Here is a 57671-nt window from a genome sequence, read left to right on the forward strand (position 1 = left end):
AGCGATGTACTTATAGACCCCGCTTATCTTTCACAAAGTATTCCCAAATCATCTGCTTTACCCACCGCAGGTATTCTCTCACGCATTGACGGCTGGGTACTTATTTGTTTCTTCATGGTGTTCTTGTACTATGCGTTTGCAACAGCACGACAAGGAATTGAAGAAGGAGTAAATACTGACACTGACGAAGTAGCAACCTTAACTGCTAAAAAATCAGCACTGTATATTTTATTTGGCTTAACAGGACTTATCGTCGGGGGTCGTTGGATTGTTAACGGGTCTATACAGTTGTCTGCCCTGATGGGGCTGAGTGAAAAATTTGTGGGGCTAACTATCGTTTCATTGGGTACAAGTTTACCCGAATTGGCTACAACAGTAGTAGCCGCCCGAAAACAACAATCTGATATTGCTATTGGCAACGTGGTGGGGAGTAATATCTTCAATACCTTTTTAATACTTGGGGCAGGCGCTATCACAAATCCGATAGCCGTTAATAGCTTTGGCCAGGTGGATACATTGGTTAATATCGGTTCAAGTATATTATTGTTTTCGTTACTTTTTGTAGGTCGCAAGCACGCCATTGGCCGATACGAGGGCGTTGTTTTCTTACTAAGCTATGTTGTGTACATGGCTTATCTCTTGTACCGAGAATAGCAGTTAAAATTTTTTAGCCGTTAAAAAATTGGATGTGATTTGGTGTAGTTTTGCACCACCAAGAGAATCATCCATTTATGGTATACCTGTTATTCGTAGTAGGCTTCGCTATGGTTATTTACGGAGCCAATTTTTTGGTTGACGGAGCATCATCAGTTGCAAAAAAGTTTAATGTAAGTAATTTGGTCATCGGACTCACGGTGGTAGCTTTCGGTACCTCAATGCCGGAGTTGATTGTAACTACTTTGGCCAGCATCAGCGGTGCTAATGAAATTGCATTGGGCAACGTGGTAGGCAGTAACATTTTTAATGTGCTATTTATTTTGGGTATCTCAGCCCTTATCTATCCGCTAACGGTGCACCGGAATACTGTTTGGAAAGAAATCCCCCTTACCCTGCTAAGTGCTGTTTTGATATTGGTGGCCGGCAGTGATATATTTTTGGATAACGACCAACCCGACGTTTTTGCAACCTATAACGCTGCATCACAATCACCACTGGCAGGCGCACTTACCCGCATTGACGGTTTGGTGATGCTGATGTTTTTTGTAGTGTTTATTTTTTATGTTTTTGCAACAGCTAAAGATGCCGGGGGTGATGGCGGAGAAGAAATTAAACAGATGCCTCCTGCAAAATCAATACTATATGTAGTGTTGGGGTTAGCCGGTCTTGTGTTTGGCGGTAAATGGGTGGTTGACGGTGCTGTTGATATTGCAATGTCAATGGGACTTAGTGAAAAGTTTGTAGGGCTAACCATTGTAGCTGTTGGAACCAGCTTGCCTGAACTGGCAACAAGCACAGTAGCCGCATTTAAAAAACAAACCGATATTGCCATTGGTAACGTGGTAGGCAGTAATATTTTTAATGCCTTCTTTATTTTGGGAGCGGGTGCATTTATCAACCCCATCCCTATTAATACCTACGGACAAATTGATGCATGGGTAAATATTGTAACCAGCTTGCTGCTGTTTGGGTTGCTGTTTGTAGGTAAACGCCACACCATAGGCCGTTTTGAAGGGATTGTATTCTTACTGGCCTATACTGCCTATACGGTGTATTTGATACAGCGCGGCTAAGAGTAAGCCAAAAAAATCATAAATAATTTTCAATGTGTATCTTTGGCCAATGGGCCGATGGGTACTTAAACTGCTGCTTTTTATTGCTGCACTGGCAGCTGTAAATTACCCTGCGTTGGTAAACGGCTATCCGTTACTATACTCCGATTCGGGTACATACATTGTGGCGGGCTTTATTAACTACGTCCCCGTAGACCGTCCCTATTTTTACAGTTGGTTTGTGCGCCATAGCAGCCTTTGGTACAGCCTTTGGCTGGTATTGCTGGCACAATCGTTCATTCTGTTTTATGTGATTCGGCTTGCGATACGTTACCTGCTAAACCTTAAAGAAACTTTTATCCCGGCTTCGCTTTTGCTCATCGGACTTGGCCTCACTACGGGACTTGCCTATAATAACAGCCAACTGATGGCCGATGTATTTTCGCCCATTGCCTTGTTATGTGCAGGCATACTATTGGCCGGAAAGAATATAAAAAGCAACCACCGTTTTTGGTTAGTAGTTATAATGCTGTTCAGCATCTCAGTTCACAGTTCACACTTACTTATCATCAGCCTGCTGGCCGCTTTGCTTTGGCTGGTAAGGCTTGCCTATAAAAGAAAGCCGTTTTTTAGTGAACGGAAGAAAAACCACTCCTCCCTTATGTTTTGGGGCATTGGTGCGTGGTTGGTTATCAGTTTGTTTAATTATTGGTTGGATGTTGGCTTTAAACCCTCGCGCACGGGCAATATATTTTTAGTGGCCCGCTGCATAGAAACAGGTGCGGCAAAAGTGTACTTAGACGAAAAGTGTCCCGATGCACCTGCCGATTTGTGTGCCGTGAAGGATAACCTACCGCCCCACGCGGTAGCATTTTTGTGGGAGTTTGGTACCAGCCCTTTGTACGAAAGCGTTTGCGTACAAAACGGGTGGGGTAATTGTTGGGTTGAAAAAGACAAAGAATACGGCCAGTTAGTGAAAAACATGGTTGGCTACGGGCCTTCGCGTAAAGTATTGATTGATAAATGCATTAGCGACAGTTGGAAACAATTAGGTATGTTTGATTTGGGCTACCTTACCCCAATGGCTGAAGGCTCTCCGGTGTACGGCGGGATAAAAGATTTTTTTGGTGGTGAGATGACGCAATACCAAAATGCAGCCCAATACCACCAAACGTTGCATTTTGAAACCGCGTCGAAAATACAGCGGTGGACGGTGTACATAGCCTTATTGGTTATTGTGGTGTTTATGGCCGTTGCCATCAAGCAAAAACACTACAACGTTGCGATGGCATTTGCACTCACCATCATTATAGGCTGCCTGATAAACGGTGTGGTTTGCGCCTCACTTTCAGGAGTAGTGGATAGGTACATGGCCCGCATGATTTGGCTGTTGCCGTTGGCGGCCGTGTTTTTTATCTGGCAATGGGTTCTACTAAAACAAAACGCTAAACAAAGCAGTGATTGATATTTTTAAGCGACGTGATTTTTTTGGGATAGCTGTTTTTGCAGCTGCTTTGGGCATATTGATATGGTACTTTGCTGCCAAGTTGGGCATATTTACCAAACTGGGCTACCAATCAGATTTGTATACGCACATACAAATTTGCAGGGGATGGCTGCAAGGTCGCCCGTTGATGCACGAAAACTGCTACGGCTATCACGGCAAACTGCACAATTACTTTTTTGATTTGGCCATGGGGCCTTTCGTACTCAAGTGGGGGGCAACGGGCATTTTCATCGTGCAGTTTTTGCTGTATGTGTGGGCGTTGTGGTACACCTTCCCTGTGCTATACAAAAAATCGGATGAATTCAATCACAAACTGCTGGTGGCCGTATTTTACATTGCTGTGTTTTGCGGGCCGGTTTCGTTTTGGTTGTACGACGACCCCGATTACGGTTTCCACACCGAAATGCTGTACGTGCCGCTGGGCTTTATTTTCACGCTCTCTTTATACAAAAAACAACATTGGGTTTCGGCTGTTGCTGCGCTGCTGATGGTTTCTGTAAAAGAAGACGGAGCCGTTTTAGTGGCCTGCCTGCACTTGTTTTACTTAGCCCTTCAATTCACTGCTAAAAACATTACTACAAAACGGTGGCTGCTGCAATCGTTGTTGTGGGGCGGGGTGTACGTGGTGGTTTTTGTTGCCGGAATTATCTACCTGAAATACCAAAACGATTTTGGCTACGACCGTCTCAGCGAATCGTTTGAGCGCATAGGATTACAAACTGCACAAGCCAAACGCAATTACTTCCTCCCGATATTCAAAAGTTTCGGGCTGCTGTTGCTGCCTTTTGCTGCCGTGCTACTGTTTATGCGGGTTACCAACTACAAGGTATGGCTGTGGTGGTTGGCGTTTATGCTGCCCGTAGTGGCCGTAAATCTTGTATCAGGGTTTGTGTATTTCCCTGCCAAATATTTCTCGTTGGTGTGGGTGCCCCGTTTTTCGCTCACCTTTGCACAGTTTTTAAGCATGGGCAGCTTGTGCCTGCTACTGTTTTCGCGGGCTTGGTTCCGTCCGGCATTTGTGTGTTTTGTGGCGGCCTTTTCAGTAGCCTTTGTTCTCTTCAACCGTCAAGAAAAATTACTTCAATCAGAGCGGGGTTATTCTTTTAACTATGCTGCTATCAAAGTGTTTAAAGAAAAACACCCGCACACCTATTATCTGCACTGGGACAGTGTGCGCAAGGTGGCTGCCGTGTTGCCTTATGATTATCCTGTATCGCCGCCGTATAAGCTGTTCGGGTATTTCCATAAGCACGATGTGATATGGACTAACAAAATATTTGTGGCGTGGCAAAAGCCCCGCATGATTATTTGCGACGAAGGCAATATTGAGAACGTAATCCCCGACCAATTGCTGCAACACCCCGACTCTGTGGTTACCCCGAACATGAGGTACTATTTTGAGGCCGAAGACCGCCACTATTTAATTGAGGCAGGCGTAACAGATAAGTAATTGATATTCGTCTAAAAACATTAGTACTGTGCGTGTTTTGGAACAGCTTTTGAACAGTTTGCTCTAAAATAAACAGAAATGAAAAAACTATTACTTACCCTTACCGTTGTGCTGGTTGGCGCTGTTGCTGCTATGGCTCAAAACGGCCCTAAAATTACTTTTAAAGAAAGCATGTTTGATTACGGCAACATTCCCCACAATGTGCCTGCATCGCATGAATTTGTTTTTACTAACACCGGCGATGCTCCGTTGATTATTACCAATGCAAAGGCGGGTTGCGGCTGCACTACCCCTGATTATCCTAAGGAACCAATACAGCCCGGTAAAACAGGAATAATAAAAGTAACTTATAATGCGGCAACCATGGGAGGTTTTACCAAAACTGTAACGGTTGATTCTAACGGCGGCCAAATAACCCTTACCATAAAAGGTACTGTGGTTGAAAAAGCCGGACAAGCTACCCCACCTGTTGTTAATCCTAATAAATAATACCAATAATAAAACCGCCCTTGTTTGATAAACTAAGGCAAGGGTGGGTTATTTTTGTGCTGCTATGATGAATTTACTCCTTTTCGTTCAGCTGCTTGCTGTAGCTGTTATGCCCGCAAAAACAGCTGATGGCAAGGCTAAAATTACGTTTACCGAACATACAATTAAGTTGGGCGACGTATATCCCGGCGAGCGTTACGAAAGGGTGTTCACCTTTAAAAATACAGGCAGCGCGCCATTGGTAATTAATGATATTGAAACTTCTTGCGGTTGCACGGTGGTTAAATACTCAAAAGAACCTATCCTGCCCGGTAAAGAAGGAGAAGTAAGAGTAGATTTTATCCCGAAGGAGAACTACGGCTTTACCTCTAAATCGTTCATCGTTTCATCCAATGCTGAAAACGATACCGAGTATTTGTACTTACAGGCTACCATCAAACTAAAACCGCGTAAGAACTAATTATGAAATACTTTTTTACCCTTTTGATTTCATTGGTCGTTATTGCCGCCAGCGCGCAGGCAAAGCTCACTATCGACAGTACACTGCACGATTTTGGCACAATGAAGGAGGGTGAAAAGGTTACCCATAAGTTTGTGGTAAAAAATACAGGCACAACGCCTCTATACATTATTAATGTTACCCAGCCTTGCGGTTGCACCATTCCTTCGTTTTCGCAAGAACCTATTGAACCGGGCAAAACAGCGGAAATTACCGTACAATACGACTCTGAGGGACACCCGGGTATTTTTGCCAAGCAATTACAAATACAATCTAACGACCCTGAAAAGTACCACACGATTACTATTACGGGTACTGTAATTGCCAAGCCTACCACCGAAACCCCGAAAAAGCTGCCCGTACCTGCCGGTAGAGCGGATGATTAAAGCTGCCGTTTATGAAAGCCTTGGTTTCACTCATTGCACTTGTTATCACAGGAGCTTTGTACGGGCAAACGGATACCACGCCAACAGCCATTGCGGCTTTTGATAAACTGACTTGGAATTTTGGTGATGTTCCGCAAAACAAGCAATCCAGCCACGCGTTTTATTTGTTTAATAAAGGTACTGCCCCATTGATAATTACCAGTGCGATAGGCACAGGTGGCGGACAATTACCATCGTATAACAGAGAACCCATTCTGCCGGGCGATAGCAGTCCTGTGAGAGTTATTTACGGTGCTTTTAATATAGGTATGTTTACCAAAGTGGTAATTGTATCAACCAATGCCGGCGATTTTACCCTTACTATAAAAGGCAATGTTTTTAAGGTAGATTCTACTTGTTTTAGGTTTGAGAAAACCCTGCATGATTTTGGTACGTTTGCAAAAACCGATAGGCTGACTTGTGAATTTACCGTTCAAAACACAGGCCGTTATCCATTGTTTATAGATAAGGTAAACAGTAGCAGCGGAAACATGATGTTCATGTTGCCTAAATCTCCTATTCTGGTAGGAGACAGCGGTTTTATAATAGCTCTTATAATACCCAACTTGGGTACTTTTTATAAAACGGGAACTGTTTTTATTGACGGTTACGCTAAACCCATTATTTTAACCATTAAGGGTGAAGCAACCCCTAACGAGCCGATAATTCTATCGCCTTCTCAGAAGTAAGTCCCCATAAGCCGCCCGTGTGAATGACTAATATTTTTGAATTTTTGGAGAAGTAATCCTGCTGTATTAATTGCTGCAAACCCATCATCATTTTGGCGGTGTACACAGGGTCGAGCAATACGCCTGTTGCACCTGCAAATTCTTTTATAAAGTGCATGATTTCGGCATCAAACTTCCCATATCCCCCGAAATAAAAATTATGATGCAGGGTAAAGTCTTTGGGCGTAGTAAGTAGGTTGTCAATTTCGGTTTTCAGGTATTCCGCACCTTTCAAAACCACTACCCCATGCACTTGTGTGCCTTCGGAAGCTCCGTTGATTAAGCCTGCCACGGTAGTCCCCGTACCCACCGCACAAAAAATATGCGAATAGGTTTGAGTAAGTTCTGCGTGAATATCGGCGCAACCTTGCGCGCCCAATGCCGAGTAGCCGCCTTCGTCTATGCGGTACACATCATCATTGTTGCCGAAGTGTTTGGCAAAAGCAGCGTCTTTATTGCGGTACTCCTCCCTACTCACTTGCTGAAACTCCATGCCGTATAGCCTGCAAATGGATTGCATGGGGTTATTAAATGCTTCCTCTCCACGCAGGATGGCGGTGGTTTTTAGTCCCAAAGCAGCCCCAGCACTGGCAGTGGCTACCAAGTGGTTGCTATATGCTCCGCCAAAAGTAACTAAGTGTTGTTTGCCTTGTTGTAGAGCGTCTTGCGCCAAATATTTCAGCTTACGGTATTTGTTGCCGCTCACAAAAGGGTGCAGCAAATCATCGCGCTTCATCCATACCTCTACCTGCTTTTGGGCAAAGAGAGGCAGTTCAATCTTTTGTTCGAAAGATGCGGATGTGTTGAAAAAGTTCATTTATAAAGTTGACAGTCCACAGTCCATAGCTAACCGCCAACCGTCGACTGTGGACTATTGACCGTGGACTTCTATCAATTAATTTGAAGCACTTTCTTTCACACCAAGCATATCATCAATGGTATTGATGGATACGGCGTGGTATCCGGGGCGGGCTTTTGCATACACGGCTTTTGCCCATTCTTTACCCTCAGGAGTTTGAGACAATTTGCCGTACAAAGGTTTTAAGAACTTGCGACGACCCACTGCTATTAAAAATTCCTCCATTTTGGGGTAAGCGGTTTTATAATCGGCAGCTATTGCCAATTGGAACCAATCGCAAGCTATCTCGCTGTTGCCCGTATTGGTAAACTTAAAGGCAGCGTCTAAATCACCCATTTGTTCAAGGGTAAGCGGTTGGGGCAGGTTACGCAAAAAGTATTGCCAGTGTTGGGTCATCCAATCTTTGGTGTCCAATTCGGCGGCCTTCTTACCTCCTTTAAAAGCATCTACTTGGGTCAGCACCTTAGCAAACTCCCCTGATTTGGGTTGAGGGCAGTTTTCAGGCAATCCGGGGTAATACACCCACTTTTCAATCTGTATTTGTTGTTGCAACGCTTTATCCCCGTGTATCAACTCATTATCAAGGTAAATTAAAAAGTCTTCGGTGTTCATGGTTGAAAAAGCAAACGTGTTGAAGTACTTCTTCACAAAAGCGTCCCACTTTTCACGACCCACCGCGTTTTCAATCGTACGTAGGAAGAAATAGCCTTTTTCGTAGGCAATATCGCTCACACCATCATCGGGGTTGCGGCCATCAAGGTTTAGTTTCAGTTTGGTATCGTCACTGGTGTCTCCAAATTCTTTGATGGTGTTTTTCAACTCACCCAAGGCAAGGGCTGCCATCATTTCGCTAAGCTCTGCACCATAAATTTTTTCCATGATGCGGCGTTCAAAATACACGGTAAAGCCTTCGTTCAGCCAAAAATCAGCCCAAGTTTCATTGGTTACAAGGTTGCCGCTCCAGCTGTGCGCCAATTCGTGTGCTATCAGCGATACCAGTGAGCGGTCGCCGGCTATAATGGTTGGGGTAGCAAACGTTAAACGAGGGTTTTCCATACCACCGAAGGGGAAGCTCGGAGGCAGCACTATTACATCGTATTTGCCCCAAGCATAAGGGCCGTATAGTTCGCCCGCGCTATTAATCATCTTTTCAAGGTCTACAAACTCCCACGCGCTTTTTTCAATCATTTCAGGCTCGGCATAAACGCCGCAATCTTTGCCCAAACTTCTGTATTCAAAATTGCCGATGGTTATCGCCATCAAATAGCTGGGAATGGCTTGCGGCATCTTAAAGTTATACACACCGTCGGTATGCAAAGTGGTGTCGTTTTCGGCGCTCATCAATACCATCAGTTTGGGGTCGGTTTTGATGGTAGCACTGTAGGTAAATTTCACTCCGGGGCCGTCTTGCAAGGGTATCCAAGTACGTGCCAAGATGGCCTGCGATTGGCTAAACAAAAACGGATGTTTTTTGCCGCTGGTTTGTGAAGGTGCAAGCCACTGCAATGCTTCAGCGTTGGGGCTGGTGGTGTAATATACTTTTACCTTTTGGGTAGTGGGTGTAATGGCTACTTTTAGGCTCTGACCTAAATGTATATCGGGTTGGCCTAATTCGTATTTGGTTTCGGCACCGTCTTGCTCAACCTTTTTAATGGTAAGGTCTTTGGTGTCTAACCAAAGTTCACTGCTACCGGTTTTATTCTCCAAAGTAAGTTCTGCAAAACCGTCTAATGTTTTTGTGGAAAAGTCAGCCGTAAGGTTCAGATGTAAGTGTTTCACGGCTACATCATTAGGTTTTGCGTATGAATGAGGATCTTTTAAAATCATGGTCTGGTTTTTGTTTTTATTGTTTTGCGAAGGTTTACAATAAGCTAACGTAAGCGACGTTATGATAAGAATTATTGTTTGTTTTCTCATTGTTCTAAAGCCCAAATATGGTGAAAAAAACACATAAGGAACTGACAGTGGAATATTATTTTGACAAACCCCTATTTCAAAAGGATGAATTATTTGCCGAAAAAACTAAATTTGCCAACTTTTAATAAAAACAGTAATAGCTTAAGGATCTTAATGTTTACTACTTTACTCCGCAATATGCCAAACGTTAAGGCAATTGCATGGCTGGTGGCTTTTGTAACTATTCCCGTTGCTTCAGCATTGGCTCAGCCCGATGACACTGAACAACAGGATACCCAGAGTTACGATTACTACGACGAAAACATAGACGGTGCAGGTGATATGCCGGGCATGAACAGTACTGACGGCTCAGAAGACGAGCCCAAGAAACCTGAAAAAAAGCCTTATGTACGCATTGTGATGCCGGTTGACTCGATTACTGAGCTGATTACTTATGACAGTATTATTGAGCAAACTGATTCTTACTACGACTCGTTGTATTTGCGCGCCAAACGCTGGATAACCGCTAAATGGCATGCTGATAAAAAACAAAAAGAGTTGGCAAAAGTATTTACTGACGATGTGTTGTATGAGAAGTTTAAGGTGAAAGTGAAACTTCCGATGCGTGTACGCTACAACAAGTTTTCATCAAACGAGTACGGGCAAGTTGAGTTTACGCTTACCATGCGATTTAAGGATGGGAAGTATAAGTACCATGTAAGCAACATGACACACTTGCTGCCTGAAACATCAGACAAGAAGGACATCAATTATGTGTACCTTGAGTTCTACATGAAATCAGAAAAGAACGTGGTAAACTACGACCGTTATTTGAGGGCTGCCGATGCGGCGGTGCGCAAAATGGTGGTAGATATGACCAAGGCAATGCGTGAACCTGTTGAGGTTGACGAGGACGATTGGTAGGATTTACCCAAACGATATAACAAAAAAAGCGGCCTTGGCCGCTTTTTTTGTTTATTGTCTCAATCCCGACGAAACTTATTCGGTTTCTTCTCCCGTAGCGGGGCTAACAGGTGTAATAGCAGGTGGAGTAATGAAGCTCTTGTCTTTAGGCAATACGATGGTGTATGCCTTTTTCGCCTTGTTCTTAAGGTAGGGTTTGCGCAACCAAGGGTTAAGCAGTTTAAGTACTTTGTAGTTTATACCCTGACTAATGGCATATTGGGCAAGATTATCCACTGCACTGTCAAGGGTAACGGTGTATGTTTCAATAGTAGGATAATACTCTGCACTATCAATCACAAAACCGTATTTAGCGGGGTTGCTGTAAATTTCTTTAATCGCTAATATTCTAAACAAGTAGCGTGATGTTTCTTTGTTAAGCAACAAATCATAATAGCTGCCCACGCCCTGCTTTTTAATAGCGTTATCTACGCCGTTCTCGCCCATGTTATAAGCGGCAGCGGCTAGCGTCCAGTTGCCCAGTTTTTCTTTATTGTCTTTCAGGTACTTGCAGGCCGCTTCAGTAGCCTTTTCAAGGTGGTAGCGTTCATCTACCTCTTCATTTATCTCTAATCCGTAGCGCTTTCCGGTGCTTTCTAAAAATTGCCAGAAACCTTCCGCCTTTGCGGGCGAAACCACATTATCCAAGCCGCTTTCAGCAACCGCAAGGTATTTAAAATCGTCAGGCAAGCCATTTTTCTTCATTACCGCTTCCATTACAGGGAAAAACCGCTTCGTCTTTTTCAAAGCAAACAAGGTTTGCGAGTGATAAAATGTATTTATCATCAACTCACGGTCAAAACGTTCGCGCACATCAAAATCCTTCATGGGCACATTTTCTCCTGCAAACAAAAGTTTCTCAGGCAATGCGGGTGCTTTAATGCTCTCAGGCTTGTTAACCGTCTTCTCAGGTTGGTCAAAAGCAAGCAAGGCTACCACGGTAATGGCAATCACAGCCCCTGTAATTATAAATACTGACTTTTTCATACTATACATATAACGCTTTACAAAGGTACTTAGCGTTTTGTTGTATAGCATTACCATACATTTTTTATTGTAGCGATATTTTTATGGCTTTATAAGTGTAATATTGCCATTAACCACAATTCGTAGTGATAGAGACTAAGTTTTTTTCACAATACATGCTGCCCGCCACCCTCGCTTTCATCATGGTGGGCATGGGGCTATCACTTACCCGTCGCGATTTCTTAAACATTATTAAAAACCCTAAAGGGCTTGGTATTGGCTTGTTAGCTCAAATGCTTTTGCTGCCTGCATTGGCATTTTTAATCACGTTAATTATTCCCGGTCTTAGCCCTGAGTTAAAAGTAGGTATTGTGTTGCTGGCGGCCTGCCCCGGCGGTGCTACCTCAAACCTTGTAAACTATCTTATTAATAGTAACCTTGCCTTGTCGGTTTCTATTACCACGGTTAATAGTTTCCTCACTCAGTTTACCATTCCTATTTTGGTGAGTTTGGCGTTGGGTGCCTATATGAATCAAGACGCATCTATCCACCTGCCTTTTTGGGAAACACTGATACAGATTTTATTGATTACGGTGATACCCGCAGCGATTGGGATTTACATTCGCAGACGTTGGGCTCGTTTTGCCGATAAAGTACGTAAGCCCTTAAAATACATTATGACTGCACTATTGGCAGTGGCAATGGTGGGTGCTATTTTCCTTGAAAACAACGAAAACATTAATATTCCTATCCGTGATTATTGGAGAGTGGTGCCTCTTACGTTGCTGCTAAATGTGGGCGGTATGATAGGTTCCTTCTACACTGCTAAATACTTTAAACTGGACTTGAAAAGCCAAGCTACTATATCGGTAGAAGTGGGTTTACAAAACACCGCGTTGGCTATTGCCGTTGCTACAGGGCCTTATATGTTAAACAACCCTGCTATTGCAATCCCTGCTGCTGTGTATGCGTTGTTTTCGTTCTTTACCACCGCTGCCTTTGGTTTGCTCGTGAGCCGCAGCGAATCTAAGGAGATTAAGTCCGTACAATAAAAAACGCCGCAAGGCAAGCTTGCGACGTTCTTACATTATATTTTCTAACTTTCTTATTGTCCTTGTGCCAAGCTAAAACCGCGTACATCACCAATGTTTATTAGCATTTCGGTAGATGTAACGAAGTAAATGCTTGCTACTTTGGCAGCAATATCAAACACTTCTTGTTGAGTAACTACTGACCCATCCGCCTTAGCAATACGGGCACAATAGTGGTCTACACACTCGGTTAGTACTGAGCCTGTAGGCCATACTTGCGTTCCCCTGTTCGAGATGGTTTGCAACTCAAAACCAGCAGGCACAATAGGCTGTAGTTTAGCCGCAATAGCATCCGCTTGTTCGTTGCTCTCAAAAAAGTAATCAGCACCTACTAAGGTAGTTTCTGCTTTTTTAGGGCTTTCCATCATTGGGCGTGCTGCGGGGTAAGCAGGTTTTTGCCAAGTATAGTCGATAGCAGGTGATTTACGTGGGGTTGTGTTTGCAGGCACTTTGCCCAAGTTTTCAATAATGGCGCCTGCAAATCCTGTTGTGTTTACCGATGGGATTGATTTATCACCAAAATCTCCGGTATGTACGCCGGTTTCAAGGGTGTAAAGCAATGAGTTTTCAATACTGTCAGCTTCAGCGTAGAAACCTAAGTGACGCAACATCATAATACCGCTTAGTAGCAATGATGTTGGGTTGGCTATGTTTTTACCTGCAATATCAGGAGCAGTGCCGTGCACCGCTTCAAATATCGAGATACGCTCGCCGATGTTGGCCGAAGGGGCAAAGCCCAAACCACCCACCAAGCCGGCACACAAATCAGATACTATATCACCTTGCAGGTTGGTAAGCACCACCACTTCGTAATCGTTGGGGCGTACTACCAGTTTCATGCACAGGTCATCAATAATCACATCTTTTGCTTCAATATCCGGATAGTCTTTAGCTACCTCGTAAAAGGTTTCCAAAAACATACCGTCGGTTACTTTCATAATGTTTGCCTTGTGGCCGCAAACTACGCTCTTGTTTCCATTGCGACGAGCCAATTCAAAGGCAAAACGGTGCACTTGCGCGCTACCGGGGCGGGTAATAAAACGGCGGCAAAGAGCCACATCGTGTGTATTCAAATGCTCAATACCACCATAAGTACCTTCAATGTTCTCACGGATAATGGTAATATCAATCGGAATACCTGCTTTTGAGTAAACAGTCTCAACCCCGTTAAGTGTTTGAAAACGGCGGTTGTTGGCAAACGTACTCCACTTTTTACGTGCAGTAACGTTAATACTCTTCATTCCTTTGCCCTTAGGAGTTTCCATGGGGCCTTTAAACAAAATACCGTTGCTTTCAATGCTGCGTTCGGCTTCAGGGGTCATACCGGCATTAAAGCCTTTCAAAAAAACGTCTTTGCCCATCTCTACATACTCATAATCAATATCCACTTTCGCGGCGTTGAATATGGAAAGTACGGCATCCATTATTTCGGGCCCTATGCCATCGCCCTTTGCTACTGAAATTTTATATTTTGCCATTATCTACCTTATCTATAATTTTTATACGGGCGCGAAGGTAACAAGGCTGCGTTAATTATGCCACCCCGAAAGCGTATTTAACCGCAAACTTGTAAACGCTTTTTCTTATACTTGAAGTGAGATGAAAGAATTGAGGCAATTGATACAAAAGGGTGAAAACGAAACCCTTGATTTTAAACAGGAAATTAGCAGCGCCTCAAAAATTGCCAAAACCATTGTTTCGTTTGCTAACCGCAAAGGAGGCCGGCTGCTGATAGGAATACGCGACAACAAAAGCATAGCCGGGGTGCGTACGGAAGATGAGAAGTACATGCTTACCCTTGCCAGCGATTTTTATTGTAAACCACCTATTGAGTTGGTGATAAACGAATGGGAGCTTGACGGCAAGGTGGTGTTGGAGGCCATTGTACCCGAAGGACCTGATAAACCTTATTATGCCAAAGACGATGACGGAAAGTGGTGGGTTTACGTGCGTGTTAAGGACCAAAGCCTATTGGCCAGCAAAATTGTGGTTGATGTTTTGAAACGTGAAGCCGCACAAAAAGATACCCTGATTCAAATTACCAGTAAGGAGCAGGCATTGCTGGATTATCTCGCCAAAAACCACAAAATAACGCTGAAGCAGTACTGCAAATTGATAAACATATCGCGGTGGAGGGCCAGTAAAATTTTGGTGACTCTTATTTCTGCGGGCATCATCCGCTCACACAATACTGAAAAGATAGAATTCTATACACTTAGTTAAAATTTAATTGCTGACTATCAATAAGTTTCACGCTTATTTCTTTTTTTTGGAATGATTGTTCCGTTTATCCGCATACATTTGCGGAACGATTATTCCAAAATAACAAAATGACTGATTTAACTAACAAAATAGCAGTTGTTACCGGTGGTAACAGCGGCATTGGGTATGCTACCGCCCAACAACTTATTAAAGACGGAGCCAAAGTGATAATAACAGGCCGTAACCCAAAAGCCGTTGAAGAAGCTGCAAATGAATTAGGACACGGGACACTGGGTATTGTTTCTGACCAAGCCAGCTTAACAGATACAGATGCATTGGTGAAAAAAGTTACCGATACCTACGGCAAAGTAGATGTGTTATTTATAAATGCCGGTGTTGCTACGTTTGCCCCGCTTGAGCATTTAAGCGAAGCCACTTATGACACCATTATGAACATAAACCTTAAAGGTGCTGTATTTACTTTGCAACGCTTTTTACCCTTGTTGCAAGAAGGTTCTTCAGTAATTTTCTTATCATCTGTAAATGCATACACTGGTATGGCAAATACAATGGCCTATGCAGCCAGCAAAGCTGGTCTAAACTCTGTAATGCGCACAGCTGCGGTTGAATTAGCACCAAAAGGAATTCGTGTAAATGCGGTATGCCCCGGTCCGGTTAAAACTCCGATTTTTGATAAAACCGGCATGCCACAAGAAGCTATGTACTCATTCGAAGAAGCTGTGACCCAAAAAATAGCTTTAAAAAGGTTTGGCGAATCAGGAGAGGTGGCAAAACTTGTTTCTTTCCTTAGTGGTCCTGCCTCAAGTTTTATTACCGGCTCAGAGTACACCATTGATGGTGGTTTAATGCTTAAAGGCTAAAAAAATTTACCTCAATTTGGAACGATAGTTCCGTTTTTTGTAGCTTTGCAGTTGATATAAACGGCAAGGCTACAATTATTTATGGCACGTAACAAAGAGTTTAACCAAGAAGAGACATTGCAAAAAGCAATGACTATTTTTTGGGTGAAGGGCTACAGTGCCACCTCAATGCAAGATTTGGTAGACGGGTTGGGCATTAGCCGCTCAAGTATGTACGATACCTACGGTGATAAAGATACCTTGTTTTATGCCGCGCTGGAAAATTACGCAAAGCGTGAGATTGATGTTTTATCAAACATTTTCGACACGGCAAAATCTCCGTTACAAGCCATACAAAATCTTTTCAGCGGTATTGTAACTGAAAGCATATCGGATACCATGCACAAAGGTTGCTTTATTGTGAATGCGATAGGTGAATTGCCGGTGTGCAATGCCAAAGTGAAAACTCTTGTAAACGGCACGTTGGAAACAATGACAGAAACTGTTGCCGACATGATAGCCGCCGGACAAAAAGCCGGGGAAATAAGTACCCGCCACACCCCTGCCCAATGGGCGGCATTTATTACCAACACAATAACCGGGCTACGCGTAGCGGCACGGGGCGGAGCTGATGTAAAAATCCTCACCGATATTGCAGCCGTTGCATTATCAGCACTTAAGGTGTAAGCCGCCTTGCATTCAGCCTCTTAATACAATTGTTAATCAAATTTTCTTAACGTTTAAGAATGATTACCTTTGCACAAAATCTCCCCGTTAATGAAATTTGGTGTTGTAATATTCCCAGGGTCTAACTGTGACCAAGATTTAATACAAACTTTAAAAAAAGTTACCCAACAAGAAGTTGTTGAGCTTTGGCACAAGGATACCGATTTGCAAGGTTGCGATATGGTGTTCCTTCCCGGAGGCTTTTCGTATGGTGATTACCTGCGAAGCGGTGCTATTGCAAAGCTATCACCCATTATGAACAGCGTGATTGAGTTTGCAAACAACGGTGGTTATGTAATGGGTATTTGCAACGGTTTCCAGATTTTATGCGAAAGCGGACTATTGCCCGGCGCATTGTTGCACAACTCAAGCCGTAAATTCATCTGCTCAAACGTTTACATTAAGCCTGAAGCCGATACTGCTTTAACAGCAGGTTTGGATAAAAACAAAGCGCTTAAAATACCAATTGCTCACGGCGAGGGTAATTACTATGCGGATGAAGAAACTATTAAAAGTTTGACCGAAAACGGTCAGATACTTTTTAGGTATTGTGATGAAGCCGGAAACGTAACCGCAGAGGCTAACCCCAATGGCGCATTACACAACATTGCAGGTATAACCAACAAAACCAAAAACGTATTTGGTATGATGCCCCACCCTGAGCGTGCGGCAGCCGATGAGTTATACAATACCGACGGATTGGCAATGTTTACCAATCTGTTAAAAATAGCAGTACCTGCGGCAGTATAAAATACATACGCAGGGCAACCATTGCTATAAAGGCTCTTTGTACGTCAACAAAATTTGCTACTTTAGCCGCTTATATTCATTCTGATGATAGCTTTTATAAAAGGAAGGGTAGCTTTTATGTCGCCAACTATGGTGGTGATAGAAACTAGCGGTGGTGTTGGCTATGAGGCTCAAATCTCCTTATATACATTTCAAAAAATCAAAGACGAGGAAAACGTTCGTCTGCTCACTCACCTTTCGATAAAAGAAGACAGCCATACCATTTTTGGCTTTTTCGATGAAGGAGAAAGGTCACTTTTTCGTAATTTAATTTCTGTAAACGGCGTAGGCCCCTCAACAGCACGGATGATACTTTCGTCGTTAACTCCGGGCGATTTAAACCACGCAATATTAACGGGAGATATCACGTTACTTAAAGCGGTAAAGGGTATTGGCCCTAAAACTGCCCAACGCTTAGTACTTGAGTTGCAGGATAAAGTGAAAAAAGGTGAGAGTACAGGCATTGAAATGCATACCGCAGGCAGCGGCACGCAAAGCACAGCAAGGCAAGAGGCAATTAGCGCACTGCTTATGCTGGGCTTTAACAGGGCCAACGTTGAGAAGGTGGTGAAGAAAGTTGTGGATGATGCGAAGGGAGATATTGAAGTAGAACAGATTATAAAAATTGCATTAAAAAACTTATAGTTGTAACTACAAAAAATAATAGCCTATCGGAGATAACTTTACTTTTGGAAACTAACCAAAGCTAAACTGAGGAAAGTAAGTAAGAAACTGTTTTAATGGGTTCGCCAAAAAATGTTGCTTTATTTGTGGTGTTGGGCTTCGTATTGCCCATACTAGCCATAACTGTGCCCGATGCAAACCGCATATGGTTTGCAGGCGGAGAATATATTGATGCTGACAGCACCAAGAAAAAAGGGGGGCCGGGCGACAGCACGGCCGGAGACAGTTCTAAACTGAAATACCCTATAAAGGATAAAAAGAACTTTGAAGATAAAGAGCCGAACGGACTTGATTTGCAAGACCCTTCTAACATTAAAAAAGAAGTGGTGTACGACTCGGCAACGGGACAGTACGTTGAGAAACAAACCATCGGCGGCGATGACTACAGGCTTCCTGAAACAAAAGACCTTGAGCAATATCTTGAAGAACGCCGCAAAAAAGAGAATCAAGACTATTTCCGCCAACGCTCAAAAGCCCAAAACTACGTACAAAGCAACGGTAACATTTTTGATAAACTAAAAACCGGCCCTAAGATTATTGACCGTTTGTTTGGCAGCGGTTTGGTGGATTTGAGACCACAAGGTTCTGCCGAGATTATTTTCGGGTGGAACTTTAACGTGGTGCGTAACCCCGCATTTACCGTACGTCAGCAACGCAACGGGCAGTTTGATTTCCGCCAGAAAATACAGTTTAACTTAACAGGAACTATCGGCGATCGTTTTAAAACTAATTGGCGCTACGATACCGAAGCCACCTTTGATTTTGATAACCAGATAAACCTTAACTGGGAAGGTAAAGAAGACGACATTATTAAAAACGTGCAGTTGGGTAACGTGAGCTTACCGCTTAACAGCAGTTTGATACAAGGCGGACAAAGTTTGTTTGGTGCTAAGTTGCAAATGCAGTTTGGCCGTTTGATGGTAACTACCATATTTACCCAACAACGCGGACAGACTACTGAAACTGAGGTAACAGGCGGCGCACAAGTAACCAATTTTGACATACAGGCTGATAACTACGACGTAAACCGTCACTATTTTTTGAGCCAGTATTTTGCCAACAACTACGACCAATGGTGCAGCACCCCTGCATTTATTAATTCGCCTATACTAATTACTAACGTTGAGGTGTGGGTTACCAACCGTACCGGTGTTTTTGAAAACACACGCGATGTATTAGGTTTTATGGATTTAGGTGAAGCTACCCCGTACAACAACCAGTGGCTAAACCCTACCGCATCCATTAACCCTGATAACACATCAAATACATTGTACAGCACCATGCAGTTGCCGGCCAATGCGGCTGCCAGAGAAAGCAACGACGCGGTAAGCCATTTGCGCCAAACCATGGGTTTGAATCCAATACAGGATTTTCAGTTGTTGAACAACGCAAGGCAATTGGGTACTAATGAGTTTACGTTTAACCCCCGTTTGGGTTATATCTCTCTGAACCAACAGTTGAATAACGATGAGATACTTTCGGTAGCGTTTGAATATACCATGAACGGGCAAGTGTACAGGGTGGGTGAATTTGCCCGTCAGATACAATCGCCGGACCCTAACCAACCAAAAGTGTTGATGTTGAAAATGCTGAAAGGTAGTACCATTACTACCAACCTGCCCATTTGGGATTTGATGATGAAAAACATCTACTCATTGGGTGCTTTCAGTGTTAAAAAAGACCAGTTTAAACTAAACGTAATCTACGCCGATGACCCTACCGGTGCTGATTTGAACTATATCCCCGTATTGAAAGATGAGCCCAATTTTGCTACAGCTACACCGCTTATTTCAATACTTAACTGTGACAGGGTGAACCAGCAAAATGAGCCAACCCCTGATGGTATTTTCGACTTTCTTGACGGTATAACGATAAACGTAGCAACAGGCCGCATTATATTCCCCGTAAGGGAGCCCTTCGGGCGGTACTTGCGAACGAAGTTCACTCAACAGAAAAACGCCGATTATTATGCCTTTGATGCCTTGTACGACTCTACCAAATGGTTGGCACAACAAGAGGTGTTAAAAAACAAATTCTTCCTTCGCGGAAGTTATCAAGGCTCATCCAACTCCGAAATTTCACTGAATGCCATCAACGTACCCAAAGGGTCGGTGCGGGTAACCGCCAACGGTACCCTACTTACTGAAGGTACGGATTATATCGTTGATTATACTGTTGGTCGTGTTAAAATATTAAATACAGGTATCCTTAACTCGGGTGCGGTAATCAAAGTAACTTCTGAAAACAACAACCTTTTCAGCATACAGCAAAAAACCCTGATGGGTGCCCGCTTTGATTACAAAATTGATAAAGACTTTATTGTAGGTGGTACGGTAATGCACTTGTACGAACGTCCCATCACCCCTAAAGTAAACATTGGTGAAGAACCTTTGCTTAATACCATTGTGGGTGTTGACGGTACAATACGCCGTGAATCACGCGGTTTGACCCGTTTAATTGACCGTTTACCATTTATTAGTACTAAAGAGCCTTCAAACTTTCAGTTTAGTTTTGAAGGGGCTAAATTATTCCCTCACGACCCTAAAACCATCGGACAACGCGGTACTGCTTTTATAGATGACTTTGAAGCCAGCGAAACTCCGTTTGATTTGCGCTTAGGTACCGGTTGGTTTATTGCCAGTACACCCGAAGGCCAACCCGATTTGTTCCCCGAAACACAATCATCTTCAAACTCACTTGAGTTTGGACGAAACCGTGCCCGCTTGGCTTGGTACTCTTTGGATAACATTTTCCTTAGTGAGCTTACCACCATTAGCCCTCCTACCCCATCCAACCTGCGCGATGCTACTATAATGTCAAACCATTATACAAGGCAGGTAAACCAAACCGAGGTATTCCCCAACCGTCAACTGCAACAAGGAGTACCTTCCAACTTGCCTACGTTTGACCTTGCCTACTATCCATATAAACCCGGCCCTTATAACTACTCTGTATCGAACCTGAATGCACAAGGCGAAATGGCCAACCCCAAAAACAGCTGGGGGGGTATTATGCGTCGTATCGACCAGAACGACTTTGAGGCTGCCAACATTGATTATGTAGAGATTTGGATGATGGACCCTTTCCTAACAGGGTCAAACGGAACCATACAAGACGGTAAGTTTAACTCGAACAACCTTTCGGGTGGTTCGCTATACTTAAATCTTGGTTCAGTATCAGAAGATGTGTTGCGCGATACCCGTAAGAGTTTTGAAAACGGACTACCCAAACCCAATACCCCGCTCCCGTTGATTGATACTACAGCGTGGGCTATTGTTCCCAACGTTCCTGCCATTAACAATGCCTTTGATGCCGACCCTGATGTGCGTGATGTACAAGACGTGGGGCTAGACGGTATGACCGATGCAACTGAACGTGTAATATATGCATTGTATTTAGATAGTATGCGTACCGTGCACGGTGCTTCATCAGCCGCATATCTAAACGCTCTTGAAGACCCTGCTCGTGATAATTATAAATTCCATAGCAGCGGTTCTTTTGATGCCCAAAGCTTGGGTATTTTGCAACGTCACCAGCAAATAAACGGCCAAGAAGGTAACTCAAAACCTGCTACGTTCAGGCCTGACGGTTATCCTGTAACCCGCACCAACCAACCCGACGACGAGGATATTAACCGCGATTTCAGCTTAAACATTACTGAAGAATACTACCAGTATAAAGTTGATTTGAAACCCGGCTCATTGGTGGTGGGTAAAAACTATGTGACCGATAGCGCATCTGTACCTGTAACATTAGCCAACGGACAAGTAGAGCAGGTAACCTGGTACCAATTGCGTATTCCTATTAACTCTTACAGCCGCAAAGTGGGCAATATCAGCGATTTTAAATCCATCCGTTTTGCGCGTTTATTTCTTAAAGATTTTGACCAACCCGTTGTATTGCGTTTTGCACAAATGCAACTGGTACGTGCCGATTGGAGGCGTTATACCAAGCCGCTTAGCGTAGGTGTGCCAAACCCTCCCGGTTCGCCCGGAGATAACACCACCTTCTCGGTATCTACTGTAAATATTGAAGAAAACGGTACCCGTGTACCTGTAAACTATGTATTACCTCCCGGTTTCTTCCGTGAGTTGGATGTGACTACTCCTAACAACGTACAACAAAACGAGCAGTCGCTATCGGTACGTTTTTGTAACCTGAAAGACGGAGATGCCCGCGGAGTATTTAAAACCACCCGTTTTGATATTCGTAACTACAAACGCTTACGCATGTTTGTGCATGCTGAAGGTGAAGACAATAACCTTAGAAACGGTGATGTAAAGGCCTTTATACGTTTGGGTACTGACCTTGAAAATAACTATTACGAATATGAATTGCCTTTGCTGGTAACACCTAATAACAGCCGTGATGCCCAACAGGTATGGCCCAGCGAAAACGAAATAAATATTGCCCTTGAAGAGTTTTATCTGGCCAAACAATTGCGCGAAAATGCTAAAGCCCCGCTAACACAGGATTTTGTGTATGATATGGGCGGCGGTAAGCGTATTACCCTAAAAGGTTTGCCTGATATGAGCAACGTGCGGGTAATTATGATGGGTGTGCGCAACCCTTTGAAAAATGATAACCCCGGCGCGGATGACGGTTTAGAAAAATGTGGTGAGATTTGGTTTAACGAATTGCGTGTGGTTGAATTTAACAACCAAGGCGGTGAAGCAGCTACTGCAAGGTTAGTAACCAAACTGGCCGATTTAGGTACCTTTACCATATCGGGTAACTACCAATCAATAGGTTGGGGTGGTATTGATAAGAAGTTGAACGACCGTAGCCTGAACGAGATTTTCTTGTACGATATGCAAACCTCGTTGGAGTTGGGTAAATTCTTCCCCGCCAAGTGGGGTATTACTGTTCCCTTCTTTATGCAACGCGGCGAGCAGTTTATCCGCCCTAAATACAACCCGCTAAACCCTGATATTCTTTTAAGCACTACCCTGCGTACTGCACAAACCGAAGAGCAAAAACAAGAGATTTTAAATGCCGCTGAGGATTACACCTCAAGGCGCAGCTATAACTTTACCAACGTGCGCAAAAACCGCACGGGCGGAGGTACTGCCAAACTGTGGGACATTGAAAACATTAACGGTAGTTTCTCGTTCCAAGAAATATTCAGGCGCAACCAGCAAATTGCTGCCAGCTTGCAACGTACTTGGCGCGGTAGTGTAGGTTACACTTTTGCTACAGCAGCTAAAAGCATTGAACCCTTTAAGAAAATTAAAGGCGGTAAATACATGCAATTGGTGCGTGATTTTAACTTCACCCTTTACCCGCAAAGTTTCTCGGTAAGGGCGGATGTTGACCGTTATTATGCACGTTTGATAAACCGTAACAACGACGGCCCGTTGACTATCGTGCCCATTTTGTACGATAAGAACTTTACCATGAACCGCGTGTATGATATGCGGTGGGATTTGACAAAATCATTGAAAATTGATTACCAGTCTACCGCCAATGCGCGTATTGATGAACCTGTGGGCCGTATTGATAAGAACGAAGACCCCAGCAAGGTGGATACGATTCAAAACAATTTAATTGGCTTGGGGCGTACTACTAACTTTACCCAAGTAACCAACGTAAACTATACGCTTCCGCTTGCTAAATTGCCTTTAACAGACTGGATTACTGCAAGTACGCGTTATAGTGCTAACTATGGTTGGACGACCGCCCCTCCTGCTACATCGTTTTTGGGTAATACCATTCAAAACTCACAAAACTACTCGTACACCGCGCAGTTTAATATGATGAACTTGTATAACAAGTTCCCCGCTTTGAGACGTATCAACCAAAACCAGCCTAAACAATCAAAGGCTGAGCAAAAAACCGATACGGAAGAAGAAGAGGGTGAAGGCGAAGACAAAGACAAGAAAAAGAAGAAAAAGAAAAAAGAGGAATCTCCCCTTTCAGGCTTTGGTACTGCTGTAGCCAAAACGTTGATGATGCTTAAAAATGCATCGGTTAACTATACTTCTACCAAAGGTACTACGCTGCCCGGTTTCAGGCACACGCCTTTGTATGCCGGTAATGATGCCGAACGCAATGCACCCGGTTGGGATTTTGTATTCGGTAGCCAAGACCCTGAAGTACGCTACCGCATGGCACGCGAAGGATTTTTGAGTATTGATACCCAACAAAACCAATACTTTATACAAACCAGCAAACAAGAGTTTAGCGCTAATGCTACCTTAGAACCTATAAAAGATTTTAGGGTTGAATTACGTTTTATACGCAGCCATACCCAAAACATGCAGAGTGTATTTAGGTATGATGAGGCTAGCGATGGTTTCCGCGATTACGGTTTCCAAGAACAGGGAAGTTTCCAAGTAGGTATCTCAACCTTGCGTACTGCATTAGAGAAGAAGTTTATTAATACCAGCTCGCCTTCGTTTGACCAGATGTTGAACAACCGATTTATTATTGCTCAACGTCTTGCCAATGAAAACCCCCGTTCTAAAGGAACATCGCAAACCGGTTTCCCCGAAGGGTACACCAATAAAAATCAAGACGTGTTGATTTCGTCGTTCTTGTCTGCTTACACCGGCAAAAACGCATCCGACCAAAACCTTGACTTGTTCCCTAAAATGCCGTTCCCTTCTATCCGTGTTAACTACAATGGTTTAAGCCGATTGAAAGCCGTGAAGAAGTTTGCCAGCAGCATTACTCTTTCATCATCATACAGCTCTACTTACAGTGTACCCCAATACACTACCTTGCTAAGCCGTACTGATAGTGTGAACCCGCTTGACAGTAACTTCTATCCTAAATACGAAATACGTTCGGTAACCATTAACGAAAGCTTTAACCCGCTGATTCGTATCGACATTAACTTTATCAATAACGTTACTGCCAATTTTGAATACAAATCATCGCGCACACTGGCTCTTTCGCTATCTAACTATAGCTTGAGCGAAACCCGCAACGTTGAGTTTGTAATTGGTTTGGGTTACCGTGCTAAAGAGATTTACCTGCCGTTTAAAATAGGTGGCCGCAAACCATTCCTTAAAAATGATTTGAACATCCGTATTGATTTCTCAATCCGTGATGTGGCTACTATGCGTCGCGACTTACAAAACCTTGTTACCACACCCACACAAGGCCAACGCATCTTGGCTATTAAACCACAAATTGATTATATGCTGAACGAGAAGCTGAACCTACGCTTCTACTACGACCGTCGTGTTACCACCCCTGCTACTTCAAACGCCTTCCCAACGGCTATTACGCAAGGGGGTATATCACTACGTTATACACTGCAATAGTTCTAATGCGTCGGGTGTAAAAGCCCGACGCTATATTTCACAACTTTTAATGATGGATTACCCCAACCACTTTTTAAACAAAGGGGATTTCTCGCGGCTGATATCGGTTTCGGGGTATAGCGTTGTTTTCAGCTTCACGTGCAGTTTTCCTGTGTAATCTGCACGGTAATTTTCAATCACATTAATATTTACAATCACCTGCCTGTTTGCCCTAAAAAAAACCTGCGGGTCTAGCTCGGCTTCAATTTCATCAAGGCTGTTATAATGGTCGGGAATATAGCGTTCTCCGTCTTGCGTATAAATAAACACCAACTCGTCGCGGGCAAACAACGCAATTTGGTCGGTGTTTACAGGCATCAACGTGTTTTTATAATGCACTATAAACCGCTCTTTGTGCTTTGGATTGGGTGCTGGGTAAATTTGCTGCACAAGGGCTTGCAACTGAGCCTGAAGCGGGGAAGCATTACCATTTAGTAAGTACACTTTACGGTATTTTTCAACGGCACGTTTCAACTCGTCTTCATCTATCGGTTTCAGTAAATAATCAACGCTGTTTACTTTAAATGCACGTATGGCATACTCGTTATAAGCGGTGGTAAATATTACAGGGCATTGCAGTCCTGTTTTGTCAAATATCTCAAAACTGGTGCCGTCGCTTAGCTGTATGTCCATAAACACCAAATCGGGAGTCGGGTTGGTGTTAAACCATTCTACAGAAGCCTTCAGACTATGTAACGTAGCCAATATTTCTATATCAGGGCAGCAATGCGCCAACATTTTATTAAGGTCGGCGGCTATTAATTTTTCATCTTCAACAATTACGGCTTTCATGCGGCTATCAATGGAATTTTAACGGTAAACACTTGGGGCGAGCTTTCAATAATAGCTTCCCTGCCGGTGGTGTAGTAATACAGGTCGCGCAGGTTGTCCAACCCCTTTTTGTTGCTCCCTTCCACACGGGTTTTGGGTTGGTGGTTGTTTTGCACTACCAAATATCCGTTTTGGGTATATATCTCAATTTTTAAGGGGCTGTCTTCGTAAGTAATGTTGTGCTTTATGGCGTTCTCAACCAATATCTGCAAAGTAACCGGTATAATGCGGTAGTGCGCCTCATCAGGTTCGGGATACTGCATTTTTACCTCAAGTCCATTACCAAAACGTGTTTGTAGTAACGATATGTAGTGTTCCACAAAATCGATTTCGGTTTCTAAGGGCACATATTCCGTCTGGTTGTTCTCAAGCAGGTAGCGGTAAACCTTTGATAACTGCTTCAAGAATTTTGAAGCCAGTTCGGGATTTTCAAATATCAGGCTGTTAAGAGACGACAAACTGTTGAACAAGAAATGAGGGTTCAGCTGGTTTTTAAGGTTCTCAAAATTTGCCTGTGATTTTTCTTTTTCGAGCATAGACTGTTGTAAGAGTGATTTTTTCCATTCGTTAAAAAAATGGAAGCCGACAATTGCCGAGTTAGCTGCAATGTTTATAAGCAGGTACACGACCAATCCTGAGAAAATGACTTCGCGGGTAAGGGGAATCTCTTTAAAAATGGGGACTATAAACAATCCTAACACTACTAAGAAACCATAAAAAAATATCTGGCCGATAACAAACTGAACAACTATACGGCGCATAATACCTTTTGAATACGGTACTTTACGGTTTAAGAAACTGTTTATTTTTTCTAGGCCGTGCCAAATAAAGGAGATGACTATAAGGCTTAGGAAAAAGCTTTGTACATGACCGGCTCTGGTAAATAAATCCGAGAAAAACACCATACGCACTATCAGGCCGATGAAGGCCAACGATAATATGATGCCTGTACGGTGCATTGCCCGTGAATACATAAGCGGATATTTTCTACACTTACTCATCAAAAAAGTTTTTATCTATTATCTCGCCGTCTTGCATTACAATAATACGATCAGAGTTTTTTGCAAACCCCTTATCGTGGGTAACTGCCACAATAGTTTGGTTATACTCTACCGTTAGTTGTTTAAATATATCAAAAACTATTTGCGTGTTTTTAGTATCAAGGTTTCCGGTGGGCTCATCGCCCATTATTAGTAAAGGGTCGTTAATCAGCGCACGGGCAATGGCCACCCGTTGTTGCTGTCCTCCGGAAAGTTTTGAGGTAGCTTTTAATGCTTGGTCTTGCATACCAAGTATGCTCAGTTTTTCATAGGCACGTTCGCGTATTTCTTCGCGACTGTATTTACCCAATTTAAGCGCAGGCATCATTACGTTATCCAAGCAACTGAACTCAGGCAACAGGAAGTGAAACTGGAACACAAACCCTATCTTTTCGTTGCGTAAGTGAGCCAACTGGTTTTGGGTTTTGCCTGTTGCGGTTACACCGTCAATCATCAATGAACCTTCATAGTCAGTATCCATTGTTGAAAGCACGTATAACAAGGTTGATTTACCACAGCCTGATTTTCCTACCAAACTAAGAAACTCGCCCTTATTCACCTCAAAGTTTATATTGTTAAGCACCTTAAACTTTTGCGGCTCGTAAAAGTACTTGGTTATATTTTCTGCCTTTAACGCTATCATTTGTTTTAATTATTACACCTCCCCTTGCCCCTCCTTATTCCCAGCACATATCCTCACAAGGAGGGGAACCACCGCGCCAGCCATTTGCACATTTGCATATTTACACACCTGCACATTAATTGCTTATCCTCTCAAAATCCTTACAGGGTCTATTTTTGCAGCTTTTCGTGAAGGGAACCATCCTGCAAAAAAGGTAGTGAGTATACCAAAGGCTATTCCAAAGGCATAGTGTTTCACCTCAAAGGCCACCGGAAAATGATCCATTGCTAAAAACTCACCTCCATCAAACGGTAACGAGTTTAAGAATTTGCTCACGACAAACCCAATCACCAACCCGAGTAATGCCCCGCTAATACCTATTATTACTGCTTGCGACATAAAAATGCTTACCACATCTTTACCTGCAAACCCTGTAGCTTTTAGTATGGCTATGTCTTTCATCTTCTCGTTAATAGTCATACTCATAATGTTGTAAATACCGAAACCTGCCACAATCAGCAGCGTGGTTACAACAACAATGGTAAGTGCATTACGTATCACAAAGCTCACTAATATGGTAGCGTTGGCAGTTTCCCAATCCTCGGCAGTATATCCAAAACTGCTTGCATATTGGGGTGCAAAACTCTTAGCTTGGTTAATGTCTTTTAGTTTCAGGTTAATATCAGTAATGTAGCTGCTGCTTTGTCCCAGTATTTTTTGCACGGTTTGTAAGGTGGCATAGCTGCGGCTATTATCTATTGCCCCTACCCCGTAGGAAAATGTACCTGCTATGATTAGGGTAAGCGTTCCGCCCAAAGGGGTAGAAACGATTACTTTATCGCCCTTCTTAACGTTCAGTTTTTTTGCCAACCCAATGCCCATCAAAATGGCATCGCTACCGGCCAGCAAGTCTTCAATTTCGCCGCTGCGCATTTTGGGTTTGAGGTCAAACATCCTGTCTTCGGCCAAAATATCAACTCCCGTAAGTATGCCGTTTAGCTGGGTAGGACCGTAGTTATAAAACACCTGCGAACTAACCGTGGGCGACACAGCCAATACTTCGGGCTGCTTTTTTAACTGTTCGGCCACGTGCAAGCCGTTTTTTAGTTTTGGTAACTCGTTTTTTGGGCGAGGGCTGTGTATCACCGTCAGGTGGTTAGGATTGTTATAATATTTATCGGTAATGGTAGTTTTGGCCAGCTCCACATCGTTGTATAACCGTATATGAGCCGTAGAAGTAAGCGTAGTTTCTGAAAGGAAGTCGTTTATCCCCGTCATAAAACTAATCATGATGATAAACATGGCAATACCGAAGGTTACCCCCAAAATAGCCACGATGGTGGTTTTTTTGCGCGATACCAGGTGTGTGGTAGCAATGTGTATGGGCAGGTAGGGCAAAATTTTCATAACTAGCCTTACTTGGTTATTATTTGAGTATTGGCATCTACACCACCTGTTACCTCAATGTATTCAAAGTTTTCAATGCCTTTTTGCACTTTTACTTTCTTATCACCATCCGCCGTTTTAACCAATACGGTATCACCGGGCATCATTACGCTTTTGGGCAAGCACAACACGTTTTTCTTTTCTTGTATAATGATGTTTGCTTCAATGTTAGTTCCTGAGAAAATGGCGGGCAATGTTTCAATCATTGCAGCATCTACCCTAAAGGCAAAGTCTTTCTTATTCATGGCAGGATAAATGCGGGTTACTTTAGCCTTAAATATCTTCTCGCCGTATGCTTCAATTTGCACCAACACCTGCTGCCCGATTTTTATCTTTTCTATATCGCTCTCGTCAACACTCATTTTCAGTACCACATTTTCAGCATCGCCGATAATGGCTATTGCTTCGCTGCGACGCACAACCTCGCCTTTCTCTTTCAGCAAATCATACACGCGTCCCTTCGTTCCGCTTTTTACCAAGTAATTCGCTACGTCATCTTGCGTTATCTTATACTGGCTTTGGGCATTTTGTAAGGTTACGTACAGTTGCGCACGTAAGTTTTCAATCCGTTGTTTGGTGGCTTTGTAATCGTTTTGAGAGTTGATATAGGTTAACTCCGCCTTTTCAAAATCAGACTTTTTAATTGCATTCTCATTATATAGACGTTTGTAGCGCACATAGTTAGTGCTATCAATCTGCAAACGGCTTTTCAGGGTGTTCAGTTGTGTTTTCAGTTCTTGCAAGGCAGGTGAGTTTTCTCCATAGTTTTGCTGGGCGGTCTTGTATATCTCTTCTGCTGAATATAAGCGGGCTTCGGTAGCATTGCCATCTACCCTCAACAACGGTTGTGAAGTGCCTATGGTATCCCCTTCGGCTACAAATATTTCAGCAATGGTGCCATCGGCCAACGAATACAGTATAAATTGGTTTTGGGGTTCAAGTACTCCGCTGGCATATACCACTTCGGTAATATCTTTTGATTGGGGAGTAACCGTGTTTACTTTTTTCTTGCAAGAGATGGCAACCAGTAGCAGCGACGATAACAGAAAAACTATAGGGGTTAGTTTCATAGTATATACAAGATAACTTATTTATATGGCAACAAAGGTCGTAAACCCCTAAAAGAATGCACGTTTTGATATTTCGACCCGTAAAAATGAGCGGATGAAACGTACCGTAACCAAAATTAGGCGGTTATTTCTGCCTCGTGGTGTATGCAACATCGGTCTTGGTGCATCGGGCTTGGTACATCGGGTATAAAACCCGATGCTATTGAGCGTTGGCAGAGTCCCGAAGGGTTTAAAACCCTTCGGGACAATACCTCCAAAAGCGGCGGGCTTCATGCCCGTCGGGATATGTAAGACGGATGTAAAACCGGGCGTTATTGATAAGGTTACCAATTAATTTACGAGGGATAATTGCTGACCCTGAATATAAAATTCAGGGCTTTTGACCAAAACGTCCCGAAGGGTTTAAAACCCTTCGGGACAAACCCCTCCAAAAGCGACGGGCTTTATGCCCGTCGGAATACGGAAGGCGGATGTAAATTGACGTTGCTCGCTACGGCAGGTTAAAACCTGCCGCTTTTGAAATTACCCCCTGCAACGGACTTAAGTCCGTTGCAGGGGGTAATTGTAACAGGATGGGCTTTCAAACCCGTCTCTTTTAAATCGCACAATCACCGGATTTTGATACCCTGTGCGTATTTTAGCACCTGTTTATGATGTTTGAGATTTCACTGTTAAACGAAATGATGGCCGACGGCTTTGTGGTGCGCCAAAACCACCCGCAGGCCGATTTGTTTATTTACAATTACTCGCAAAAGGCGCAGTATGACAGGGTATGGAACGAGGTAACCCTAAATTGCAGGGGATTAATAATGGACAGCAATATGAATGTGATAGCCCGTCCGTTCCCGAAGTTTTTTAATTTAGGAGAGCAAGAAAACCAGCACATCCCCAATGAACCGTTTGAGGTTTATGAAAAAATGGACGGCTCGTTGGGTATTTTGTATTGGCACAATAATCAACCGTTTATTGCTACGCGCGGGTCGTTTACCAGCGACCAATCAGTGAAGGCCAATGCCATTTTGCAAGCCAAGTACGGCCATGTGTTAACCAACCTTTCTCCCGCAAAAACCTATTTGTTTGAGATTATTTACCCCGAAAACCGTATTGTGGTGGATTATGGCTCCACCGAAGATTTGGTGCTGCTATCCGTGGTTGATAATGCAACGGGTAAAGAAGATACGTTAGAAGACATTGGCTTCCCTGTGGTGAAACGATACGATGGGGTAAACGATATCAGCCAATTACAATCGCTTGAAGAAAACAACCGCGAAGGCTTTGTAATACGCTTTGCAAGCGGCTTGCGCTATAAGGTAAAGTTTAAGGAGTATGTGCGCATACACCGCATTATTACTCAAGTTTCTAACATTAGTATTTGGGAATACCTACGGGCGGGCAATGAATTAGATGAATTGCTTGACCGCGTACCCGACGAGTTTTACAGTTGGGTTAGAAAAACCAATACCGATTTGCTGAATGCCTATGCTGAAATTGAAAACAGGGCAAAGGCAGAGTTTAAAGATTTGGGCGATCGTAAAGAGACGGCTTTGTATTTTCAGCAATGCACGTATCCGGCTATATTGTTTAATATGCTGGATAAACGGGATTACAGCGATGCGATATGGAAAATGTTACGCCCAACGTTTTCAAAACCCTTTAGTAATATTGAAGAATAGATGAAGAAAGTGATATTGATGCGGGGACTGCCTGCCAGTGGCAAATCAACGTATGCCAAGCAACTGGTGGATGAAAACCCCAATGTGTATAAACGTATTAACCGCGATGATTTACGGATGATGTTTGATAACGGTTACACCAGCAGAGGTAACGAAAAGTTTGTGAAGAAGGTGCGTGATATGTTGATTGTAAAAGCCCTTGAAGAAGGCAAAAGCGTAGTGGTGGATGATACCAACCTATCTGAGCGAAATTTTAGCCGCATCAGCCAATTGGTAGAGGAGTTTAACAAACAACACAATGATACGGTAACGGTTGAGGTAAAAGAGTTTGATACGCCTTTGCACGAGTGCATTGCTCGTGATGCCCAACGCGAAAAGCCCGTTGGCGAGCGCGTAATACGTGATATGCACCGTCAATTTTATGACGATGGTGTACGCTATGCCCAACAAGATGAAACATTACCCAAAGCTATTATTTGCGACCTTGACGGTACGCTTGCTTTGCTAAACGGGCGCGACCCTTTTAATGCAGAGGGTTGCGAAAAAGATTTGCTTAATGTGCCTGTAGCCAACACGCTAAAAATATACCGGCAATTAGGGTATAAAGTGTTGTTGTTTTCAGGTCGAAAGCAGATGCATCAGCCCAATACACAACGATGGTTGGCGCAGCACAATATACCGTATGATTTATTGGTGTTGAGAAAAGATGAAGACAACCGCAAGGATGCTATTATAAAACGTGAGATTTTTGATGCACACGTACAGGGTAAGTACTTTATTGAGTTTGTGCTTGACGACCGCAACCAAGTGGTGAATATGTGGCGCGATGAACTGAAACTACCTTGCTTTCAGGTGTATTACGGTGATTTTTAACCCATCCGCTGTTTACACAAGGCACACGTTTACTTAAAACGTAGGGCAGTTGCAACCGCCGCCTTTGCTTGATTTGCAAGAGGTAACTGAGGCAACACAAAAGGCCAAAAGAAGCAGTATCAGTACTTTTTTAAGGGTTTTCATCGGGTGTATAACGTTTTGGGCAGCACTTACATTGTGCCTCAACAAAAATAATAATCCTGCGCAGGCAATGTGCTAAATTAACGGTTACTTTGCGCAAAATTATACAATGGAATATATTAAGTTTCTGATTGACTTTATCCTTCACCTTGACGAGAAACTGTTGTTGATTATACAGGAGTACGGTAACTGGACGTATGGTATCTTATTCGCCATCATATTTGTTGAAACCGGGCTGATTGTAATGCCTTTCCTTCCCGGCGACTCATTATTATTTGCTGCCGGAGCTTTTGCAGCAGCAGGTACATTAAACCTGTATTATATCCTTGGATTATTATTTGTTGCAGCCTTTTTGGGCGATACGGTAAACTATTGGGTAGGCCGCTATATTGGCGTGGGAGCTACCAAAATCAAACTGTTTGGACGAAACCTTGTGAAACCTGAACATTTGGATAAAACCCATGCTTTTTATGAAAAATACGGGCCTAAAACCATCATTATTGCCCGTTTTGTGCCCATAGTGCGCACCTTTGCCCCTTTTGTGGCAGGTGTGGGCAGCATGACCTATCCTAAATTTATTACGTATAATATTGCCGGAGCTGCCCTTTGGGTAGTAGGCGTAACCTTGCTGGGCTATATTTTTGGCCAAACCCCTTGGGTACAAAATAATTTTGAAACGGTTATTTTTGGTATTATCTTTATTTCGTTGGTGCCTATAATTATTGAGTTTGTGCGCCACCGATTTTCAAAAAAATAAGCTATGCAATTGGGGTTGATTGGTTATCCGCTGGGGCATTCATTGTCGCCGCAGATTTTTGAGGGCTTTTTTCAAGAAGCCGGTATAAAAGGAAGTTATAAACTTTATCCGCTTGAAAATATTACAGTGCTGCGTGATTGGCTAAAAACCCAACGAAACTTGTCAGGCTTTAACGTTACCATTCCCCACAAAAAGACGATAATTCCATTTTTAGACAGCATTTCTCCCGAAGCGAAAGCCATCGGTTCAGTAAACACGGTTAAGGTTACCCGTACCGATAATTCGCTGCACCTTTACGGGCATAATACCGATAACTTTGGTTTCAGAACAACGTTAGAAGAGTTTTTAGGCGGTTACCTGCCTAAAAAAGCACTGGTGCTGGGTACAGGCGGTACTTCAAACACTGTAGCCTATGTGCTTGAGCAACTAGGTATTGCTTGCGTAAAGGTATCGAGGCAGGTGAATAACGAAGCCCCGCTAACGTACGAGGACATCTCTAACCATACGCTTAAAAGCTATGAGTTGATTGTAAATACTACTCCTTTGGGTATGTATCCCGCTATAAAAACATTTCCGCACATTCCCTACGAGGCATTAACCCCAAAACATTATTTGTACGATTTGGTGTATAACCCGGTTGATACACTGTTTTTACAAAAGGGTCGTGAATTCGGGGCTAATACTTGCAACGGGGTTGCCATGCTGCAATTGCAGGCAAGAAAATCGTGGGAAATTTGGAATAGGGCTGACTAACCTTTTCCATAAACCTTATAAACCAAAACGCCCGATGATTATCGGGCGTTTTGGTTTTTATGTAGCGCAGTAAAATCTTTCTTATTGAAGCTCAAACTTCACACGCAATTCGTAGTTAATTGTTACCATAATATCCGTAGTACCTGCCTCAGCCATTAGTTTTGAGAACATCATTTTCTGTAAATCCATCATCTCATCTAAGCTGCCCCCCTGCGTTTTTATTGGTGTATCAATTATAGCCAACACTTTACCCACGGTAACTCCCATTGTTTTTGCCATTTTTTCAGCTTTTGTTTTTGCATTTTGCAATGCCATTAATGAAGCCTCTTCCATGTATTGGGCTTGTTTGCTGGTAGCAACGCTTTTAAGTTTGTTTGTAACCAACATTGAGTCTAAGCCTCTTTTCACATCGTTATAGCTGGCAACACTACCCAATTGTAACGTAAATTTTTTAGACCCTTTGCTGCTGAATGCCTTTCCAAAAAGTTCACTCGATTGGTCAGCCGTCAACATTTTAAGATCAATCTTTTTAGCTGTAAGCATTTTCTTAACAGCAGCTTCGGCGTTATCATTCAAAACCGTTGATTCTTCTGTAGTATAATCTACCTCTTCCCTCAATTCTAATTCAACAACAATCAAATCGGGTTCAACTTTCATTTCAGCCGCGCCTGTTACTTCAATAAAACGTGTCTCGCTTGTTTTTTGAGCGATTGCCTGTGTAATAATCAGCAATGAAACAAATAATGTGGTGGTGAATTTTCTCATCTTTAATCTATTTATACATTTAAATTTTAGTCTTCAATCGTACGCTGTTTCTGCAAAAACTCATCGTTGTAGATACGCAACAGCAAAATAAACATGGATACCAGCAAAGGGCCGAAAATCAGCCCTATGAAGCCGAACAAACTTACCCCTATTATCACCCCGAACATGGTTACCAACGGGTGAACATCGGCCATGCGTTTTTGCAGTACCAGGCGGAAAACATTATCGATATTAATAATCACTACTGCTCCAAAAATCCAAAGGGTAATGCCCTGCCACTCTTGGCCGTTAAAATACAGGTATAAGCTAAGCGGAAACCACACAATAGTGCTTCCAATAACGGGCAGCATGGATGCAAAAGCGGTAACGGCGCCCCACAGCAAAGGGTCGGGCACGCCTAAAAATAAGTAGGCAAAAAACGCAAAAACAGCCTGTATAATAGCCAGCAACGGAATACCGATAGCGTTTGAAAGCACCATGCTGTATATTTCATTCCCTATTTTAATTACGTTTTCATCCTTCAACGGTACATATTCATACAACCAACGCTCCATATTGCGCCCCCCCGTAAGCATAAAATACAGGATAAAATACATAAGCGCCACAATCAACAGTGTATCAAACGTAGCCATTAAAATATTGGGCACTACATTGCCCAGCATTGCTGGCAATTGCTCTAGGTTTTTACTGCTCAGTATATCTGTCCCCAACAATTCGTTCACTTCTGTAACCACCACCTGAATTTTTGCCATCCATTCAGCAGGGTTGCTCAACAACACCATCAACTTATCGTATAACAGCTTTAGCAACACACCAGTGGGCAATAGGATAATAACAAACGAAAGTGCCATTATCAACAATGCCGACAGGGTTTTATTCCACCGCTTTCTCAGCGAAAGATGAAACATTAACCCCCTAAACAGTACGTAAAAAGTAACCGCCCCCAGCAAGGCAGTTAAGAAGGGATAAACCTTCCAAAAAATCAGTAAACCCATTGCTACTATGATTATCAGAAAGAAGGTTTGCCGCATCCGGCCGCTGTCTAAGTTTGCCATAATAGTGTTCTTGGGTTGATTCGTCAGTAAAAATAAATATAAAGCAACATACACAAGCCGTCCATTTAAAAATAGTGGTATTTTTGAGTAAACCGATGTGCAGGCACTACCTGCAGCCAATACCCTTATGGAAGATAATTTTAAAGACTTTTTTACCCAAACCAAACAGGTGGTAAAAAGCTATGCTGAAAAGCGCCTTGAACTACTGCGATTGCAAACCTCACTAAAAACCTCACAGGCGTTGGGTTTGTTCTTTTCGCTATTCATTGTATTTTTTATCCTGCTGTTTGTAATTGTGTTTGCCGGTATGTGGTTTTCGTTCTGGCTGGCTGAAAAAACAGGCAGCTATGCCACGGGTTTCGGCATCAGCACTGGCATTCTTGCCCTTTTGTTTTTGCTGGCTTTGGTGTTGCGCAAGCCACTAATACAAACGCCTGTGGCCAATATTGTAGCCCGCGAAATAGCCAACGACGAAGATGATTTTGACGAGGAGGAAGAACTTTAATTGTAACTGTTATGGCAAAACGTATTAAGAATATAGCCCAACTGCAACAACGCATTAATAAAGCCAAGCTTGAATGCCGCACTATGGAAACCGAACTTGATAAACGGCTGGATTATTTGCAGGATAATTACATAGGTATGGCCGCCAACTCAGCCATATACGGGTTTATTAAATCGCCCAAAAGTTTTGGTATTGCTAAAGATGTACTTACCGGAATTTGGAAAGCGGATAACATAAAAGAGTTTATAAAGAAAACGGCATTGCGGTTATTACACGCGGTTGCAGTACGCTTGGGTTTTAAAATTGTACGCGATTTTGCAGAGGGGAAAACCGGAGCAACTGAACCGCCCCCCGCTGCCGAAGAACAACCTGCCTCCAAAACCCGAAAAACAAAACAAACCAAAGAATAACACGTTATTTGCTTGAAAAAACTACTATGGGACTTGTTGAAGATTTTAACGACTACCGCACCCGCATGAACGAAGAGATTTTGGGTGCTGATAACTTGGTACTTAAGCGTCTTTTTAATTTAGATACACAAACATACGCCGAAGGCGCATTGCCTGTAGCCACCAAAGAAATGCTGGGCTTAGTAGCCAGCATGGTGCTGCGTTGTGATGATTGTGTGAAATATCATTTAGGTAAATGTTATGAATTGGGCATTACCAAGGCTCAGATATATGAAGTGTTTGCCGTTGCAAACATTGTAGGCGGAACCATTGTGATACCTCACACCCGCCGTGCCGCTGAGTATTGGAGCGAATTAGAAAAAACCACCTGAAAACGTTTATTAACCTGCTCTTTATCTGCTTATTGAGCAGGGTATTATATCTATGCAAAAAATAATATAGTTTTGTTTATCACTCAAACCACTTGTATGAAAAAAATTTACTTGTTATTCGCTTTCGCTTTAGGAACAGCTACCCTTACAACGGCTCAAATCAGCCTTACCCCAAGCAATTTCCCCACCATACCATCGGCCACCTATCAGTATACCGATTCGGGCACTGTGCCAGCGCTTAATACCGCTACCGGCAGCCTGTGGGATTTGGGCAGCGTGCAAAAGCGCGGCGGACGCAGGCAGGTAACATACACCCCTGTAAGCAATCACCCTGTGTTTACTGCTGCAACAGAACGCAGCGAAGAGTGGTCATACTTTGGCCCTTTGCCCGTACGCCAGCAAATTTACCTGCAAAAAACCAACAGCGGTATCGATGCCTTGGGTATCGGCTACGAGAAGCAAACCATCAGCTTAGGATTTATTACAGGACTAAACACCGACTCGGTTACCTTCCCTGCTCAAACGTTTGCGTTTACCCTACCGTATACTGAAATCAGTTTCCCACTCCAAAACACAAAATCGTGGGTGGCACAATCAAAAGCACACACCACTTTCAACATGAATATTTCGTTGCTGGGCTTTAACAACACCCCTTGTTATTTTGATAATTACTTTGATGCCTCGCACGAGGTAATAAGCTACGGTACCTGCCGTGTACCGTCAAAAGGTCAACCGGGTACTACGTATGATGCTTTGTTACTTAAATCAGAAACTTTGCGCGTAGATAGCTTTTATATCAGCGGTTTGCCTGCCGACCCATTTTTATTAGCCGCTATGGGGGTTAATCAAGGCGACTCGGTGCATACTTACCAATACCGCATTTTCCGTGAAAATGCCGGAATGCAACAGCTTGCCATTATTGAGTTTGAAGACGACTCATATACTACTGTAAAACGTGCTGAATACTCTGCCGAGTTTGATATGGTGTCTATCGGTGATATTGTGATTGACAACGGATTGATGGTGTATCCCAACCCAGTGGCCGGAAATACTGTATATGTTCAAGTACCTGACGGTTTTGGCAGTGCAACATTTACCCTTACCGATATAAACGGACGTACTATACCTGCTCAAGCACAAAATACAGGCGCAGGCTATACACTTACCACTAATAACCCACTTGCCACAGGCGTTTACCAATTAACCGCCCAAGGCACAACAAATACTGCTACAATAAAGTTAGTAGTTAAATAACTTTTGATGAAACAACTCCTTTTTGCACTTCTTGCCTTTTCATGTATCCGATTATCAGCACAAAAACAGGTATTGGATGTAGAAAATAATAACGATTACAGCAGTTTTGCAGCACTTGACAGTGCTTACCTTTCGCAGTTTTCTTTGTTTTTTACAGGAGAAGACCACCGTTACCTGAAGTCGAACTCGCAGCTTGAACTAAAGATGTTTAAACACCTGCACAAAACCGCAGGGGTACGCGTGTTCATGATGGAGTTCGGCTACTCGCTGGGGTATGTTGCAAACAAGTATGTGCAAACGGGAGACAGCAATGTGCTTGAACTCTTAGACAAGCACACCTTTGACGAGTATTTTGCTCTTTTTAAGGGATTGAGGGATTTTTACGACTCGTTGCCCGAAAACGAAAAGTTTTCATTGGCCTCTGTTGATTTGGAGCGCGAGCCTGTATATCCTGTAAAAATGCTAGAATCGTTGATGCCGGATAATATAGCTCCGCACGATTCAATAAAGCTGCACATTGATGCGCTGAAAGCCATCTCTGAATACCACGATTACGAATCAGAACAAAACAAAGAAGAGGAAGAGGGCGAGGAGTACGACTATATTGAAACGGTGAAACCCGGCAGCGATTCTGCCTACACCAAGGTGTATGTAAATACACGCCTCACTGTGGAGTTTGTAATAGAAAACTACAAAAAGCACAAAGAGAAATACCAAGCGTATTTGGGCAGCAACTTTGATTTGTTTGAAGCCGAGATAAAAAACATTGAAGACTATTTTGTGTACGATTCATACGAGGGTGCCGCACACCAATACATCTACCGTGAGAACTACATGGAACAAAATGTAAAACGGTTGGTGGCTCAAAATCCCGGAACAAAAATCTTTGGCCAGTTTGGTCGCTGCCACACCCAACGCAGCCGCGAGAAAGAAGATTGCAGCTATTTTTACTTCAACTCATTGGCTACACGACTAAATACTTCAGTAGGAAGCCCGTTTGAAGGTAAAGTGTTTTCGTGCGCCATCTTCTACCCTGCTATGTTTGATTTTATGGATGATAACGTAGCCATTAATGCCGGACTTGACAGTTTGATAAACAATACGGAGTTGAACACCATAGCTCTTACTGTTTTAGATAAAGACGACACCACGTTTGCACAACTTTCAAAGCGTTTTAATGCGATAATCATCAACTATAACGAGAACGATGAGAATAGTGCTGAAACCATAGAAGAAACGATGGACATTTCAAGCCTGTTTGACCCCAACAACAAAGAACGTATGATGGTTTTAGGCACCGTAGGTGCAAAAGGGATGAACATAGCTAACATCAACAACCGCCTGAACACTGATTTCAACCCTTCGGTACAGTTCTACGGTTTTGAGTTTAACTTCTCCAAAAACCGCAGTTACTCGCTAATTAACCGTTTCACTTGGTTTTCAACCGGTACCCGCGATATAAATGATTCGGCATCTATAGCACTTTCAGGCTTTTCAATCAACTTTATGTATGGCGGTGATTTGATTAAAAGCAACAACGTTGATTTTATTCTTTCAGCCGGATACGGTTACGAACGCTGGGAAATGCAAACCACCGAGCACCATACCGATGAAAGCCGCAAGGATGTTTTTGGTAGTGATAGAACTTCTACCTACGTAAATCCGGGTATGTACCTGAATGCTGCCGCCGATTTTCGCGTACACAAAGGAGGCTTTACATTTGGGGTGTATTGCGGCTACCAGCTTGATTTATCCAACCAAAAATGGAGAACAGCGGGCAAAATAAACGGCGATACCCCAAAGTTCTCACTAAGCAGTTATACAGTGGGTGCTAACATTGGGTTTAATATCCCCTTATAAAAATCAACCCTTTTCACTCAATATTATTCAAACTTGTTTTAATTTGGCATCATGGTAAAAGTTATCACCTATAACGTAAACGGTATCCGCTCTGCGGTAGATAAAACGCTTCCCGAATGGTTGCGCCAGCAAAATGCTGATATCGTTTGTTTTCAGGAAATTAAAGCGGATATGACTAAAATACCCACCGCCATTTTCGACGAGTTGGGCTATAAACATTACTGGTACCCTGCTGAAAAGAAAGGGTATAGCGGGGTGGCTATTCTTAGCAAAACCGAGCCTAAAAACGTGGTGTACGGTTGCGGCAATGAGCAGTACGATAGCGAAGGCCGTGTAATACGTGCCGATTACGACGGATACTCTGTATTGTGTGCTTACCACCCAAGCGGAACGAGTGGAGAAGATCGCCAAGCCTTTAAAATGCTGTGGTTGGAATACTTTTTACGCCATGTGAACGATTTGCGCAAAGAAATACCCAACCTTATTTTGGTGGGCGATTATAACATTTGCCGTGAGCCTATTGATATACACGACCCTGTGGGCAACAAAAACAGCAGCGGCTTTTTGCCCGAAGAGCGTGAGTGGTTTGCCCGCTTTTTAAATCACGGGTATGTGGATACTTTCCGCCATGCAAATGGTGAAATACCCCACCAATATACCTGGTGGAGTTTTAGGGCCAATGCAAGAGCCAATAACAAAGGCTGGCGCATTGATTATGTGATTGCGAACGATGAGTTGAAAGCAAAGGTGGTAGAATCTAAAATACTGCCCGATGCCAGACACAGCGACCACTGCCCCATGTACACCGTGTTTGATTTGTAGTAATCCTAATCTGTCCTTTTGGCCGTAGGGAAGAATCTTATTACGAATGTGTGAGCAAGACGGGATAGGGTGATTCGCTATCGTTCAGCATGACTGCAAACCGTCATTGCGAGGTCTCCCGAAGCAATCCCAACCCATCTATACGAACGGATTGCTTCAAAACCCAAAAGCGGTTTTTCGCAATGACGATAGTCGTATTAGCTCGATGGTTTAGAGCTTTACGACACCCCCTTGTGTTCCCCCTTATTATGGGGAAGCAACCGCACAAGTCCATTAAGCGGCCTATTTTTAGCAAAAAGTCCCCTATTTGTCCTTCTGACCGCAGGGAAGAACCTTATTACGAATGTGCGAACAGAGTAAGAGATTTGAATGCTGTTTCTGCTTTCACAGCATGGAATAAATTGTTACATCTCCATAATTGAAAGGTAATTGTCTAGTTCTTCATCCGATGAAAACTCTTTAAGCATACTACAGCTTTTATTCGCGAGAAAAGAGAACAAATCCAATATGTTCTCAAAAAGCCTAAAATGTAACCCCTCAAAGTTATAGACATAGAGAATTTTTTTATTACTAGTCTTTTCATTGCTTGAAACAAGTATGGTCTCAACCGTCTTGTTTGGGCGCAAATAATCTACTTCAATCGCCTTGAACGTGTTCATCTAATAAAAATGTGGTTATTATGATACTCCAAGAACTCACTTGCTGGCAAAAACCGGTTGGGTAAGATTATTTCCTTACCATCAAAATTCTTTACTAAACTTACTACCGAAGGCTCTTTCTCAAAGTCATTAATATATTTTGATACTTTGATCTTATAATCATTTGTAATTGTTAGCAACCCTTTGTCAAAAGCCTTATCGTGCAAAGCATTAAGGCAAATACCGTTAGTTGGGTGCAACCTGTTGGCTTTATCTTTTGCCCAAGGTACAATATGGCTTGCTACCAATAGTTCAGGAATATTAAGTCCAGTAATGGCACAACGGGTATTATATGAAACAAGTATTGTATCTCTAAAAAACTGTTGGTTTATCCGTGTTTTAACAAGTGTTTCTCTTTCTTTTCCTTCTGGTAAGTTCTTTATGTCAACTCCTGCAATTACTTCTAAAGAAGTATTCCTGTATTTTGCTATAATTTCTTCTGCATCAATACCCAGCCTATCCCAATCATTATAATACTCATTCCAAACCTCTTCGTCCAGTTTGCTGGTGTTAGTTAACCCTACTATACCTTTTTCTTTTAACGCTGGATCAAAGCTCCCAAAATTTCCAATTTTCATTTTTAGGGAGTTCGCGCTTCTACCCATTATCTGTGAGCCTTCCACTATCAACGGATGACTTGAAACCGCTTTGCTAAAGGGTACTTTACAGTAATAGTACAAGGCTACTATTGTTTGTTGCTTTGTCCACCTTTCAATTGCCATATCTTGTTTGAAGAACTGTAAATATACATTTCTTTCCAATCTCCAACCCCACCGTTTAATCCTGCGTTCTGTTTGTTAACTTTGCGCTCCGATGAAGAAGATTAAAACCAGTTTGATTGTCCTTTCGATATTGTTGGTGGCGGCTATTATTACCCTGCCGCTGATTGAATATTTTAAAAAACCGAAGCTTACTGAGCGCAAGGATTTTGCTATTGAAAATATTGCCGACATTGACAGTATTTTTTTAGTGAACCGTGCAGGCGAAAATACTTTGCTGCGTAAGCAAGCCGACGGACGCTGGACGGTAAACAACCAGTTTAATGCTGCGCCTGACAAGATTGAACGTTTGCTGAAAACCATGAACAAGCTGGAGGCAAAAAACCCTGTGGCCCAAACCGCACAACAACGCATTGTAAATGATTTGGCGGTGAGCGGTATAAAGGTGCAAGCCTTTATGAAAAACGGCGATACCAAAACCTATTACGTGGGCGGCCAAACGGCTGATGAGATGGGTACGTTTATGTATATGGACGGATCGACCATACCGTTTGTGGTGCACATACCGGGCTTTAGGGGCTACCTTACCCCCCGCTACAGCGTGAACCCCTTGGACTGGCGCGATAAAGCCATTTTTGCTACTCCTATTGATAAATTGGCCGCGGTGCAGGTTACTTACCCTGATACTGCGCAAAAATCATTTCAATTAGTGAAGGATGCTGCCAACAATTTTACAGTGAAACAAAACGGTGCGGCGGCTGCTGCTACTAAGCAAGAGTTTGCCAAGTTGTACGCTGCCCAGTTTAACAATATAACATTTGAGGCGTATTTGAGCGGCTACTCGAAGAGCTTTGTTGACTCGTTGCAGCAAGCCAAGCCTAAGGCTATAGTGGCCATTACCCGCAACGACGGAAGTACTGCAACTTTGCGCGTTTTTTACAAGCCTGTAACTTCTGACACTAAATCGTTGTATGACGACAAAGGCAATGTGCTGGTGTATGACAGTGATAATTACTTTGCGCTGATAGACGGCAGCCCTGAGTTAATTACCGTGCAGGATTATATTTTCAGGCACGTATTTAAAAGCTATAAAGACTTTGTGAAGCAATAAAAAAGGGGCGTTAAGCCCCTTTTTTATTATACGTTCTTGGTAAGAAGTTTATTTAACCGTTACCATTTCAAAGTTCAACACTTTACCTGATGGCGAGAATAAGCCAACAGTGTAAGTTCCTTTTTCAGTTAGTGAAAGGTCGTAGTAAAAAGCACTCCAATCGGGTTCACAAGTCAATTCAATAACTTCAGATTCACCACCGCCTGATTTGGTTACTTTCAATGTAAATGAGCTTGATTTCAAGCCGGCTTCGTGGCTTATTAATACTACTACTTTGGCGGCACCTTTGTTTAGTTTAAATTCTTTGCGGGCATTTATAGGGTTACCCTCTTCATTTACAGAATCGCAGAAGGTGATTTTAAACCCTTTGGCGTGTGCCTCGTCAATTTCGTCAACAACGGCTTCTTCTTCGGCAGCAACTAACTCAAGGTTACCCACAGCAAGATTCTTTTTGGCTGCGTTTTTAATAATTATCCTGTAATTGCCGGTTGACATAAAGTTTAAACCAAACAATACCCAGCTCTTTTTCTCTTCAATATCAACTACGTACTCTTCAAACTCCTCATAAGCACCGGCATCGTTTTTCTTTTCAATAGAAACTACCAATTGAGCATCGGTAATCACTTTTTTGTTGTTGGTGTACAACACATTAATTGCACCACCTTCAGTAGCAGAAATTGCCCAAACGTCAGCAGCACCAATAGGTTCGCCGGCTTCACTGGCATCTTCAACAAAATACACTTTGTTTTGGGCTATTGCCACGGTGACAGCCATAAACAAAACAAATAATAGACTAAGTTTTTTTAGGTTCATGTAAGTTGGTTTTTGTTTTTTCTCAAAAATATAAAACCCTTACCACTTAATAGTTAAGAAGCCACTCAATTTTTTCGGCCACTTTATCGGCGTTGGGCAATATTTCCTTTTCAAGCCCCATGTTTAGCGGTATGGCAGGAATATTTGCCGTGCCCAACGTTTGCACCGGAGCATCTAATTGCTGGAAACAATGATTGCTAATGCGGCCTGCGATGGCTTCGGCAAACGAGTTGCGCAGCGTTTCTTCGGTAAGTACCAATACTTTGCCGTGGCGTTTGGTAGCCTCAAAAATGGCTTCGTCGTCGCAAGGGTTCAACGTACGTAAGTCAAGTATCTCAATCTGTCCTGCGAATTTTTTAGCCGCTAACATGGCCCAATACACACCCATGCCGTAGGTAACAACCGCAACGCTTTCGCCGTTTTCTTGCATTTCAGCATCGGCGTGCTGCACTATACGGGCTTTGCCCAAGGGTATTACATAATCTTCAGAAGGTTCGGGGGTTTTGGCAGCTTCGGTACCGGGCATTTTGCTCCAGTAAATCCCTTTGTGCTCAAATACTACTACTGGGTTAGGGTCGTAGTAAGCTGCTTTCAAAAGACCTTTCATATCGGCAGCATTGCTGGGATATACTATTTTAATGCCTTTTATCTGCAAGATGCTCGATTCTACCGTGCCTGAGTGGTAAGGGCCGCCGCCGCCGTAAGCACCCGTAGGAATACGAATAACAGCACTTACGGGGTATTTACCCATAGTAAGATAGCATGATTTTGAAAGCTCGGTTACCAATTGGTTTACTCCCGGCCATATATAATCGGCAAATTGTATTTCAACAATAGGCTTCACCCCTACTGCGCTCATACCCGCGGTTGAACCTACGATATAGGCTTCTTGTATCGGGGTGTTAAATACACGGTTGTCACCGTATTTACCTGCTAAGGTGGCTGCTTCGCGGAATACACCGCCCAACCTGCGCCCCACATCTTGTCCGTAAAAAATGGCTTCGGGGTGGTTGCGCAAAATCTCGTCCATAGCAAACAAGGCGGCATCAACCATTATCACAGGGTCTTTTCCTGCGGGGCTGCGCTCGCCTTTTTCCTCGGTAATGGGCGTAGGTGCAAATTCATGCATCAACGCTGTTGAGGGGTCAGGGTCGGGTGAATTTACAGCGCGGTCAAACTCGGCAGTAATATAGGTGCGGGCATTTTCCAGCTTTTCATCCAATGATGCTTCGCTTTCGCCCAACTCAATCAATAATTTTCTAAGACGTGGAAATGGGTCGATGCTGGTGTGCTTGGCCATATCCTCGTCCGTACGGTACCATTCTTTACGTACACCTGATGTGTGGTGACCCAACAACGGCACTTTTACGTGCACTAACAAAGGTTTACGTTTTGTGCGCACATACTCAATGGCTTTACCCATTTGCTCGTAGCACTCCACAAAATCGCTGCCATCAATACGTTGACGTTTCAAGCCCTTAAACCCTGCGGCATATTCGTAGGCATCCATGGCGCGCATTTCATCGCCGCTGGCAGAGATACCCCAATCGTTATCTTGTACTAAATATAAAATCGGCAAATCAGCCAATACCGCCATTTGGAAGGCTTCGGCTACTTCGCCTTCTGTTACAGAACCATCTCCCAATGAGCAAAGCACCACCGGTTTCTCAATGCTTTGTAACAAGTTTTGCTTCTCAAGGTATTGCACCCCGTGCGCCATCCCTGTTGCAGGTATAGCCTGCATACCCGTAGCACTGCTTTGGTGCGGCATTTTGGGCATATTAGGGCGGTTTAGTGATGGGTGTGCATAGTAGGTACGGCCGCCTGAAAAGGGGTCTTCGGCTTTGGCCAACAGTTGTAGCATTAGCTCGTAGGGAGTCATACCCATACCCAATAACATACTTTCATCACGGTAATAAGGTGCTGCGTAGTCGTGGGGTTTAAGCTGCATCCCTGCGGCAAGTTGTATCGCTTCGTGTCCTTTTGAAGTTGAATGTACGTATTTGCAAATCTGGCGGTTGGCATCGTAGGTCTCAGCCATAGCGCGGGCATTGCACATCATTTCAAAAGCACGGAGCAGTATATCTTTGGTTACCATTAGGCGAAAAAAAAGAAAGCGCAATGTTAGTAAAAAATGGGGGGGATTGCGAATGTTTACCTCGTGTATTATTTGAATGGCCTTTTTGTTTTTTAAAGAGACGGTTGCAATGCTGCTTTACACAATGGCACAGGGGCTTTGGATTACTATATTAACCCTCCCTGATAACTTATTAGCTTGGCATTTTAACAGGATTGAAATCCTGTTCTGATAAGATTACCTTTTAGGGGCGGACTTAAGTCCGCTCCTAAAAGGTAATTGCCAAAGCGGTGGATTTCAATCCGCCGAAAAGCCCCCGATAACACAACTCCCAACATCCCAATAGTCGCCTTCCCTTACAAGCGAAGGCGTAATTTTAGTACTTCTCCTCTACACCCAGTGCAAAAAGAGCATAATCATACTTTACGGGGTCGGCAGGGTCAAGCCTGCGTAATTGCTCCGTTAGTTCTACGGCAGCTTGCCAATCGGCGGCAGTTCGTTTCAAAATCCCTAATCCTATCGCCACCCTGTGCACGTGGGTATCTAACGGGCATACCAGTTGTGCGGGGCTAATTTTTTTCCAAATGCCAAAATCAACCCCCATGCCATCATTCCGTACCATCCAGCGCAAAAACATATTCAGCCGTTTGCACGCTGATTTTTTTGCGGGCGTGGCCACGTGCTTCATGGTGCGCTGCGGGTAATAAGGCAAACTGAAAAACACCTTGTTGAACCCTATCAATGCTTTTTCGGTAGAGTTATCATCGGCAGTCATGTGTTGCGCAAAGGCATCCTCAAGGCTATTGTGGTTTCGGTAGTATTGAGTGAAGAACTCAATAAAATAGAGTAGGTCAGTATCGTTAAAAGTGCGGTGTACAAACCCCTCAAAACGCGTCCGTTCATGCTCGTGATGGTTAAGCAAAAAATCGTGGGGGGCATTGTCCATCCAACCCATTAGTTTTTTACAATTGGCAATAATGGTGGTTCGCTGCCCCCATGCCAGTGTAGCCGCAAAAAAAGCAGCCACCTCAATGTCCTGTTTTTTTGTAAACAAATGCGGTATACAAACAGGGTCGTTTTCAATAAACGCAGGGCGGTTGTATTGGGCAACTTTGGTATCTAAAAAATCTTTCAGCTTTTGGTTTACCAAGGCAAGGCTTTTTTAAACGGCGACCCGTTTTGGTGAATACGGATGGCCCTGAATGATAAAAACAAAGCAACTACCAACGATACCATAGCACCTATGGCAAGGTTGGGGTAATTATTAAGCATGAGTAGAAAATCGTAGGTGCCGTGAAAAAACACCGCCCCAAGCAATCCCAACAAAATATATCCTGTACGGAAATCGGGCTTAAACTTGGCCATGCCCACAAAGTAACCCATAATTACGGCAAACGATGCGTGAGCAGGAACAGCGGTAAGCATTCGCAGCAGTGCAGTAGCATAATTACCTGTGCCTTCCATAAAAACATACAGTACGTTTTCAAGCGTGGCAAAGCCCATGCTAATCATTACGGCATACGTAATTCCGTCGAAAGGCTCATCAAAAAAAGGTTTCCGGTAAAAACGGCGTAAGAAAATAAACTTGGCTCCTTCTTCGGCAAAGGCCACCGTTACAAACGCATACAAAAATGTATCAGTAACACTGCTGCCGCCATCCAAAAAGGGAACTTTGGACAAACTTACCGACGCTATAACGGCAGGAATTGTGCTAACAATTCCCAATACAAATGCCCACACCAATTGGCGAAAAGGCTCGCGGTCGTACCTGTCCTTCAAATAAACAAACAAGGCGATGGCAATACCCGGACCAATGGTGAGTGCCAATAGCAAAATATCCATTTGTGCTGCAAGATACCAAAAAACCGATAACAGGCGGCAAGCCTTATGTTGTCGCCATTTGCCTGTTTTGCACACAGATTGCAAAAATATATTTGCAACATTGGGCAATTGATAAAAAAGTAGTGTTATTTTGCAGGTTCTTAAAATACGTGGGCACTTTTACAGCAGAGATTTTTGGATGAACCCTTTTAGCTTTTTAACGCAAGAATTAGCCATAGACCTGGGTACCGCAAATACCCTGATTATTACCAGAGATAAGGTAGTAGTTGACGAACCGTCGATAATAGCAGTACATCGCGGCTCCGGTCAGGTGGTGGCTATTGGCAACCAAGCCATGCAAATGCACGGCAAAACCCACGAAGACATTAAAACTATCCGACCGCTAAAAGACGGTGTAATTGCCGACTTTAACGCTGCTGAGCAGATGATACGCGGGATGATAAAAATGATAAACCCCGGCCGTAAACTTTTTACCCCCAACCTTCGCATGGTTATTTGTATCCCTTCAGGTATTACTGAGGTGGAAAAACGTGCTGTAAAAGACAGTGCTGAGCGTGCAGGCGGTAAAGAGGTGTACATGATACACGAGCCAATGGCTGCTGCAATTGGTATCGGTATAGATGTATCAGAGCCGATGGGTAACATGATTATTGATATTGGCGGAGGTACTACCGAAATTGCGGTAATTGCCTTGGGCGGTATTGTGTGCGACCAAAGTATACGTGTGGCAGGTGATGAATTTACTGCCGATATTATGGATTATATGCGTCGCCAACACAACCTGTTGGTAGGTGAGCGTACTGCTGAACGTATGAAAATTGAAGTAGGCAGTGCTTTGAGCGAATTGGAAAACCCACCCGAAGATTTTGCGGTTAACGGCCGTGACTTGATGACGGGTATTCCTAAGCAGATAAAAGTTAACTACTCTGAGATTGCTTTGGCGTTGGATAAATCCATCTCAAAAATTGAAGAAGCTATTTTGAGGGCGTTGGAATTAACCCCGCCTGAACTTTCAGCCGATATTTTCCAAACAGGTTTATACCTAACCGGCGGCGGGGCGTTGCTTCGCGGCTTGGACAAACGTATTGCAGCGAAAACAAAGCTACCTGTGTATGTTGCTGATGATCCGCTTAGGGCGGTAGTTAGGGGCACCGGTATTGCCTTGAAAAACGTTGACACATTTAAGTTTTTAATGACTTGATGAAAGGGGGTAGGATAGTACCATGCGCAACCTGCTGCTGTTTATAGCCCGCTACCATTTGTTTTTCATTTTCTTACTGCTACAAGGTATTTCGCTTTTTCTTATCGTACAGCAAAACTATTATCAACGTGCTGTATTTGTAAACACTTCTAACCAAGTTACAGGCCAGTTTTACCAACGGGTAAGTGATGTAAAGGAGTATTTTAGCCTGCGCACCGTAAACGATGCCCTTGCTGCTGAAAATGCCCGCCTGCGCGCACAGTTAAAAGAATCTCAATACGTAGATACCAGTAAATTCGGGATAAAAGAAGACACTACCCTGCATCAAAAGTACACCTACATTGATGCCGACGTAATACGTAACACCGTAAACTTTAAAAACAACTACTTAACCCTTAACAGGGGTAGCAAGCACGGTGTAATTGAAGGGATGGGTGTGATAAGCAGCGAAGGCGTAGCCGGTACTGTTTACAAAGTATCAACAAACTTTTGCACGGTAATTTCGTTATTAAATACAAATACTCGCATCCCACCCAAAATAGAAGGCAACGATTATTTTGGTACCCTTACGTGGGATGGTAAAGACCCCCGTTTTGCTTCGTTGGAACAAATAAACATGCACGTGCCTGTGAAAGAAGGGCAACGTGTGGTTACTAGCAACTACAGCAAGATTTATCCTGAGAATATTCCCATTGGTACTATTGAAACTAAGTACGTGCCACCGGGTGAAAACTTTTATAAAATTAAGGTTCGCCTGTTCACTAATTTTGAAACATTACGCAAGGTGTATATTGTGAAAAACCTATTACAGGCAGAGCAAGACACTTTGGAAAGAAGGAGCGACATTGACCCCAGGTAGTATAATACGGTACACATTAATGTTTATAATGCTGTTGCTATTGCAAACAGTGGTTATAGACCCTATAAACCTTGGTGCATACGCCACACCTGTGTTGTATGTGCTGTTTATAATGTTGTGGCCTACCAATGTGAAACCGTGGGTTACTTTGGTTGTTTGTTTTGCAGCCGGTCAAATAGCCGATATTTTTTCGGCAACGGGCGGCATACATTCATTTACTATGGTATTAACGGCCTTGGTGCGTTATTATATACAACCGCTTTTTGTTAGCAAAGACGAGGCTGAAAAAGCCTACGAACCCAACCTGTTTAATTTGGGCTACCGTTTATTTTTCTTTTATGCACTTAGCCTCACACTAACGTACCACATCGTTTTCAGCTTTTTGGAAAAATTCTCGTTTCATTACTTTTTTTCCACCCTCGCCACAGCCATCATCAGCACACTACTATCCGTAGTGATGATATTTTTAATTCAGTTACTATTTTATAGGATAAGGCCAGAAGAGGTATGACATTATCAGAAAACCGCCACTTCTTGTACTATGTCATTTTTGGCATAGTAGGGTTGTCTATTGCTATACGTTTATTTTATCTCCAAGTAATTGATAAAAGCTACGAAGAGCTTGCCCGCGATATATCACGCCGTGAAATTGTTCAGTTTCCGCCACGCGGTCTTATTTATGACCGTAACGGGGTGTTGCTGGTATATAACGATGTGATTTATGATTTGATGGTAGTGCCCAGGCAGGTGAAGGATTTGGATACTGCTGCCTTTTGCGACCTGCTGAAAATTACCCGCGAGCAGTTTGTGGAAAAGATGAAGAAAGCCATTATTATGAATGGCGACCGTCGTTCATCAGTGTTTGAGAAACAAATCTCACCCAAGGCATACGCATCGTTTCAAGAAAAACTATTCAACTTTACGGGCTTTTTTATTGAGGTACGTACCGACCGTAAATACAATACGCACAGCATGGCGCACGTGCTGGGTAATACGGGCGAGGTTTCTGAAAAAAGGATTGAGCAATCGAACGGGTATTACCGACAAGGCGAATTTGTGGGACTGAACGGTATTGAGCGCTCGTACGAAGAGTTATTGCGCGGTACCAAAGGTGTACGCAATATGATGGTGGACGTTTGGGGACGTGAAATAGGCCCTTATGGCGGCGGTGCCTTAGATACCGTGCCTGCCAGCGGAACCAACTTGTATGTAACCTTAGATGCCGAGTTACAGGCATTGGGCGAAAAACTGCTGCAAAACAAAGTAGGCAGTGTGGTAGCCATTGAACCTTCAACAGGTGATATTTTGGCATTGGTAAGTAGCCCCGGCTATGACCCCAATGAATTTATAGGACGTGAACGCGGAAATAATTACATGAAGTTGCTGCGCGACCCTATGAAGCCGCTGTTTAACCGTCCGCTTAACGCCCCCTACCCTCCCGGTTCGGTATTTAAAATCATCGAATCGCTGATAGGTCAGCAAGAGGGGACACTAACCCCAGAAACTATGTATGGTTGCGGAGGCGGTTACCGCGTGGGTAATCATACCGTAAAATGTAGTCACCGTCACTATTCACCGTTGGATTTGCGCGGTGCAATAGAACAAAGCTGTAACCCCTATTACTGTCACGTATTCAGGGCCATTATGGACCAAAAGAAATTTAAAAGTACTGCCGAAGCTTACGATAATTGGTACAAACACATGCAGTCTTTCGGGGTGGGTACACAGCTGGGAATTGACCTTTACGGTGAATCGAAAGGAATACTTTATCCCTATACCTACTTTGATAAGTTGTACGGTAAAAACTCGTGGCGCAGTACCAACGTAATCTCACTATCCATCGGTCAGGGCGAGGTAGGTATTACCCCATTGCAAATGGCAAATGTTGTAGCAATTGTGGCTAACAGGGGCTACTTTATCACCCCCCATATTCTAAAATATATAGGCGACGAGAAGAAAATACCCGACCAGTTTACTAAACGTAGGTATGCATCGGTAGATACTCAATACTATGAAACCGTGGTAGAAGGGATGGCTCGCGTGGTAAATAACGGTACGGCGCGTATTGCGCAAATAAAAGACATACAAGTGTGCGGTAAAACAGGTACGGCCCAAAACCCGCATGGCGATGACCACTCAGTATTTATTGGGTTTGCACCCATGTATAACCCAAAAATTGCAATAGCAGTAGTGGTAGAAAACGGTGGTTTTGGTGCACGCTGGGCAGCTCCTATTGCCAGTTTGATGATGGAGTATTACCTGAGCAAACACGCCCCGACCACCCGACCCGATTTGCAAAAACGGATGGAAGAAGGAAACCTTATAAACAAACTGCCCAATGTCCAATAACGAAGAACGGATAATACGCTCAGGCACGTTTGACTGGCTTACTATTTTCATTTACCTGATAATGGTAGGATGGGGGTTTCTTGCTATTTATTCTGCCGATTTTGATACCAACAGCCCTAGCATTTTCTCACTAAGTCATAGCTATGGCCGCCAGATAATATGGATTGGTGTATCGTTGGTAATTGCATTGGTAATATTACTGCTCGACCACCGCATCTATCCTGCCTTTGGCTACATTATATACGGCATTGTCATACTCTCGCTCGTCTCCGTGTTCTTCCTTGTTACAAAGCGTGTTGGGGGCGGTCTTTCGTGGTTCGAGATTGGTTCATTCAAATTTCAACCCTCAGAGTTTGCCAAGTTTGCGACAGCCCTTGCCCTTGCTAAATACCTAAGCGGGTACGGCATCAGCTTTAAAGACACTAAAACACAGCTTATTTGCTTTGGTATTGTGTTACTGCCCATGGCTTTGGTATTGCTGCAAAACGATACCGGTAGCGCATTGGTATTTACGGCCTTTTTCCTTGCCCTGTTCCGCGAAGGACTTTCTGGCATTTGGCTGTTTAGCGCATTGTATGCAGGTATACTGTTTTTAGCCTCAATATTGGTTGAAGATATTAATATCATTCTGCTAACCCTTACTGCCATTGCGGTACTTATATTCTTGCTGGTTCGTAAAAACCGTTCCGCTGTTTTTATACTGGTAGCTGTATGGGTGTTATCGTGCGGGTTTTCGTACAGTGTTGACTATTTGTATAACAATGTATTAAAAGACCACCAGCGCCAGCGTATTGAAGTAATGCTGGGTCGCGTAGACGACATTAAAGGCGTGGGGTATAACGTGTACCACAGTAAGGTAGCTATTGGTTCGGGCGGTATTTACGGCAAGGGTTTTTTACAAGGTACCCAAACCCGCTTGCGCTATGTGCCTGAACAAAACACCGATTTTATTTTTTGTACCATTGGCGAGGAGTACGGTTTTGTAGGCTCGTTTGGACTGGTAATACTGTTTGTGAGCCTGCTGATACGGATTGTACAAATTGCAGAGCGGCAACGCAGCCGTTTCAACCGAGTGTACGCCTATGGGGTAGCTTCGGTAATATTTTTGCACTTCACCATCAATCTATCAATGACGGTGGGGCTGTTTCCCGTAGTAGGTATTCCCTTACCGTTTTTCAGCTACGGGGGTTCATCGCTGTTAAGCTTTACCATTATGCTGTTTATACTGATACGATTGGACGCAAACCGCACCAATGAAGTGAAGAGAGCTTTTGAGATATAACGGCATGATTTTCTGCATAAAAAATTTTAGAAAAAAACGCAGTTTCTAATAAAATTTTAATGTTGTAACAGGCAATCATTGCGAACAAATGTTAACTTTGGCACGTTTAACAGGTAGGTATTCGAAAATTTAAACTTATAATACTTTTTCAAGGTAATTTATGGACAAACTGAAAGAGAAGTTCGCTTCTATCGCGCTTCCGATGGCACAGGAAGTGAAAGAATTGATAAAAACACACGGGGACGTGGTGTTGGGTTCGTACACAGTGGAGAATGTGTACGGAGGTATGAAAGGTATGATTGGACTAGTAACTGAAACCTCGTTACTGGATGCAGAAGAAGGTATCCGATTCCGTGGTTATTCAATTCCTGAGTTGCGCGAAAAACTTCCGAAAGCCCCCGGCGGTTCAGAGCCATTGCCTGAAGGTTTGTTTTATTTGATGCTTACCGGTGAGTTGCCTTCGCAAGAAGATGTAACTTTTATTTCGAAACAATTAGAAGAGCGTGCAGAAGTTCCTGCACACGTATACAAAACCCTTGATGCGTTGCCTTTAACCACGCATCCTATGACGCAGCTAACCATTGGTATTATGGCTATGCAAACCGAAAGCGTGTTTGCTGCTGCTTATGAAAAGGGCATGAACAAAAAAGACTATTGGGATTATACCTACGAAGATTCGTTGAACCTGATAGCTCGTTTGCCTCGCGTAGCTTCTTACATTTACCGCCGCACCTACAAAAACAATGAGCACATTGCTCCATTGCAAGGTATGGACTGGGGTGCAAACTTTGCACACATGCTGGGCTTGGGCGATAGCGCGCCTATTAAAGCGTTGATGCGTTTGTACCTAACTATTCATGCCGACCATGAAGGTGGTAACGTATCAGCACATACTACCCATTTGGTGGGCTCAGCACTTAGCGACCCTTACCTTTCTTTGGCAGCTGCCATGAACGGTCTTGCTGGTCCTTTGCACGGCTTGGCTAACCAAGAGGTAATTAAGTGGATTTTTGAAATGGTAGAAGAGTTGGGTACCAGCAAACCTACCAAAGAGCAAATTGCCGCTTACGTAAACAAAACCCTTAAAGAAGGTAAAGTAGTGCCCGGATACGGACACGCTGTGTTGCGCAAAACCGACCCTCGCTTTACTGCACAGGCTGATTTTGCTAAACGCCACAATATTGATGACGACTTTGTAAACATCGTATGGAATGTGTACGAAGTAGTACCTCCAATTTTGGAAAACCTTGGTAAGGTGAAAAACCCTTGGCCAAACGTTGATGCCCATAGCGGTGCCCTTTTGGTGCATTTCGGCATGAAGGAGTACGATTTTTACACCGTAATGTTTGGCGTATCACGTGCTTTGGGTGTATTGGCTCAATTGATTTGGGACCGCGCCTTAGCTCATCCAATAGAGCGTCCAAAATCGGTAACTACCGAGTGGATGAAAGAAAAGGTGAAAGCCTCTCTTGCAAAAGGATAATCATTCCTAAAATTATTGATATACAAAGAGCCCCGTTTGGGGCTTTTTTGTTTTGTATCGGGGTTGAAAAACCGTTCGGGATTAAATTACAACGCGAAGCGGGACTTAAGTCCCGCTTCGCGTTGTAATCTCAATAGCAACAGATTTCAATCTGTTCTGCAAAAACACTCTTATTTCTTCCTAAACAAATACACCTCGTAATTATGGCCGCCCAATGTAGTAAAAGGGTTTTTGGGTGTAATTTGGTGTATCAGTTCGTAATCAGGATTACCTTTAATATCTGCCAGCGGATATTGACATTCATTAGGGCCAAAGTGCATATCATATACAATCAGGCTGCCCTGCGGTACCTCGTTGCTGCGTTTGGCATCGTGCAAATATGCCCTTTGGTTAGGGTCAAACGGGTCTACATCAAAAGCAAGCGCCGCTGTAGGGGCAAAATAATACACCTTATTCCCTTCTTTATAATACTTGCTTTGTTTGTACCAATTACCTGCATCGTACAATACGGTCTCCTCAGGCCCCAGCATTATGGGCAGCTTATAATTATTAATAGGATACTGCACCACATAAAACAAAATGGTAGCAACAATGGCCAATCGTAGGTTTATATTAGCCACAAAGGGCTTGTAAATAGATTCTACACCGCGTGTGCTTATTAATGCCAGCAAAGGCAAAATGCTGCCGAATACACGGCCCAGTCCTGCCGAGCCCTGTATACCGTAGTACCAAACAATACTGTGGGCAAAAAAGAAGGCCAAAGCCAGTGTAAGTATCAGCAGCCAATATTTTAACGTTGGCTCTGCATTAGTTATCCCTGTAGTTTTTGATGCCCTGTTGAGACGGAAAAACAGCGACAAGAACCCGATAATAAACAACCACTTTTGCGGCTCACCAATAATGTAGCGGTATGCATCAGCATAGTGCCAAAAGTAATTACTGCGCCCATACACTCCGTCTTTGCCCGAGTAGGGGTTTTGGCTAAACACCCAAAGCAAATCGTGGTAATGGTAAAAATATCCTATCAGGCTATACACCACCAACCCCGCACCCAAAAACAAAAACGGGATAAACTTGCGCTGGGTTAGGAAAAATATTCCCACCAGCGGCAGCAGTATAAAACCTTCAGTACGGGCAAAGGGCAGCAACGAGAATATAATTGCCGACGCATAGTATTTATCAGCCACTAAGAAATAAATACCCGCAGCCAATACCATACTAAAAGTAACCTCGGTAAGGGCTGAGTTTAGCTCTAAAAAATATAGCGGGGCAAACAACAGCAAAACCACTGATGCCACAGCCGTTTTCAGCCCCAAGCGGTCGGCGGTTTTGTAGGTAAACCACGCCGTTACCATACCCGCAAGGCAGTTGTATATCTTGGCTCCCGTAAAGCCCCATTGGGCAAAGGGTGATAGCAGTAAGGTGTGTAAAGGTTTACCCCAATGGTCTAAAAAATTTTCGGGGTGAATAAACGCATAGCGGGCAATCAGGTAATGCTGAAAACTGTCTTCGCCGCCCTCAGTACCTGTGGAAATAGACACCAGCCATGCAAAAGCACCGAACAGCAATGCCAGTGCTACTAATACGATATGATCTTGTTTTATTTGCAAGCACTGCAAAACTAAGGCTTTGCCGTAAAAACACAACCCCCTGTGTTACGATGTTATACCGTTACGCTGTTATGTTGTTATTTTTGTTACGCACAGCACTAAGATTTGGACTTGAAAGGGGCAAAAAATCAAAGAACTTAGATTTAGTAATTGGAAACTGTTTCTTTTATCCCCTTCCCACTTAATCCTAAGTACGACATATTAACAGGGTTGAATCCTGTTCTGT

Annotated in this window: 51 protein-coding genes (1 of these 51 only partly in view); 33 read left to right on the forward strand and 18 right to left on the reverse strand. The window is 43.3% G+C overall.

The window, feature by feature from the left end:
* From F9K23_05630 to F9K23_05665, 8 genes are all read left to right on the forward strand, one after another.
* A protein-coding gene (locus F9K23_05630; GenBank protein ID KAB2917235.1) for a calcium/sodium antiporter crosses the window boundary here: on the forward strand, positions 1-654 show its 3' portion. The gene continues 351 nt to the left of window position 1, outside the view; 654 of the gene's 1005 nt are visible here — the last part of the coding sequence; the start codon falls outside the window, past its left edge; the stop codon is at positions 652-654.
* 77 nt (positions 655-731) lie between these two features.
* Complete coding sequence (locus F9K23_05635; GenBank protein KAB2917236.1) at positions 732-1730, forward strand: calcium/sodium antiporter; 999 nt, start codon at positions 732-734, stop codon at positions 1728-1730.
* A 49-nt stretch (positions 1731-1779) separates the two neighbouring features.
* Complete coding sequence (locus F9K23_05640) at positions 1780-3174, forward strand: hypothetical protein (GenBank protein ID KAB2917237.1); 1395 nt, start codon at positions 1780-1782, stop codon at positions 3172-3174.
* Positions 3167-4666 (forward strand): hypothetical protein, encoded by a 1500-nt coding sequence (locus F9K23_05645; GenBank protein ID KAB2917238.1) that lies wholly within the window; start codon positions 3167-3169, stop codon positions 4664-4666. The genes F9K23_05640 and F9K23_05645 overlap by 8 nt, the downstream gene beginning before the upstream one ends.
* A gap of 78 nt (positions 4667-4744) precedes the next feature.
* Positions 4745-5155 (forward strand): DUF1573 domain-containing protein, encoded by a 411-nt coding sequence (locus F9K23_05650; GenBank protein KAB2917239.1) that lies wholly within the window; start codon positions 4745-4747, stop codon positions 5153-5155.
* Positions 5156-5219: 64 nt separating this feature from the next.
* Positions 5220-5615 carry a DUF1573 domain-containing protein gene (locus F9K23_05655; GenBank protein KAB2917240.1) on the forward strand — a complete coding sequence of 132 codons (396 nt, stop codon included), beginning with the start codon at positions 5220-5222 and terminating at the stop codon, positions 5613-5615.
* A gap of 2 nt (positions 5616-5617) precedes the next feature.
* Positions 5618-6040 carry a DUF1573 domain-containing protein gene (locus F9K23_05660; GenBank protein ID KAB2917241.1) on the forward strand — a complete coding sequence of 141 codons (423 nt, stop codon included), beginning with the start codon at positions 5618-5620 and terminating at the stop codon, positions 6038-6040.
* A gap of 11 nt (positions 6041-6051) precedes the next feature.
* Positions 6052-6768, forward strand: a complete 717-nt coding sequence (locus tag F9K23_05665; GenBank protein ID KAB2917242.1) for a DUF1573 domain-containing protein — start codon at positions 6052-6054, stop codon at positions 6766-6768.
* Here F9K23_05665 and F9K23_05670 read toward each other — a convergent pair.
* Positions 6731-7624, reverse strand: a complete 894-nt coding sequence (locus tag F9K23_05670; GenBank protein ID KAB2917243.1) for a 1-aminocyclopropane-1-carboxylate deaminase/D-cysteine desulfhydrase — start codon at positions 7622-7624, stop codon at positions 6731-6733. The two genes, F9K23_05665 and F9K23_05670, sit on opposite strands and share 38 nt — an antisense overlap.
* 78 nt (positions 7625-7702) lie before the next feature.
* Complete coding sequence (locus F9K23_05675; protein ID KAB2917244.1) at positions 7703-9583, reverse strand: M1 family metallopeptidase; 1881 nt, start codon at positions 9581-9583, stop codon at positions 7703-7705.
* Between the two features lie 84 nt (positions 9584-9667).
* On the opposite strand from F9K23_05675, the gene F9K23_05680 reads away from it, so the two are divergent.
* Positions 9668-10486, forward strand: a complete 819-nt coding sequence (locus tag F9K23_05680; protein KAB2917245.1) for a DUF4468 domain-containing protein — start codon at positions 9668-9670, stop codon at positions 10484-10486.
* A 75-nt stretch (positions 10487-10561) separates the two neighbouring features.
* On the opposite strand, the gene F9K23_05685 is transcribed toward F9K23_05680, so the two are convergent.
* A complete protein-coding gene (locus F9K23_05685; protein KAB2917246.1) occupies positions 10562-11512 on the reverse strand; it encodes a lytic transglycosylase domain-containing protein in 951 nt (316 codons plus the stop codon).
* 125 nt (positions 11513-11637) lie between these two features.
* Between F9K23_05685 and F9K23_05690 the strand changes: the two genes are divergently transcribed.
* Positions 11638-12543, forward strand: coding sequence for a bile acid:sodium symporter family protein (locus F9K23_05690; GenBank protein KAB2917247.1), 906 nt, complete (start codon positions 11638-11640; stop codon positions 12541-12543).
* Between the two features lie 53 nt (positions 12544-12596).
* Here the strand turns inward: F9K23_05690 and F9K23_05695 are convergent, their stop codons facing one another.
* Positions 12597-14060: an NADP-dependent isocitrate dehydrogenase gene (locus F9K23_05695; GenBank protein KAB2917248.1), complete on the reverse strand. Its 1464-nt coding sequence runs from the start codon at positions 14058-14060 to the stop codon at positions 12597-12599.
* Positions 14061-14181: 121 nt separating this feature from the next.
* Between F9K23_05695 and F9K23_05700 the strand changes: the two genes are divergently transcribed.
* From F9K23_05700 to sprA, 6 genes are all read left to right on the forward strand, one after another.
* Complete coding sequence (locus F9K23_05700) at positions 14182-14805, forward strand: ATP-binding protein (protein ID KAB2917249.1); 624 nt, start codon at positions 14182-14184, stop codon at positions 14803-14805.
* Positions 14806-14912: 107 nt separating this feature from the next.
* Positions 14913-15665: an SDR family oxidoreductase gene (locus F9K23_05705; protein ID KAB2917250.1), complete on the forward strand. Its 753-nt coding sequence runs from the start codon at positions 14913-14915 to the stop codon at positions 15663-15665.
* Between the two features lie 81 nt (positions 15666-15746).
* Positions 15747-16331: a TetR/AcrR family transcriptional regulator gene (locus F9K23_05710; protein ID KAB2917251.1), complete on the forward strand. Its 585-nt coding sequence runs from the start codon at positions 15747-15749 to the stop codon at positions 16329-16331.
* A 90-nt stretch (positions 16332-16421) separates the two neighbouring features.
* A complete protein-coding gene (gene purQ / locus F9K23_05715; GenBank protein KAB2917252.1) occupies positions 16422-17120 on the forward strand; it encodes a phosphoribosylformylglycinamidine synthase subunit PurQ in 699 nt (232 codons plus the stop codon).
* An 84-nt stretch (positions 17121-17204) separates the two neighbouring features.
* Positions 17205-17804, forward strand: coding sequence for a Holliday junction branch migration protein RuvA (ruvA, locus tag F9K23_05720; protein ID KAB2917253.1), 600 nt, complete (start codon positions 17205-17207; stop codon positions 17802-17804).
* A gap of 95 nt (positions 17805-17899) precedes the next feature.
* Complete coding sequence (gene sprA / locus F9K23_05725) at positions 17900-25114, forward strand: cell surface protein SprA (GenBank protein KAB2917254.1); 7215 nt, start codon at positions 17900-17902, stop codon at positions 25112-25114.
* Positions 25115-25171: 57 nt separating this feature from the next.
* Here the strand turns inward: sprA and F9K23_05730 are convergent, their stop codons facing one another.
* The 5 genes from F9K23_05730 to F9K23_05750 all read right to left on the reverse strand — a co-directional run bounded on the left by F9K23_05730 (position 25172) and on the right by F9K23_05750 (position 30162).
* On the reverse strand, positions 25172-25945 hold the full coding sequence (locus F9K23_05730; protein ID KAB2917255.1) for a response regulator transcription factor: 774 nt from the start codon (positions 25943-25945) through the stop codon (positions 25172-25174).
* Positions 25942-26985: a histidine kinase gene (locus F9K23_05735; GenBank protein ID KAB2917256.1), complete on the reverse strand. Its 1044-nt coding sequence runs from the start codon at positions 26983-26985 to the stop codon at positions 25942-25944. Before F9K23_05735 ends, F9K23_05730 begins: the two co-directional genes overlap by 4 nt.
* A complete protein-coding gene (locus tag F9K23_05740) occupies positions 26978-27667 on the reverse strand; it encodes an ABC transporter ATP-binding protein (protein ID KAB2917257.1) in 690 nt (229 codons plus the stop codon). Before F9K23_05740 ends, F9K23_05735 begins: the two co-directional genes overlap by 8 nt.
* 123 nt (positions 27668-27790) lie before the next feature.
* Entirely contained in the window at positions 27791-29053 is a 1263-nt protein-coding gene (locus tag F9K23_05745; protein KAB2917258.1) for an ABC transporter permease, read from the reverse strand.
* Positions 29054-29061: 8 nt separating this feature from the next.
* Complete coding sequence (locus F9K23_05750; GenBank protein ID KAB2917259.1) at positions 29062-30162, reverse strand: efflux RND transporter periplasmic adaptor subunit; 1101 nt, start codon at positions 30160-30162, stop codon at positions 29062-29064.
* A gap of 650 nt (positions 30163-30812) precedes the next feature.
* Between F9K23_05750 and F9K23_05755 the strand changes: the two genes are divergently transcribed.
* The 4 genes from F9K23_05755 to F9K23_05770 all read left to right on the forward strand — a co-directional run bounded on the left by F9K23_05755 (position 30813) and on the right by F9K23_05770 (position 34359).
* Entirely contained in the window at positions 30813-31835 is a 1023-nt protein-coding gene (locus F9K23_05755; GenBank protein KAB2917260.1) for a hypothetical protein, read from the forward strand.
* Positions 31836-32708 (forward strand): AAA family ATPase, encoded by an 873-nt coding sequence (locus tag F9K23_05760; protein KAB2917261.1) that lies wholly within the window; start codon positions 31836-31838, stop codon positions 32706-32708.
* 250 nt (positions 32709-32958) lie between these two features.
* Entirely contained in the window at positions 32959-33606 is a 648-nt protein-coding gene (locus tag F9K23_05765) for a DedA family protein (GenBank protein ID KAB2917262.1), read from the forward strand.
* 3 nt (positions 33607-33609) lie between these two features.
* Entirely contained in the window at positions 33610-34359 is a 750-nt protein-coding gene (locus tag F9K23_05770; GenBank protein ID KAB2917263.1) for a shikimate dehydrogenase, read from the forward strand.
* An 81-nt stretch (positions 34360-34440) separates the two neighbouring features.
* Here F9K23_05770 and F9K23_05775 read toward each other — a convergent pair whose 3' ends face one another.
* On the reverse strand, positions 34441-35124 hold the full coding sequence (locus F9K23_05775) for an SIMPL domain-containing protein (protein ID KAB2917264.1): 684 nt from the start codon (positions 35122-35124) through the stop codon (positions 34441-34443).
* A 26-nt stretch (positions 35125-35150) separates the two neighbouring features.
* The gene (locus F9K23_05780) at positions 35151-36179 is read right to left on the reverse strand and encodes an AI-2E family transporter (protein ID KAB2917265.1); all 1029 of its coding nucleotides are present in this window, start codon (positions 36177-36179) and stop codon (positions 35151-35153) included.
* A gap of 97 nt (positions 36180-36276) precedes the next feature.
* Between F9K23_05780 and F9K23_05785 the strand changes: the two genes are divergently transcribed.
* The 6 genes from F9K23_05785 to xth all read left to right on the forward strand — a co-directional run bounded on the left by F9K23_05785 (position 36277) and on the right by xth (position 41401).
* Positions 36277-36684, forward strand: coding sequence for a hypothetical protein (locus tag F9K23_05785; GenBank protein ID KAB2917266.1), 408 nt, complete (start codon positions 36277-36279; stop codon positions 36682-36684).
* An 11-nt stretch (positions 36685-36695) separates the two neighbouring features.
* Entirely contained in the window at positions 36696-37094 is a 399-nt protein-coding gene (locus F9K23_05790; GenBank protein KAB2917267.1) for a hypothetical protein, read from the forward strand.
* A gap of 26 nt (positions 37095-37120) precedes the next feature.
* Entirely contained in the window at positions 37121-37465 is a 345-nt protein-coding gene (locus F9K23_05795; GenBank protein ID KAB2917268.1) for a carboxymuconolactone decarboxylase family protein, read from the forward strand.
* A 96-nt stretch (positions 37466-37561) separates the two neighbouring features.
* Entirely contained in the window at positions 37562-38719 is a 1158-nt protein-coding gene (locus F9K23_05800) for a T9SS type A sorting domain-containing protein (GenBank protein KAB2917269.1), read from the forward strand.
* A 6-nt stretch (positions 38720-38725) separates the two neighbouring features.
* Complete coding sequence (locus F9K23_05805; protein ID KAB2917270.1) at positions 38726-40579, forward strand: erythromycin esterase family protein; 1854 nt, start codon at positions 38726-38728, stop codon at positions 40577-40579.
* A 51-nt stretch (positions 40580-40630) separates the two neighbouring features.
* Complete coding sequence (gene xth, locus F9K23_05810) at positions 40631-41401, forward strand: exodeoxyribonuclease III (protein ID KAB2917271.1); 771 nt, start codon at positions 40631-40633, stop codon at positions 41399-41401.
* A gap of 404 nt (positions 41402-41805) precedes the next feature.
* Here xth and F9K23_05815 read toward each other — a convergent pair whose 3' ends face one another.
* Together F9K23_05815 and F9K23_05820 are read right to left on the reverse strand one after the other, a co-directional pair.
* A complete protein-coding gene (locus F9K23_05815) occupies positions 41806-42060 on the reverse strand; it encodes a hypothetical protein (protein KAB2917272.1) in 255 nt (84 codons plus the stop codon).
* Positions 42057-42677: an HNH endonuclease gene (locus tag F9K23_05820; protein KAB2917347.1), complete on the reverse strand. Its 621-nt coding sequence runs from the start codon at positions 42675-42677 to the stop codon at positions 42057-42059. The genes F9K23_05815 and F9K23_05820 overlap by 4 nt, the downstream gene beginning before the upstream one ends.
* Positions 42678-42912: 235 nt before the next feature.
* Between F9K23_05820 and F9K23_05825 the strand changes: the two genes are divergently transcribed.
* Positions 42913-43929, forward strand: coding sequence for a DUF4340 domain-containing protein (locus F9K23_05825; GenBank protein KAB2917273.1), 1017 nt, complete (start codon positions 42913-42915; stop codon positions 43927-43929).
* A 48-nt stretch (positions 43930-43977) separates the two neighbouring features.
* Here the strand turns inward: F9K23_05825 and F9K23_05830 are convergent, their stop codons facing one another.
* From F9K23_05830 to F9K23_05845, 4 genes are all read right to left on the reverse strand, one after another.
* Positions 43978-44742 (reverse strand): hypothetical protein, encoded by a 765-nt coding sequence (locus F9K23_05830; protein KAB2917274.1) that lies wholly within the window; start codon positions 44740-44742, stop codon positions 43978-43980.
* A 46-nt stretch (positions 44743-44788) separates the two neighbouring features.
* Positions 44789-46840: a tungsten formylmethanofuran dehydrogenase gene (locus F9K23_05835; protein KAB2917275.1), complete on the reverse strand. Its 2052-nt coding sequence runs from the start codon at positions 46838-46840 to the stop codon at positions 44789-44791.
* Between the two features lie 355 nt (positions 46841-47195).
* The gene (locus F9K23_05840; protein KAB2917276.1) at positions 47196-47969 is read right to left on the reverse strand and encodes a TIGR02757 family protein; all 774 of its coding nucleotides are present in this window, start codon (positions 47967-47969) and stop codon (positions 47196-47198) included.
* Positions 47963-48661 (reverse strand): PrsW family intramembrane metalloprotease, encoded by a 699-nt coding sequence (locus F9K23_05845; protein ID KAB2917277.1) that lies wholly within the window; start codon positions 48659-48661, stop codon positions 47963-47965. The genes F9K23_05840 and F9K23_05845 overlap by 7 nt, the downstream gene beginning before the upstream one ends.
* 178 nt (positions 48662-48839) lie before the next feature.
* Here F9K23_05845 and F9K23_05850 point away from each other — a divergent pair, with 178 nt between their 5' ends.
* The 6 genes from F9K23_05850 to F9K23_05875 all read left to right on the forward strand — a co-directional run bounded on the left by F9K23_05850 (position 48840) and on the right by F9K23_05875 (position 55835).
* Complete coding sequence (locus F9K23_05850) at positions 48840-49862, forward strand: rod shape-determining protein (GenBank protein KAB2917278.1); 1023 nt, start codon at positions 48840-48842, stop codon at positions 49860-49862.
* A gap of 22 nt (positions 49863-49884) precedes the next feature.
* Positions 49885-50721, forward strand: a complete 837-nt coding sequence (mreC, locus tag F9K23_05855; GenBank protein KAB2917279.1) for a rod shape-determining protein MreC — start codon at positions 49885-49887, stop codon at positions 50719-50721.
* A gap of 19 nt (positions 50722-50740) precedes the next feature.
* Positions 50741-51232 carry a rod shape-determining protein MreD gene (gene mreD, locus F9K23_05860; GenBank protein ID KAB2917280.1) on the forward strand — a complete coding sequence of 164 codons (492 nt, stop codon included), beginning with the start codon at positions 50741-50743 and terminating at the stop codon, positions 51230-51232.
* On the forward strand, positions 51229-53070 hold the full coding sequence (gene mrdA / locus F9K23_05865) for a penicillin-binding protein 2 (protein ID KAB2917281.1): 1842 nt from the start codon (positions 51229-51231) through the stop codon (positions 53068-53070). The genes mreD and mrdA overlap by 4 nt, the downstream gene beginning before the upstream one ends.
* Positions 53060-54352 carry a rod shape-determining protein RodA gene (locus F9K23_05870; protein ID KAB2917282.1) on the forward strand — a complete coding sequence of 431 codons (1293 nt, stop codon included), beginning with the start codon at positions 53060-53062 and terminating at the stop codon, positions 54350-54352. The genes mrdA and F9K23_05870 overlap by 11 nt, the downstream gene beginning before the upstream one ends.
* A gap of 160 nt (positions 54353-54512) precedes the next feature.
* On the forward strand, positions 54513-55835 hold the full coding sequence (locus tag F9K23_05875; protein KAB2917283.1) for a citrate (Si)-synthase, eukaryotic: 1323 nt from the start codon (positions 54513-54515) through the stop codon (positions 55833-55835).
* Positions 55836-56005: 170 nt separating this feature from the next.
* Here F9K23_05875 and F9K23_05880 read toward each other — a convergent pair whose 3' ends face one another.
* Entirely contained in the window at positions 56006-57445 is a 1440-nt protein-coding gene (locus F9K23_05880) for a hypothetical protein (protein ID KAB2917284.1), read from the reverse strand.
* Positions 57446-57671 lie beyond the last annotated feature (226 nt).

It is taken from the genome of Bacteroidota bacterium, assembly GCA_008933805.1.
Taxonomy (GTDB): domain Bacteria; phylum Bacteroidota; class Bacteroidia; order UBA8524; family UBA8524; genus SB11.

Coding starts and splice junctions, on each gene's coding strand:
- F9K23_05755 (KAB2917260.1), top strand. CDS start 30,813: ATGATGTTTGAGATTTCACTGTTAAACGAAATGATGGCCGACGGCTTT.
- F9K23_05875 (KAB2917283.1), top strand. CDS start 54,513: ATGGACAAACTGAAAGAGAAGTTCGCTTCTATCGCGCTTCCGATGGCA.
- F9K23_05805 (KAB2917270.1), top strand. CDS start 38,726: ATGAAACAACTCCTTTTTGCACTTCTTGCCTTTTCATGTATCCGATTA.
- sprA (KAB2917254.1), top strand. CDS start 17,900: ATGGGTTCGCCAAAAAATGTTGCTTTATTTGTGGTGTTGGGCTTCGTA.
- F9K23_05820 (KAB2917347.1), bottom strand. CDS start 42,677: ATGAAAATTGGAAATTTTGGGAGCTTTGATCCAGCGTTAAAAGAAAAA.
- xth (KAB2917271.1), top strand. CDS start 40,631: ATGGTAAAAGTTATCACCTATAACGTAAACGGTATCCGCTCTGCGGTA.
- F9K23_05775 (KAB2917264.1), bottom strand. CDS start 35,124: ATGAGAAAATTCACCACCACATTATTTGTTTCATTGCTGATTATTACA.
- F9K23_05800 (KAB2917269.1), top strand. CDS start 37,562: ATGAAAAAAATTTACTTGTTATTCGCTTTCGCTTTAGGAACAGCTACC.
- F9K23_05705 (KAB2917250.1), top strand. CDS start 14,913: ATGACTGATTTAACTAACAAAATAGCAGTTGTTACCGGTGGTAACAGC.
- F9K23_05845 (KAB2917277.1), bottom strand. CDS start 48,661: ATGGATATTTTGCTATTGGCACTCACCATTGGTCCGGGTATTGCCATC.
- F9K23_05750 (KAB2917259.1), bottom strand. CDS start 30,162: ATGAAACTAACCCCTATAGTTTTTCTGTTATCGTCGCTGCTACTGGTT.
- F9K23_05760 (KAB2917261.1), top strand. CDS start 31,836: ATGAAGAAAGTGATATTGATGCGGGGACTGCCTGCCAGTGGCAAATCA.
- F9K23_05635 (KAB2917236.1), top strand. CDS start 732: ATGGTATACCTGTTATTCGTAGTAGGCTTCGCTATGGTTATTTACGGA.
- F9K23_05700 (KAB2917249.1), top strand. CDS start 14,182: ATGAAAGAATTGAGGCAATTGATACAAAAGGGTGAAAACGAAACCCTT.
- F9K23_05665 (KAB2917242.1), top strand. CDS start 6,052: ATGAAAGCCTTGGTTTCACTCATTGCACTTGTTATCACAGGAGCTTTG.
- F9K23_05735 (KAB2917256.1), bottom strand. CDS start 26,985: ATGAGTAAGTGTAGAAAATATCCGCTTATGTATTCACGGGCAATGCAC.
- F9K23_05765 (KAB2917262.1), top strand. CDS start 32,959: ATGGAATATATTAAGTTTCTGATTGACTTTATCCTTCACCTTGACGAG.
- F9K23_05815 (KAB2917272.1), bottom strand. CDS start 42,060: ATGAACACGTTCAAGGCGATTGAAGTAGATTATTTGCGCCCAAACAAG.
- F9K23_05870 (KAB2917282.1), top strand. CDS start 53,060: ATGTCCAATAACGAAGAACGGATAATACGCTCAGGCACGTTTGACTGG.
- F9K23_05780 (KAB2917265.1), bottom strand. CDS start 36,179: ATGGCAAACTTAGACAGCGGCCGGATGCGGCAAACCTTCTTTCTGATA.
- ruvA (KAB2917253.1), top strand. CDS start 17,205: ATGATAGCTTTTATAAAAGGAAGGGTAGCTTTTATGTCGCCAACTATG.
- purQ (KAB2917252.1), top strand. CDS start 16,422: ATGAAATTTGGTGTTGTAATATTCCCAGGGTCTAACTGTGACCAAGAT.
- mrdA (KAB2917281.1), top strand. CDS start 51,229: ATGACATTATCAGAAAACCGCCACTTCTTGTACTATGTCATTTTTGGC.
- F9K23_05740 (KAB2917257.1), bottom strand. CDS start 27,667: ATGATAGCGTTAAAGGCAGAAAATATAACCAAGTACTTTTACGAGCCG.
- F9K23_05795 (KAB2917268.1), top strand. CDS start 37,121: ATGGGACTTGTTGAAGATTTTAACGACTACCGCACCCGCATGAACGAA.
- F9K23_05660 (KAB2917241.1), top strand. CDS start 5,618: ATGAAATACTTTTTTACCCTTTTGATTTCATTGGTCGTTATTGCCGCC.
- F9K23_05790 (KAB2917267.1), top strand. CDS start 36,696: ATGGCAAAACGTATTAAGAATATAGCCCAACTGCAACAACGCATTAAT.
- mreD (KAB2917280.1), top strand. CDS start 50,741: ATGTTTATAATGCTGTTGCTATTGCAAACAGTGGTTATAGACCCTATA.
- F9K23_05710 (KAB2917251.1), top strand. CDS start 15,747: ATGGCACGTAACAAAGAGTTTAACCAAGAAGAGACATTGCAAAAAGCA.
- F9K23_05675 (KAB2917244.1), bottom strand. CDS start 9,583: ATGAGAAAACAAACAATAATTCTTATCATAACGTCGCTTACGTTAGCT.
- F9K23_05850 (KAB2917278.1), top strand. CDS start 48,840: ATGAACCCTTTTAGCTTTTTAACGCAAGAATTAGCCATAGACCTGGGT.
- F9K23_05730 (KAB2917255.1), bottom strand. CDS start 25,945: ATGAAAGCCGTAATTGTTGAAGATGAAAAATTAATAGCCGCCGACCTT.
- F9K23_05670 (KAB2917243.1), bottom strand. CDS start 7,624: ATGAACTTTTTCAACACATCCGCATCTTTCGAACAAAAGATTGAACTG.
- F9K23_05685 (KAB2917246.1), bottom strand. CDS start 11,512: ATGAAAAAGTCAGTATTTATAATTACAGGGGCTGTGATTGCCATTACC.
- F9K23_05695 (KAB2917248.1), bottom strand. CDS start 14,060: ATGGCAAAATATAAAATTTCAGTAGCAAAGGGCGATGGCATAGGGCCC.
- F9K23_05745 (KAB2917258.1), bottom strand. CDS start 29,053: ATGAAAATTTTGCCCTACCTGCCCATACACATTGCTACCACACACCTG.
- F9K23_05650 (KAB2917239.1), top strand. CDS start 4,745: ATGAAAAAACTATTACTTACCCTTACCGTTGTGCTGGTTGGCGCTGTT.
- F9K23_05680 (KAB2917245.1), top strand. CDS start 9,668: ATGAATTATTTGCCGAAAAAACTAAATTTGCCAACTTTTAATAAAAAC.
- F9K23_05835 (KAB2917275.1), bottom strand. CDS start 46,840: ATGGTAACCAAAGATATACTGCTCCGTGCTTTTGAAATGATGTGCAAT.
- F9K23_05640 (KAB2917237.1), top strand. CDS start 1,780: ATGGGCCGATGGGTACTTAAACTGCTGCTTTTTATTGCTGCACTGGCA.
- F9K23_05830 (KAB2917274.1), bottom strand. CDS start 44,742: ATGAACCTAAAAAAACTTAGTCTATTATTTGTTTTGTTTATGGCTGTC.
- mreC (KAB2917279.1), top strand. CDS start 49,885: ATGCGCAACCTGCTGCTGTTTATAGCCCGCTACCATTTGTTTTTCATT.
- F9K23_05770 (KAB2917263.1), top strand. CDS start 33,610: ATGCAATTGGGGTTGATTGGTTATCCGCTGGGGCATTCATTGTCGCCG.
- F9K23_05655 (KAB2917240.1), top strand. CDS start 5,220: ATGATGAATTTACTCCTTTTCGTTCAGCTGCTTGCTGTAGCTGTTATG.
- F9K23_05825 (KAB2917273.1), top strand. CDS start 42,913: ATGAAGAAGATTAAAACCAGTTTGATTGTCCTTTCGATATTGTTGGTG.